Genomic DNA, 57,671 nt, shown 5'->3' with positions numbered 1-57,671 from the left:
GGAATTGTCCTACGAGATAACCGGAAAGGGTCGGTCCGATCGCCGGTGCGAACGCGATGACGAGTCCGAACATTCCCATAGCGGCTCCCCGTTTTTCAAGTGGGAATACGAGAAACAGAATCGTCTGCATGAGCGGCATGATGATTCCTGCCCCTCCGGCCTGGAGGATACGTCCCGCCATCAGAATAGAGAAGTTCGGAGCCAAAGCACATACGATCGTACCGATGGTGAATGTACCGATGGCCGTCAAGAATAATCCTCTGGTTGTAAAACGTTCAATCAAAAAGGCCGTGATCGGAATCATGATTCCGTTGACGAGCATGAAGACCGATTGCAACCACTGGGCTGTGTTAGCACTGATCCCGAGATCCTGCATGATCGGGGGAATTGCTGTCGATAAAAGAGTCTGGTTCAAAATAGCGACGAATGCCCCGGAGATGAGAACGATCATCAGCGGGACTTTGTTAATGTCTGGGCGTCCTTGTCCATCCGCCATAGTTATGCCTTCTTTCTTCCTATTTATTAGTTTTTTTGTGAACAGGAAAATATTATAGCAGAGCTTCCTCTTCAAGTTAACTAATATGCATAGTTCAAGCAAATTACTCTGCGCAAAGTATATCTCGTAGTATACTTGTAGTTGAAATAAAGGAGGATGAAATCATGAGAAAACTTACTGACAAAATTGCTGTTGTAACCGGCGGTGCTTCAGGGATGGGAAAAGAAATGGTGAAACTGTTCCAGCAGGAAGGGGCCACGGTCATAGCGGCAGACGTGAATGAAGAAGGACTGAAAATCGTGGGGCAGTGGACGGATGTTCAGGGGATCAAACTTGATGTATCTTCAGATGCAGACTGGAAAGAAGCTGCGAAAACTATATATGAACAACATGGGCAGATCGACATTCTCGTTAACAATGCAGGAATCACCAGCGAAAAACCGGCGGAGGAGACGACGGTGGAAGATTGGGAACTGATGATGAAAATCAACAGTTTCGGTCCGTTTGCGGGCATGAAACATATTGCACCACATATGGCCGAACAGGGCAAAGGGTCGATCGTGAACATTTCCAGCTTCACGGCACAGGTCGGTCTCGGCTTCAACAGTTATTCTGCTTCCAAGGGAGCCGTACGTGCCATATCCAAAGCGGCAAGCACAACCTACGGAAAACAGGGGGTCCGTGTGAACGCTGTATTCCCCGGAGTGATCGAGACTCCTATGACGAAAGATCTGAAAGAATCCGGGGGAATGCTCGAACAACTCGAAGCGGCGACACCACTCGGAAGACTGGGGCAGGCGGAAGATATAGCGAAGGCTGTCCTGTTTCTGTCTTCTGACGATGCCGCCTACATTACAGGTGCTGAGCTTGTCATTGATGGCGGGTTTTCCGCTCAGTGAGGAATCGCTGTCCTTTTCGAAGGGCAGCTTTTTGTATATGATAGGGGAAAGATACGTAACGGGAGGATTCGGGAATGTCGATGAAAATACTTATTATGGGGTTATTGAAAGAACGTCCACGCCACCCCTATGAGATGAAACGGGCGATGATCGATCAGAAATGGAATAAACTCATCTCTATCACGGACGGGAACCTCTATCACAATATCAGACGCGCGGAGGAACGGGGGAACATTCGTGGTATCAAGACCGAAAAGGTGGACCAGCGGCCGAATCGTACCGTGTACGAGCTGACGGAACAGGGGGAGGAAGAGCTGTCGGATATGATTGTGGAAGTCTTCCGGAATCAGAAAATGGATGTAAGCCTTGTGTATCCGGCTCTTCTCTTTGTGAGATATTCCGATAAATCTCTGGTGGAACAGGCGTTACGTTCGTGGGCGGCGGACCTGGATGCCGAATCTGTTGCCGATGCTTATGCTCCGCCTGCCTATCATATCGTGGAACATTTCGAACAGAGAAAGAACCTCGACAGAAAGTGGCTTTTGGAAGTCGCGGACTGGATCAAAGACGATTAAGGAAGTGTAGAACCTGCCGATAATAAAAGAAAAAGGAATGGCGGGGGAAACACATGCTACAATTGTTCGGCAGAAAAAAGGAAACGGCAGTGGCTATGGTAGAGAAAGAAGAAGTAACGGGAAGAATGGAAGTGGAAGTGGGCTCGGATCTGGAGAAGCAGTTGAAGATGATCCATATGACAGAAGAAGATCTCGGGGTTCTTCAAAAGTTACAGCCTATCTTTGAGGAACATATCGATGGAGTCGTCGATCAGTTTTATAAAAATCTGGAAAAGGAACCTTCCCTGATTCGTATCATCAACGAGTACAGCTCGACGGAACGTCTGAAAAAGACGCTGACCCGTCATATACATGAGATGTTCAGCGGTGTGATCGATCAGCAATTCATTGAGAAGCGTCGCAGAATTGCAGAGATGCATGTACATATTGGTCTGCTGCCGAAATGGTATATGGCTGCTTTTCAGGATATGCAGTTATCCATGTTCACTGCGCTGGAAGGTGCTGACTTGTCCTTTGAGGAATATCGCCGTGGTATTCGCGCAGTCACGAAGATGCTCAGCCTGGAGCAGCAGATCGTATTGGATTTATTCGAAGAAGGCAATGCCAGAAGTCGTGAACAGGTTGCAGAGAGCCAACGGGAACGTTCATACCGGGTGGAAGCGACCGCTCAGGAGTTGGCCGCGGTTACGGAAGAAGCGAATGGATCGACGGAAGATATAAAAAGACAGAGTGAATCTATCCTGAAAGACGCTAAAGAAGGAGCGGAAGTCAGTGAAGAGGTCGCCAACAAGTCGATGGAGAGTAAAATGGAACTCGACGAACACCAGAAGCAGATGGCCGAAATCAAAGAGAGCATCCGACAAATCGCTTCTGAGACAGAGGACCTGAAAGGTTTCGCCGATAAAATCGGAGATATCGTGACAATCGTTTCGAGTATTGCCGAACAGACGAACCTCCTATCGTTGAACGCTTCCATCGAGGCCGCGAGAGCAGGGGAGTATGGAGCAGGCTTCTCGGTAGTTGCGAATGAAGTCCGAAAGCTTGCCGAACAGACGAAGTCTTCCGTTTCAGAAGTCTCCCAACTGGTGGACGCGACGAATGGTCAAATACACAGCGTCTCCGGAAGAGTGACCGAAATCGACGGGATGATCGGAAGCGGTGTGGAGAAAATAGAGCATATCAATGATTTCGTACTTGATATCGTGGATGCCATGGGTAAGAATTATCGCTCAAGCATGAATGTGGAAACGAAATTGAAAGAGTTTACGGCAATCATCGAGGAGATCAATGACGCCGTTACTCAAGTCGCTTCTTCCTCCCATCATCTATACGAAATGACAGAAGACATGAAAAACCAGCTGTAACCGGCTGGTTTTTTCATTTTCAAGAAAGGATCTTTGGAATGAGAGGGAATTATAATCGAAAAAAGCGCCTTTTGCACAAGTCCGAGTGCAAAGGGCGCCATTATTCTTATAGCGGATTCTCTTCTTTTAGTGGAGGATGGGTGTTTCCGTACCCCTTTTCTCTCAAGTGATGTCGGAACAGCATCATGATCAACAGATGAGCATTGGCCTGGGTATACTTATATACGAACCATGGTACCGAAGGCATATACTCATGAATGGCGATGATCAGTTCTTGTTTGTGCGGGATTTTACGGAATTCGAGACGACCTCTTGTGTTCTTTTTCGAATCCGTCAGCAATCCGCCGGTGATGTAATAAAGCGCACGGTCTGTGGTGCTTCTTTCTTTGGAATAAGAAAGTTCAAGCAAAGGTTTCTCACTGAAGGAGGTACCGATACGGCAGCAGTACTCATCATCAACGGTTGTGCGCACCCACGGGTTCAAGAAGGATTCGAGCCATTCGACGTAATAGAGGGCAGTACTATCCGCTGTCTCTCCTGCCGGTAAAGAGACCCTTTGAACGGAGCGCACATCCTGTTTCATCGATGGAAGCTCCGGCAGCTTCAGGCGTATGCCATCCTGTCGTTCACTTTCAAGGGCTTCTTTGGCAGACTCTTCGAAACTGATCTGCCCGTTACTCACTCCTTCGACGTAATTCTCTTTCTGCACAATCATCGGATGCTTCAAACTCTCGATCAGAGGATAGACGATTTCTTTGGAAGCTCCTGTCACCATACTTACCCAGAGTCTTGAGAGGTTGACCGTGATAAAAGGGAAAGGGATGGCTTTCGGGTTCTTACCCATAACGTCGGCGGTCTTGAGCATCATGTCCCAATACGTCATGACTTCCGGTCCGCCGACATCGACGGATTTGTTCGCAAGATTCTCGTCCTGCAGTCCTTTGTCGAGTGCGTTCAGGACGTCGGGGAGAGCAATAGGTTGGGTTTCCATGCGCGTCCATTTCGGTAAAACCATGAACGGGAGACGTTTCACCAATTTAGAAAGAATCGGGAAAGAAGACCCCTTAGGTCCTACAATGAGCCCGGCACGGATAGCTGTCACCGGGGTACCGTAAGCCCTAAGAATATTTTCGACTTCAAGGCGACTGCGTAAGTGCCTGGATAGAGGTTCATTATCTTTAGGGATGATTCCTGTCAAATAGACGATGCGTTTCACATTCTGTTTCTTGGCGGCCTGTGCGAAGTTATCGGCGAGGATGACATCCATGTCTTCGAACGACCCTTGTGTCAACTTGGCTGAAGGCATCATGGAGTGAACGAGGTAGACAGCGATGTCCGCTCCTTCTAACGCTTTCTCCGCATCCGCCATCGAATACAAATCACAGGAACGCCACTTCACATGCTCTGAATCTTCGTAGTTATCCCCGTTTCTCGAAAGGGCGATGACATCCGCCTTCTCTTCGATTTTCTTGAGCAGGTTCTGACCGATATATCCACGTGCCCCGGTCAAGGCGACAACAGGTCGTTTACTCATCATGTCACTCTCCTTTTTCCTACTCTTTCCCTTTTCCGAAAAAGTGAAACGGAGTCAGATCCATCCTTTCTCCTGACAGCGATGGATGGCTTCGATCCGGTTCGTGACTTCCAGTTTATCGAGAATGATAGAAACGTAGTTGCGGACCGTAGCCGGGGTGATGAACAGCTCAAGAGCAATCGCTTTTGTGCTTTTTCCTTCTGCCATCAGAGAAACGACCTGATTCTCACGTTCGGTGAGGGGGCTTTGAGGAGTGAAGGCGAGATCGATCAATTCAGGATCGTACACTTTTGCTCCTCCATGGATTTTCCGGATGGAAGCGGCCAGGTCTTCACTCGGGCTGTCCTTCAGAAGATAGCCATAGACGCCGGCATCCTGGGCCCGCTGGAAGTAGCCGGATCTCCGGAACGTAGTGAGAATGATGACTTTGGAAGGATGGTCCTTCAATTCCATTGCCGCATCCAGGCCGTCTTTTTTCGGCATTTCGATATCGAACATACAAATATCGGGTTCGAGTTCGCGTGCCAGGCGCAGGGCTTCTTCTCCGTCTCCTGCCTGGCCGACGACTTCGATTTCTTCTTCAAGGTCAAGAAGAGTAGCGAGAGCTCCGAGCAGCATACGCTGGTCTTCTGCAATAATCATTCTGATCATGAAAGACGCTCCTTTTGCTTAATAATGGTTGGTACGTGAAAAATGAGACGTGTAGGGTTGTGTTTTGTTACTTCGATGGAGCCATTGACGAATTCGAGACGTTCTTTCATCCCTCTCAGGCCACTGCCTTCTGAGAAGTCTTCCTTTCTGAACCCTTTTCCATCGTCAGTTACCGTAAGAGATGTTTCTTCCCGGCAATGTTCTATAGAAATGTGACAGGAAGTCGCGTCGCTGTGCTTAACGACATTCGTGATCGCTTCTTTCAGACACATGCTCAAGGCATGTTCGATGAGTGGAGGAAGTTTCCGTTCAGAAGGATCTCCTTCTTCTTTGAAATCCATTCCTGCCGTCTCGATCATCTGACGGGACCGGAACCATTCGTCTTCGAGAGAAGCTACTCTCATATCCGAGACCATTTCCCGGACTTCTTTGAGAGCGGTCCGTGCGGTTTCGTGAATATCTTTCATCTCTTCTTTCGCCTGGGACGGTTTCTTTTCGACAAGCTTATCGGCGAGTTCACTCTTCAACCCGATCATCGACAGCTTCTGCCCGAGCGTATCGTGCAGATCCCTGGCAATCCTTTCTCTTTCTTCAGTGATCATAAGCTGGGATATACGTTCATTGGCATCTTCGAGTGCTTCCTCCAGCTTCTCCTGATTCCTTCGATAGCGGACAGTGAACGGAAGAAGAATCACTCCGATGAGGGCAATCGTCACGAACGGCAGATAAGGGAATAAAGAGTCCATCTGCAGGAAGAAGGTGAGCACCGTTGCCACGAAAGTCGTCACCAGATGCACCGTATAAAGGGCGACGAAACCACCTAAATGACGGATGCTACCTATGAAATAAGCGAGGAACAGAGCGAAGTATACGTACCCGAATAGAAAAGTCATGACGAGACTGATGATGATTTCGACACTGACGAATACATAAATCATCCGGCTGTCCGAAGAGAAAGAGAGTCTGTAACAAAGGAAGAAGATGAACGTCATCAGGATTCCGAAAATGATTTCCAGGACGGAGGAGGATCTGAAAATGAAAAAGAAAGGGAGCACACAGAAGATGATCCATATATAAGCACCGAGGCCGGTGTGTTTAGGTAAGATGTGATACCAGTGTTGCATTGATGGGTCGCTCCTTTCTTCGGGTAATGGGTCATGTCCGGTGGTTTATGCGATGGTTTTTCAAAATGCGGACCTTACGGACGTTTCTGCGGACCTTTTACGAGCTTTCTAAGCGGGGGGATTCCGCTTTTCTTTACATGTCTAGCTATGCCATCCAGAAGCCCGTGTCACAAGCAGTGATTTCTTTTTCAGGGAAAGACACCTGAAAAGAGAAACCCCTGCTTATGCCAGACCTTCTAAGCGGGATGGCTCCGCTTTTATTTTCATGTCTAGTTACGAAGCCCAGAAGCCCGTAATATAAGTAGCCAACCCCGTTTCGGGAAAAATCGCCCGAAGCCAGGCTCGGCTACTTATATTAGAGCTTCTGAGCGGGCTTCTTCACTTTTCTTTTTATATTACCACAACAGAAGAGGCTGCCCCATAGTAAGAGCAGCCTCCCTGGTTACATATTATTCTGAAACTGTCTGTTTTTAAGTAACGGCTTGATTTCCCTGAAGGATACGAACGTTTTGTTCGTCGTGTCATACAGGCGGAATCGTACCGATTCGAGACTCGTCAGCAGCGTGATCGTCGTCGCGTGCTTCAGAGGCGGAGTGGATTCATGCGCTTCTTCGAGTTTGTAGTTCGGAACCCTCGGGCTCAAGTGATGCACGTGGTGGAAACCGATGTTTCCGGAGATCCACTGCAATACTTTCGGCAGACGATAGTACGAGCTTCCGTCCACGGCTGCTTTGACGAAGTCCCACTCGGATTCGTCTTCGAAATAGGAGTCTTCGAATTGGTGCTGGACATAGAAAAGCCAGATGCCGAGCATGCCTGATACGTAAAGGATTGGCAGCTGTACGAGAAGGAATGCTTCCAGTCCGAGCGTCCAGATGATCGTTCCGTAAATGAGCACAGCAGAAATATTCGTCATGTACGTATTGATCCGTTCTTTGCGCTTGGCCCCTTTACGGTTGAAGCGATTGGAGATAAGAAACAGGTAAATCGGTCCGAACCCGAACATGACGATAGGGTTCCGGTACATACGGTAGACGAATCGCTCCCACATGGACGCTTCTAAGTATTCTTCTACGGTCATCACCCAGATATCTCCGGTTCCACGCTTGTCTAAGTTTCCGCTCGTAGCGTGATGGATAGAGTGGCTTCGTTTCCATTTATCAAAAGGAAATAGCGTGAGGATACCGCTGATAATCCCTATTGTACGATTAGCCTTTTGGCTCGGTAGAAAAGAAGAATGCGTGCAGTCGTGGAAAATGATGAAAATCCGTACGACGAAAGCACCTGCGAGTGTAGCGATCGGTACTGCCAACCAAGCAGAAATCTCAAGTGCCATATATGCGAGTGCCCATAGTCCGACGAAGGGCAGAATCGTGTTGATCAATTGGATGACTCCAGCTCTGGTGTCAGGTTTCGCGAAGGCGGCAACGCTTTTTTTGAGCTGTTTCTGTTTATCTTTTTCCATGGTCGTTCCCCCTGTTTTGTAATGTTTCTTCTATCGTACCCAAACTTAGGAGCAGGTATAAGACACAAATGTCAGGAGTTATCCGTGATAAATATCACGGGTGGATTAATGTGTTCAGATAAGGTGATTTAGTATAAAATGAACAGTAGCCTGAAAAAAAGGAAGGTTACTGTATGGAAGAACATGAAGAGAATATAACTCGAATTATGATAGGGGAAAAAGAAGTGATCCTGATCGGTACGGCGCACGTATCGAAAGCCAGTGCCGAACAGGTGAGGGAAGTGATTGAACGGGAAAACCCGGATAGTGTCTGTGTCGAGCTTGATGAGCAGCGGTACCAGTCGATCATCGACGGCAACCAATGGAAGAATACGGATATTTTTCAGATCATCAAACAGAAGAAAGCGACGCTTCTGCTCATGAATCTGGCTATTTCTTCCTTTCAGAAGCGGATGGCGGAACAGTTCGGAATTAAAGCCGGTCAGGAAATGATGCAGGGTATCGAGTCGGCGGAAGAGACGGGAGCAGAGCTTGTCCTGGCCGATCGTAACATCCAGCTCACCTTTGCCCGTATCTGGGGTAACCTTGGATTCAAAGGGAAGGCGAAACTTATGCTGTCGCTGTTCGCGGGTATTTTCTCCAAGGAGACGATTACGGAAGAAGAGCTCGAAAAGATGAAACAGCAGGATATGCTCGATGCGATGCTCGAGGATTTCACTGAGAATTTCCCGAAACTGAAGAAACCGCTCATCGATGAACGGGATCAGTATCTTGCAGAAAAGATCCGCACGGCTCCCGGGGACAAAGTGGTCGCTGTGCTAGGGGCCGCACACGTGCCGGGGATTACGAAAGAAGTGCATCACGAGCATGATCTGGAAGCGCTGAAGGAACGTCCGAAGAAATCTCCGTGGCCGAAGATCATCGGCTGGGCAATTCCGATTTTCATCATCGCCCTGATTGCGGTCACCTTTTCCATGAACCCGGAAGCGGGAACGCAGCAGACCTTGAGTTGGGTACTGTGGAACGGTATTGTATCCGCCATCGGAGCGACAGCCGCCTGGGCTCACCCTCTGGCGATCCTGACAGCCTTCATAGCAGCACCGATTACTTCCTTGAACCCGATGATCGCTGCCGGGTGGTTCGCAGGATTTGTACAGGCCTATATCAAACGGCCGAACGTTGCGGATTTCGAATCCCTTTCCGACGACGTGACGTCCGTAAAAGGATTCTGGAATAACAAAGCGACGAGAGTGCTCCTCGTCATTGCTCTCACCAACATCGGAAGCTCGCTCGGTACCTTCATCGGTGGGGCAGATGTGATTCGTCTGTTTCTAGAGAATCTATAGCTTCAGGAGGGATCTATTGTGAAAAAGGAAGAAGCCTATATCAATGATTTAGTGGAGTTCTTAAGTATTCCATCCATTTCGACGGATGCTTCTTATAAGAATGATGTACGGCGGGGAGCTGAGTGGCTGGCGGAAGATCTGAAGAACAGCGGCTTGGAAAACGTGGAGATTCTGGAAACGGGAGGTCATCCGGTCGTTTATGGAGATTGGTTACATAAACCGGACAAGCCCGTGTTTTTGGTTTATGGACACTATGATGTCCAACCCGCGGAACCGCTGGATTTGTGGGAGTCTTCGCCTTTCGAACCGGAAATCCGTGACGATAAGGTCTATGCCCGTGGAGCCACCGATGATAAAGGACAACTGATGATCCACGTCAAAGCGGTGGCGTCTCTCATGGAGAAACACGGGGAGTTACCCGTGAACGTCAAATTCTGTTTCGAAGGGGAAGAAGAGATTGCCAGCCCCAACCTCGTCCCTTTTGTGAAACAACATAAGGAGAAGCTTTCCTGTGATGCGGTGCTTGTTTCTGATACACCACTCATGGATAAAGAGACACCTGCGATCGTTACAGGGCTTCGGGGAGCTCTCGCTTTCGAAATGACGCTGACTACGGCATCCGTCGATCTTCATTCGGGCGCCTATGGGGGAGCGGTGCCGAACGCCGTTCACCATCTGGTCAGAGTGCTTGATTCTTTCCATGATGAAAATGCGAAAGTTGCTGTCGAAGGGTTTTATGAAGGGGTTCCTGAAGCGACAGAAGAACTGCGTTCAGAAATGGGGCGTATCCCTTTTTCTGCAGAAACAATGAAGCAGGAAGGCGGACTGAGTGACCTTTATGGAGAAGAAGGATTCACTCCGCCTGAGCAGACGGGAATCCGGCCGACGCTTGAGATCAATGGTGTTACCGGTGGGTACCAGGGCGCCGGAATGAAGACGATCGTACCCAAAGAGGCTTCAGCCAAAATCAGCTGTCGTCTCGTCGGTGATCAGAACCCCGGCAAGGTGTTTGAACGCATCGAACGTCATGTGGAAAATCATCTGCCACGCGGAGGTGCGGTGCGTCTGGATAAAACGATTGAAGCCCGTGCCGTGACGATGGATGCGGATAATGAATTCATTCAGAAGGCTGCCCGTGCTTATGATGATTTCTACGGGAATCGTACCCTTTTTCCGAAAGAGGGAGGCTCGATTCCGATCATAGAAGTTTTCAAGAATGAGCTGGGAGCGCAGCCGGTCCTGATGGGTTTCGGTCTGCAATCTGAGAATATGCATGCTCCGAATGAACATTTCCATCTGGAGAACTTTCGTCGTGGAATACGTACCGTTGAGAAATACTTGGAATCTTTTTAGAGAGCAAAAGCGTAAGCACTCATGGAAATTTGGGTGTTTACGTTTTTTTTGTAATAGTTTCTGGAAAAAAGAAGAAACGGATGTTTACCCCATCAGAATAAGAGGAAAAAGGTAAGGTGTGCTTATTTCATAGGAATTTCCATTAAAATAATGCGGGATCCATTTGACACCGCTTACACAATCCGCTATAGTGTTTTGTAACAAGTTAAAACGTGTGGTGGAGATTTGGAGATTCACATGAGTAAGCGCATTGGGAGCAGTGTGCCTTATCATGTGGATCTTTTTTCGTTTTCACTTACAAATAAAGGGAAAAGGAGAGACAGCAATGCATGAATTTCTAGCAGAGTTGATTGGCACGATGATACTTATCATTTTTGGTGGCGGTGTTGTAGCGGGCGTTGTATTGAAAGATTCGAAAGCGGAAGGAACGGGTTGGGTATTGATTACACTGGCCTGGGGACTCGGCGTTACCATGGGGGTATACGCTGTAGGAAGTGTTTCCGGGGCTCACATCAATCCTGCCGTGACTTTAGGTTTTGCTTCAATCGGTGAGTTCCCTTGGGCGAAGGTACCGATGTATATATCAGCTCAGGTCATCGGAGCGTTCCTGGGAGGAATCATCGTATTCCTGAACTATTTACCTCACTGGCGGGCGACAGAAGATAAGGGAGCAAAACTTGCAGTGTTCTCTACCGACCCGGCTATCAGAAGCCCGTTCTCGAACTTGATCAGTGAAATTCTCGGTACTTTTGTACTTGTGATGGGATTGTTGTTCATCGGAGCCAATGACTTCACGAATGGTCTCAATCCGGCGATTGTCGGTCTGTTGATTGTGGCGATCGGTATGAGTCTCGGTGGTACGACAGGATATGCCATCAATCCTGCCCGTGATTTCGGTCCACGAATCGCTCACGCCCTTCTGCCGATTCCAGGTAAAGGCGGTTCAGACTGGAGTTATGCCTGGGTTCCTGTACTTGGTCCGATCATCGGTGGTATATATGGCGCGTTATTCTATAATAGTCTGTTTCTTAATAATTACAGCGTAGCTTTCTGGATAGGCAGTGTGATTATTGCAGCTGTTCTATTCCTGGCAGCAAGGTCGGAACTGAAAAAAAAACCGACGCCGTCTGATGGAATGGAAGAGAAAATCAGTTGATAGAACGGTTACTGGCATAAAGCTGAATAGCTGATAGTAATCGTATAAACATATAATTTTTTGAGAGGAGAATGAATTATGGCAGAGAAGAAGTACATCTTATCACTGGATCAGGGGACGACAAGTTCAAGAGCGATTCTATTCAACCACGAAGGGGAAATTGTGGAGACCGGCCAGAAGGAATTTGAACAGTATTTCCAGAAACCGGGCTGGGTCGAGCATGATGCTAACGAAATCTGGACGTCTATCCTTGCCTGTATTTCTGAAGTGTTGAGGAAAGCAGACGTCGAAGCGCACGAGGTCGCAGGAATCGGAATCACAAACCAGAGGGAAACGACAGTTGTCTGGGACAAGAATACAGGTAAGCCAGTCTATAAGGCGATCGTATGGCAATCCCGTCAGACGGAAGGGATCTGTAAAGAGCTTCGGGAACAGGGATATAACGATACCTTCCGCGACAAAACAGGGCTTCTTCTCGACCCTTATTTCGCAGGAACGAAAGTGAAGTGGATTCTCGATAACGTGGAAGGTGCCAGAGAAAAGGCGGACAACGGAGATCTTCTATTCGGTACTATCGATACGTGGCTTGTCCATAAGTTCTCCGGTGGAAAAGCGCATATCACGGATTACTCCAATGCATCCCGCACGCTTATGTTCAACATCTATGACCTGGAGTGGGACAAAGAACTTCTTGATGTTCTTGGTGTACCTGAAAGTATGCTTCCGGAAGTGAAAGATTCCTCAGAAGTCTACGCTAATACGGTCGATTACCATTTCTTCGGGGAGGAAGTGCCGATTGCAGGGATCGCCGGAGACCAGCAGGCTGCCTTGTTTGGACAGGCATGCTTCGAAAAAGGAATGGCTAAGAACACGTATGGAACCGGATGTTTCATGCTTATGAACACGGGAGAAGAAGGCGTGAAATCTGACCATGGTCTCCTCACGACGCTTGCCTGGGGGATTGACGGCAAAGTCGAATACGCGCTTGAAGGTAGTATCTTCGTAGCGGGATCTGCTATCCAGTGGCTCCGTGACGGTCTGAAAGTGATCGAAGATGCTCCTTCCAGTGAAAAGTTCGCAACCAATGTTGATTCGACAGACGGCGTCTATATGGTTCCTGCGTTCGTGGGTCTCGGTACGCCTTACTGGGATAGTGATGCTCGAGGAGCTATGTTCGGACTTACGCGTGGGACTACGAAAGATCATATCATCCGTGCTACCCTGGAATCGCTGGCTTATCAGACGAAGGATGTCCTTGAAGCGATGGTGGCGGATTCCAATATCGACGTGAAGAAACTCCGCGTGGACGGTGGAGCGGTGAAGAACGACTTCCTCATGCAGTTCCAGAGCGACATCCTGGATACACCGGTGGAACGTCCGGTCGTTCAGGAAACGACGGCTCTTGGCGCTGCCTACCTGGCAGGACTAGCCATCGGATTCTGGGACAGCAAAGAAGACATCAAGAAACAGTGGGACGTAGAAAAAACATTCGACCCGAACATGGACGAAGAAAACCGCAAAGAACTATACGACGGCTGGAAAAAAGCTGTCGCTGCCACTCGCGAGTTTAAGTGATAGGAAAAGTGGAAACACCTGTTCAGCCCTTCTCGCATAAGTAAAAATCAGCTTAAAGAAGTGAACTTCTTCTTTATGGATGGTTTTTACTTATGTCGCTAAGGGCTAGGTGTTGCAACTAGACAAGAAAAGCGGAGAAGAACGTTCAGAAGCTCAAATATAAGCAGACGGCCCTGCTTTCGAGTGATCTTTCTCGGAACAGGGGTGGCTGCTTATATTTCGGGCTTCTGTTCTTCGCAGCTAGACAGTATAAAAAGTGGAAACACCTCGCTTGAAAACCAGAAAAGCAGAGAGGGCGCAGATAAAGTCTGCGTCCTTTCTTTTGGATGCGTGATCGACGGCCATCTGTCATTTCAAAAGCAATCCTCCGCTTTCGCTTTTCTAAGTTATTTTTAAGCGTTATAATAGACTCTGAAGAAATATGCGCCGGAGAGGAAGTTAGCATGTGAGATGGGAAGAACGATTTGACTGGCAGTTGTTTTTCGCGATTCTGGCTTTTATCGCTGTCAGTTGTATCGCTTTGTATAGTGCTCAACAAAGTGAACAATACAATGATCCATTCGTTTTCAGACAGCTGGTTTTTTACGGACTCGGGTTTTTCGTGATTGCCGTTATGATGTATTTCGATCCCGACCTGTATCAAAAAGCCAGCATTTATTTGTATATATTCGGAATTGTGCTGCTCATCGCTCTGATTCTCGCTCCGCCTTCGATAGCACCGGTTATTAAAGGGCAGAAGAGTTGGTTCGCTTTTCCAGGTTTATCAGTTCAGCCTTCCGAATTCATGAAGATTTTCACGATTATGATGCTTGCGAACGTAATATCGAAACACAATGAAAATTTCAGAGGTCCGGCGCTCAAGTCCGATTTTCTGCTGCTTGGAAAAATCGTAGGTATCACCGGCGTACCACTACTTTTGATTATGCAACAACCGGACCTTGGAACATCCCTCGTGTTTGTTGCGATTATGGTTGGTATGATTCTGATCTCCGGGGTGCGCTGGCGTGTCATTATACCGATTTACACAGGGATAGCGACGCTTGGAACGTCGATTATCATATTGGCTCTCCAGGCTCCACAGGTTCTCGAGAAATATCTGGGCGTCAAGGAGTACCATTTCGGCCGTATTTATTCGTGGTTGCAGCCGCTGAAATACGAAGATTCCTCCGGTTACCAGCTGGTCAAAGCGATGCGTGCCATCGGTTCCGGTCAGCTTTTCGGGAAAGGCATGGGAGAGCGTGAAGTCTACATGCCAGAAAGCCAGACGGACTTCATCTTCAGTATTATCGGAGAAGAATACGGGTTCATCGGTACTTGTGTCGTGCTCCTGTTGTTCTTTCTATTGATTTACCGTCTTACTGTCATCGCTCAGCGTGCGAACACCCATTTCAGTTCCTACGTGCTGGTAGGAATCATCGTTATGATTACTTTCCACGTTTTTCAGAATATCGGAATGTCGATTCAGTTATTGCCGATTACAGGGATCCCTCTTCCATTTGTAAGTTATGGGGGTAGTTCTTTGCTGGCCACTCTTATGGCCATGGGTTTCGCTTTTGCTGTGACGTTCCATCATCGCACCTATATGTTCAGTGAGAAATGAGGCGCCTTTTGAAAGGCGTCTTTTTTTAGAACGATTTGTGCTTCCAAACGGATGAATTTATCTTTATACTGTACAAGGAACGATAGACAGGAGGGCTTTCATGGAAGAATTTATCATATTAGAAGAATTCTATAATACGAAACTCATTGTCGCCTCCATTCTCGTTGCTATTTTAGGTTCATATCTGACGTTATACATGAATCGCAGAATTGTAGTCATGAAAAGTTATAGCAGGGTGATGATAGTAGTCACCTCTGTAATCATGGGGATGACCGTGTGGGCGATGCACTTTATAGGTATGTCTGCTTTCAGTCTGAAGATCTTCGTTTCTTATGATTGGATACTGACGGGGCTATCCATACTTCCGGTCCTGGTCGCTTCTTTTCTAGCATTCATCACTTTATATATGACGGCGTACAAACGATGGAAAATCTTCGTGGCGAGTATACTGATAGGATTGGGTATTTCAGGTATGCATTACCTCGGCATGACTGCCATTACATACGACGGCTTTCTGGTGTATGATCCAGGGATGGTTGGTGCGTCCATTATTTTTGCGATAGGCGTGGCTTATTTAGGGATTATCTTTTTGAGAAAGATGCAAAATGTCAAAAAGCCTGTAGCCCTTGTTCCGGTGGCAGTCGTGCTTGGAATCAGTGTATCGGGCATGCATTACCTCGGCATGGCTGCCACCGATTTCTGTCTTCCTGCGCAATACAGTTCTTCTGTTCGAGGCACCCCAGTCGTTTCTCTGGACATTTTTGGAATTGCCCTGGTCATTCTTGTCGTCACTGGACTCCTGTTCATATTCAGTTATATCCAATCCCGGCACGTAACGTTGAGAAAGATCGCTTACCAGGATGCTCTCACCGGTTTGAACAATCGTCACTGGGTGCATCGTTTCATGGAGAAAGAGGGGGAGACGCTTCATAAAGCCGGGAAGGTCCTTTATATGCTAATCGATATCGATCAGTATCAGTGGATCAATGAAACGTTCGGGTACTCTCAAGGAGATCAACTGCTTCAGAAATTCGCTGATTATCTATCGGAACATAAAGAGAGTGGGGATATCGTTGTCCGATATGAGGGGAATCAGTTTCTGTTTATGACACCGACCGAAAGCAATCTCGAAGCGAAAAAGGAAGTGCGGCAGTTTCACGAATCTTTAAAACGTCCTTTTCTTGTAGGCGATACTTCTATCCGCTTCTCGACCACTATTGGAGCGGCGATTTCTGAAAGAAAAGAAGATATTCCTTACCTATTCGGGAATCTGGAACAAGCGCTAAGGTATGGGAAAACTAATGGGAAGAATCAGTTCGTCTACTATGACCCTTTTTTACATTCGAATCGCAGAGAAATGGAGATTGATGAATATTTGAAGCGGGATATAGAGGAAGGGATGAAAGGATTCAGTCTTGTACTCCAGCCCAAATTCCAACTGCCGCATGTGTCACTTGCAGGAGCAGAAGTGCTGGTACGATGGAATCATAAAAAGCTCGGTTTCGTTTCCCCGGGAGAATTCATCCCCATCGCAGAGAAAAATGGGACGATTCAGCCGATCACCTCCTGGGTTCTCTCTGAAACGCTTCGCCACTTAAGGGAATGGAAGAGGAAAGGGGAATATATTCCACGGTTATCCATCAATTTATCTGCCGTACATTTTCAGGCGGAGGGTGCGAATGAAATGATTTTTGAAACGTTCGAGAAAATGGGCGTCGATCCCGCTTCGGATTGGGTCGAGGTCGAAGTTACAGAAACGGCTGTAATGAAAAATATCGATAGAGCAATGGCTCTCCTGGAAGAGATGCAACAAAGAGGACTGCGGATTGCTCTTGATGATTTCGGGACCGGGTTATCTTCTTTCATGTATTTGAAGAAGCTGCCGATTCATACGTTGAAGCTGGATAAATCCTTCATGGATGGGGTGCCACAACAGGAAAAAGACATGATTCTGCTTGAAGCTCTTATTGATATGGCCCGGAAGCTCGACATGGAGATTGTCACCGAGGGAATCGAAGATGAAGAGCAGCATGTCTATTTGAATTCCCATCAGGTCATTGTTCAGGGCTATTACTATGCCCGGCCACTTTCGCTTGAAGAGTTCGAAATATTCCTCCAAAAGAAGAAGGATGCCTGAAAAGAGGCACCCTTCTTCTTTATAGATTATTATTTTTTATCGTTGATATCTGTAACGTTCGTTTCTTCGGCATCGTTGTTGTGTGCGAGTTCTTCTTTCGCTTCCTGCGCTTTATCTCCGACCGATTGGAGCTCTTCTCCTGCGTCTTTAGCGGTCTCGATCATTTCTTTGGACTCGCTCTGGATGTCCTGAGCACTTTCTTTGATCTGAGCACCCTGCTCATCAAGGATTTCCTGGATTTTCTGAACTGCTTCTTTCGTGACAGCTGCTGCACGTTGGATACGACCGAGCCAGTCATCTTTCACACCCTGAGGATCTTCTTTCACGCGTGTAGCGTAACTTGATACTTTATGTTTTGCATTGGAGGAGCCGTTCTTCAGTCTGGCTCTCTCTTCGGAGTCTGTAGCGAGGATTACGGCTGCTCCTACAAGCGCTCCGGAGACCATAGCGAGAGGAAGTTTGTTTCCTCTTCTTCGGTTTTGGTTCTGATTGTAGTTCTGTTCCATCTTTAATCCCTCTTTCTATGATAGATTATGTTCGTAGCGTGCCGCCCGGGTAGCTTCCTGTTTCAGTTGGAGCTTGTCCGCTTCGATTGAATGATATACGCGGGATCCTTCTTCGTAACGTTCCTGCTTCTTACGTTTCTTCTTCAACCGACGGTGCGACTCCGGTTTCTTCAAGCGGGTATCACGATACAGAAAATATCCCCCGACCGCTCCAAGAATAAACCCGATTCCGGAGATTCCGGTTTCAAGGTTCTCGTTATTGGCCATTGGTCTGCTCCGGAAGGTTGTCTTTGAGTGCTTTCCGTTTCTGAACAAGGTAATAGGAGAGAGCCAGCGCACCGTACAAGCCGTTCCATCCTTGTTCTCCGACTTTTTCTTCGCCTTCTGAGGTATTCTTCTTCAGGGCATAAGTAACATCTACAAGGGAGGATGTCAGTTTACGGGAGGACTCTCCCACATCACCCACAATATAAAAGAGAGGACTCAGGGCTCTCAGTTTTTCGTTCACGTCTGCCAGCGCAGTATTGCTGTTTTTCAAGATATCAGTCGTTTCATTCATGACCGTATCAAGCTGGGATGGCAGTTCATCGACGGTACGGTCGACTCCTTTCAATACGTCAGCCAGATTATTCAATGTTCTTACCAGGAAGATCGCTATGATAGCGAATGCGATTCCTATAATCAATACACCGATTCCTAGATAATCCATAATCGAACCCCTTTCTTATTTCGTTGTTTGTTTCGGCCTTATTTTGCGGTACTTGGCATACAATTCAATCATTGCGTCTCCCCATTTCATCGCCTGGGCGACCTGTTCCGAGCTGCGGTCGGACGCTTTGGACACGTGCTGGGTGAGGTTGTCGATCGAATGGTTCACGTTCCCTACGGAAGAACTGACACTATGTAGAGACTCGAAAAGCGGGTCCACCGATTCGCTTTTATGCTGAACATCATCAGCTAAGGCATTCGTCTTCCTTACGAGATCTTCCGTCTGGTTCGTCATTCCCTCGACCTGTTTTTCAACGGTTTCGAGCGTACGGGAAACATTGTTGAGTATTTCTGTAGCTGCTTTCATGGTTTTTACCAGAAAAATAACAATCAATGCAAAAGATAGTGCAATAATGAATAAACTTATGGAAACAAGTGACAATGGTTCCACCTCCTTCGACTTCTCTTTTCATCATACCACTAAAATTATCTTTTGAAACTCTTTCACAAGCATGTTTTCCCAAAAAAATCGGTTAGTCTGATACCTTGTCGGGAATAGGTAAACAGCAGTGGTACCAGAAAGGGAGGTAGTTCTAGTAATGAACAAATTAAAAACATATGGAAAGGAACTGGTCGAAGAGTTCCAGAAAGATGATGTGCCCGTCCTCGCATCATCGCAGGCGTACTATTACTTATTAGCCATCTTTCCCATGCTCATTCTTATCTTGTCTTTATTACCATATTTCTCGATAGACAGCGAGCGTATTATGAATTTCATCTCAACGAATGTTCCAGGGGATACAGCCGAAATTTTTCGTGAAAATGTAGTGAGTGTCGTTGAACAGCCAAGTGGAGGATTATTGACAATCGGTATTCTGGGTACCATATGGTCGGCTTCCAACGGGGTGAATGCTTTCATCAAGGCTTCGAACATCGCTTATAATGTGGAAGAAACGAGATCTTTCGTTAAAGTGAGACTTATTTCTATCGGTCTGACGTTCGGAATGATTGTAGCGATCATTGTAGCGATTATGCTTCCTGTTTTCGGAGATGTCATCATCAGTTTCATTCAGGATCTCCTCAGACTTCCCGATTCGACCGTCATTCTTTTTCAAGTATTGAGGTGGGTCGTAGCAATTATAGTGATGACAGGCGTGCTTATGGCTCTCTATCACATAGCTCCAAACAAAAAGCTCCCATTCAAAAGCATCATACCCGGGGCTTTGACTACGGCTTTGTTGTGGCAGGTCATTTCCTTATTATTTTCTTTTTATATCAGTAACTTCGGAAATTACTCTGCAACGTACGGCAGTCTCGGGGGTATCATCATTTTGATGTTATGGTTCTTCCTGACCGGATTGATATTGATGATCGGAGCGGAAATCAACGTAATTACAAGCAGGCACAAACAGTCGAAATAATCAGAAAAAGACCGGGGGGGGAACCCGGTCTTTTTTCATGGGAAAGCGGTCATGACGCCATTCTTTAGTGGAGAAAAACATTTGGAGCATGCGATAGTATGCGTAAGGAATCGAATGGTTTTTGAAGAATAGTATTTTTCTATTTACTTTAGGATAATATTTGGTATTATATACGTGGAAATGAAATTCAATACTACTTGAAGAAGGAGGAAGGGACGATGGTTACATCTCTTTTCATGATTTTATTCACTGTATTTTCGACGTTTGTAGTTTTGGTCGCTGGTAATGAGCTAATGACCCGTGCGAAGAATCGCACGAACAAAAATCGTCTTCCTCAGGAACCTATCCAACAACCAGCTTTGGAAGCAGGGCATCGTTAACTCTGTTTTCGATAAAGGGGAGAGGATCCCTTAGTGATGAGGATTGGTTCGAGAAGCGATATTCCTAATCCGGGTAACCGGAAGCTTCGTATAAAGAGACCCTTTTCGGCAGGAGCCGGAAAGGGTCTTTTGCGTTTTCAGACACCTCTTTGTTTCAGCTGGAAAGGAACAGGGAAAGCCACTAACAGAATATGACAGAGGAAGGTGGAAGATGAGATGAGAGAGCATGTGGACTATCTTGTGGAATGGCTTGAGAAGAAAGTGAAAGACGCAGGTGCCAAAGGAGCTGTGGTCGGTGTCAGTGGCGGTCTTGATTCTGCAGTAGTAGCAAACCTTATCAAGCGGGCTTTTCCGGATAATTCACTCGGAGTGATTATGCCGATCGATCAGGAAGTGAGCAATCAGGAGGAAGCCGTGGAAACTGTTGAAAAGGCAGAGTTGTTCTACATAGGAGTACCATTGACCGACTCCTATCACACGACTTTCAGAGAAATTAAAGAAAATGTGGAAAAGCACGGAGAATGGGTGGAAGATAATGAGCAGCTCGGAGGAGCGAACCTGAAAGCGAGGCTGAGAATGAGCACGCTTTATGCAATGGCTGCAAACTATAACTACTTAGTGATCGGAACAGGAAATGCTCCGGAAACGTATACGGGATACTTCACGAAGTTCGGAGACGGGGCTGCCGACCTTGAACCTCTTGCGCATTTGACCAAGGAAGAAGTCCGTGACATGGCGAGATACCTCGAAGTACCGAATTCCGTCATTGAGCGTCCACCAAGCGCTGAACTGTGGGAAGGTCAGACAGATGAAGATGAACTCGGTGTTTCCTACGATACGATCGATGCCTACTTACGGGGTGAAACGATTGATGAAAAGGATAAACAGATCATAGAGGAACTTCATAAGAAGAGTGAACACAAACGTCACACACCTGCTACACCTCCGAAATTCGAGAAAGGGGAATAATAAGTATGAGTAGCAATACAGCGCTACTGTTGATCGATTTCATCAACAGCATGGACTTTGAAGGTGGAGAGAATCTGCTTGAAAACACGAAGGACATCGTTCCTGATGTCAAAGCGCTGAAGCAGGAAGCCAAAAGTCAGAATGTCCCCGTCATTTATGTGAATGATAACTTCGGACTGTGGCAGGATCACGTAGATGACTTGATCGAAGACGTAAAGAAAGGGCAGGGGCGCCCTGTTATTGAAGAGTTGGAACCTTCGAAAGATGAGTATTTCATATTGAAGCCTAAGCACTCCGGGTTTTATGGAACACAGCTCGATATCCTTTTGCAGCAGCTGGAAGTAGAACAGTTGATCATTGCAGGGATTGCCGGAGATATATGCGTGTTATTCACCGCGAATGATGCCTACATGCGCGGTTATGACCTGTGGGTGCCGGAAAACACATCGGCTTCAGAGCATAAAGAAGATAACGAGAATGCATTGAGGATTGTGAAACGTTCTCTTCAGGCAGATATCTCATCTACGAAAAAATGCAGCATCGAAGATTATGTGCGAAACGAAAAGCAATGAATCATAAGAAGAGCTGCCGGTAACCGGCAGCTCTTTGTTATGGAGGATGGTTCTTTCTATTCTTCCAGAAGGAGGTCTTTCAGCACGACGGCATGATTGTACTCCTTATCTCTGGCTCCGTACAAAAGTACAACGCGTCCTTTTTCGCTTTTCTGTCTGAGTTTCTGCAATTCGTCTTTCGATTCCTGTTCTTGCAGCTCTGCTTTAAAAGAGTTGCTGAACTCTTCGAATTTCTCTTTTTCATGGTTGAACCATTTTCTCAGGGAAGACGAAGGTGCGAGGGTTTTGGCCCACTCATCGAGGTGAGCCTCTTCTTTAGAGATTCCTCTTGGCCACACGCGGTCGACAAGTACCCGGTACCCTCCGAGAGGTTCTTTTTCTTCGTAGATTCGTTTCAGTACTACAGACATCGTATCCCTCCGTTATTTTCAGGGTAAATTCCAACTTTTTTAAGAGTTTCTACGTGGGTTGTCTCCACTTTTCGTTGTTGTCCAGTTCCGATACCCAGAAGCCCGTAATATAAGTAGCCAACCCCGTTTCGGGAAAAATCGCCCGAAGCCAGGGTCGTCTACTTATATTAGAGCTTCTAAGCGGGCATCTCCACTTTTCTATAATAAGGGTATTCCCCGATTTCAGAATGCTACACAAACGTTTAGAATAGAGGGAGGAGGGAGAGGCCGATGTCACATTCAACCATTCATGATTTTTATGAAAAATTACTCGAAGAAGCTTCCTTTGATCTGCATGAGCGCTATAGCCAGTTGCTGACAGGACTTCAATGGAAAGCGAATGAAGAAGATTCTTCACTTATTTCCTATATCATTGAGGATATGCGTGAACGATCTTCCTGCTATTCTCCTATAACGCTTAGACAATGGGGGGCTTTTCACGCTTGGAAATCTTATGCGAAGCAGCTTGGCAAGCGGCACGGTATCCAGTTTGAATTTCAGGAAGCTGCTTTTCATGAATGGAACAAGGGGGACCCTTTACTGTTCCGGCTTCTCCAGCAGATGATTCAGTTTATCATAAATGAAGGAGCTCCGGATCTCATCCGGGTTTCCGTGGAATCGGATACCCTGCTTTTGCTTTATGAAGCGGGTCACATCACGGAAGAGAGGCAGGAGTTTCCTCAGGATTTCGCGAATACTGCTGGTGTTAGTGTTTCTGTAGAGAGAAATCTGACGACGGCATGGCTGTTGAAGAAAAAGGAGAGCGATTCATGATATCGATATTGGTTGTGGACGATCATGCAGTAGTGAGGTCCGGTCTTCGAATGCTTCTGGAGGCTCAGGACGGGTTTGAAGTGGCCGGAGAAGCATCAGAAGGAAATGAAGCATATGCGATGACGGAAGAGCTTGCACCGGATCTGATATTGATGGATTTATCGATGCCCCATGGGAAAGACGGACTTTCCGCCACTTCAGAAATCAAAAAACAATTTCCGGATACGTATATTCTTGTGCTGACGATGCATGATGATGAAGAGTACCTGTTCCGTGCGATTCAAATGGGGGCTTCCGGCTGTATTTTGAAGAATGCTCCTCACGATGAGTTGATCAAAGCGATCCTTCAGGTGGCGAAAGGAGATGCCTACCTTTACCCTTCTGCTACGAAGCGGCTGATGGAAGAATATATGACCAAAGTGAAAGACGGGAAAGAAGGAGATCGTTTTTCATTGTTGTCCGACCGGGAAAAGGAAGTACTCGCTCTCGTTGCCAAAGGATACTCGAACAAAGAAATCGGGGAGAAACTGGTGATCAGCGTGAAAACGGTCGAAGCGCATAAAGCTCATGTGATGGAGAAACTCCAGTTGAAGACAAGGCCGGAGCTGGTGGAGTACGCCTGGAAAAAAGGGTTGTTCGGGTATTCCATATAAGGAGCGGTGAATGTGGAAGGATTACTTAATGAAATAAAATCAGAATTGAACGCGGATGTCGTTGCGATAGCGGAATGGAAAAAGAAAGAAGCCTCTATTCAATGGACGTATGCTACCGGCATGACGAACAGAAGGTACCGTTATATGCACATCCTATACGGGCTTGGAATAGTCGGGAAGGTTATGCAGTCGGGGCAGGTGATGTATTATCCTTCCAAACACGAAGCGGAACATGATCCGCTGGTGAATGCAGAGAGCCTGGAATCGCTTTTCCTTGTGCCTCTTGCTGCCGGATCGAGTCTTCCAAGTGTGCTGTTGGTCGGATATAGAACAAAGGTGTACCTTCCGCCGGAAAGCACGTGGAAGAAATGGAGAGCCCCACTCATAGAGGAGCTGAAAGGGGAGGAAACTAGATGAACAGATCGACGACTTCTTTCACCTCCAAACAGGAAGGACTTCTTCTATTCGACAAACATGGAACGATACTATTCGCCAATGAAAAAGCTGAGAATATGGCAGGCTCTTTGTCTTCCCTCCATGGAGTGGAAGACATCTTCCTTGATTTTACGTGGGAGGAGCTGGTGAGCTGCGAGAAGGATGTACTGATCGATAAATATATTTCTCCTGTCCAAGGTGACGCCTTCCCTGTCCTCGTAGTCGTTTATGAAAAAAGTGATATGTACCTGGTCACTATTACGAATATCCAGGAGAGGACGAAATTTGCGCCCGACTTTTACGAACCATTGAAGGAACTGCTTGATATAAAGTATGCCCTCGATGAATCGTCGATTGTAGCTGTTACGGACCAGCGTGGTCGCATTCAATACGTGAACAGAAAATTTTGTGAGATATCGAAGTATCAGCCGGAAGATCTGATCGGAGAAGATCACCGCATTCTGAACTCAGGCTATCATTCCCGCGCGTTTTTCAAGCATTTATGGAAAACGATCGGCACCGGTCATGTGTGGCGCGGAGAGATATGTAACCGGGCAAAAGACGGGAGCATCTATTGGGTGGAAACGACCATCGTCCCCTTTTTGAAAGAAGGGGGGAAACCTTATCAGTATCTGGCTATAAGGAACGAAATCACGGAACGAAAGAGGTTCGAGACGGAACTGAAGGAAATGACTACTCGTCTTCTCAGTGTTCAGGAAGAGGAGAAACGTCATTTATCCCGGGAACTCCATGACGGGATCGGCCAGGACCTGTACAGCTTGTTGATCGGGGTTCACCGACTTCAGCAGGAAGGGGATAATCCTATTCTGGAACATATGGAAGAAGAAGTGAGCAACGTTATTCAGAAGGTGAGGGATATGTCCTGGGAGCTGAGACCATCCACTCTTGATGAGCTTGGATTGATGCCGGCGATCCGATCGTTTCTGAATCGGTACCGGGAATCCTACGGGCTTCAGTCTTCCCTTCATACGACATTGAAAACACGACTGGAGCCAGAAGTGGAAACGGCTATTTACCGTATCATCCAGGAAGCCATGACCAACGCCCGTAAGTATGCAGGTGTCGATAAGGTGGATGTTCAGGTAGAGGAGGAGCTGGATTACATTTATGTAGCCGTTCGTGATGAGGGGACCGGCTTTGATAAAAGGACAAGTGAAAAAGGGGTCGGAACATTCAGTATGGAAGAGCGGGCGCGGTCTGCAGGTGGAGAATTGACCATTTATGCAAAGCCCGGAGCAGGGACGGCTGTTACGGCGACATTTCCGAAGACTCCTTGAATGTGTACAGAGCTGATTCGATCAGCTCTGTTTTTTTATGGATTTTTTGAATGGGGTGTGGGTGTTGGTGCCGTTATGCGACAGTTTCTCTTTTGTATTCCTGGAAAGTGTCGCATAACTATTCTATTGAGACGATTTTGTTTAGTCGTAAAGCGAAACTATATGATTAAAAAACTTATGGGATACTATTCTATTCTGTGATCCGTTTTGTGTATGATAACTCTCTAAGTTTCTTATTCTGAACCTCATGTCTAGGTGGGCCTTCTCCGCTTTTCGTGTCTAGTTGCGAAGCCCAGAAACTCGTGTCATAAGTAGCCCGGATCAGGGCTACTTATGCCAGTGTTTCTAAGCGGGGCTTCTACACTTTTCCCTTTCATGATCCAGCTACGACATCCAGAAACCCGAGCCATAAGCGGAACTGATCAGAAAAAGGAAAGAGCACCTTTGTCTGACAGTTCCGCTTATGACTGAGGTTTCTAAGCGGGATGTCTCCGCTTTTCATTTCATAAGGGAATCCCTACAAGAAGATGGGGGGATTCCCTAATAACGTTATAGACGGTTTCTTTTTATAATAAAAGAAGAAAGGGAGGCATGCGGTTATGAAAAAAGATCCGTCTCTGAAAGGGACACTGATAAGCGTGTTTGTCGTCGGATTCATTATCGTAGCTATGTGGGTAGGGGTATACGCTCTGTACATAGCTCGCTTATAAAAGGAGGGAAACGAGATGCATCTACATAAATATGAAAAGATATGGCTGTCCTTCGGTTTCGCTGCACTTATCATTTTTCTATCCGTTGTCGGGGTTAGCGCTTTCCATCAAGGCCACACACCATCCGGTGGACTGCAGAAAGTGGATCCGGACAATCTGGAGGCAACTCCTCCGTTCGATAGTCCCGGAGTCTATGAAAAGGAAGACGGGAGCTATGAAGTGATTGCCATTGCGGAGGCTTTCGGTTATACACCTACAGAAATCCAGGTTCCTGCTGGGGAAGAAGTGACGTTCAAAGTCACGAGTAAAGACGTGACGCACAGCTTCTCGATCGTAGATACGAACGTGAACATGATGGTGGTCCCCGGGAAAGTAAATGAAAAGACGCATACATTTGAAGATCCTGGAACCTATCTCATAGTCTGCAATGAGTACTGTGGAAGTGGGCATCACTTCATGAGTATGGAAATCGAGGTGGTGGAACAATGACGGCAGTATCGATTCCGAATCCGGAAAGAAAATTGGCACTTACGAATTTAGGTATCGCTTATACGGCTTTTATTATCGGAACCCTATGTGGACTGTTGCAGGTATTCATACGGAATGATGCCTTGCAGTTGCCGGCATGGCTGGACTATTATCAAATATTGACAGCACACGGTGTCCTGTTGGCGCTGATCTTCACAACCTTTTTCATCTTCGGCTTTTTCCAATCCGGGATGAGCAAAACCCTCGGAGCATTCGGACCGAAAGTGGTGCTCTGGAACTGGATAGGGTTGATCATCACTACCATCGGAACGGTAATGGCTACCGTTATGATTGTTATCGGAGAGGCCTCTGTTCTTTATACATTCTATGCTCCTATGATGGCTAACGGGTTCTTTTATGTAGGATTGGCGCTGTTTGTCATTGGAACATGGGTCCAGAGCTTTGCGCTCGTCGGTCATTACCGCGTATGGCGAAAAGCGAACAAGGGAGAAAAGAGCCCACTCTTCGCTTTTATGACGGTTGCGACGATTATTCTGTGGGTCATTGCCTGTCTCGGTGTAGTAGCTACGGTTCTATTTCAGTTCATTCCATGGGCTTTCGGATGGCAGGATAGTATCAATGTAGGATTGAGCCGGTCATTGTTCTGGTACTTCGGGCATCCGCTTGTATACTTCTGGCTATTACCTGCATACATCGCGTGGTATGTCATCGTACCGAAACTTATCGGTGGAAAAGTGTTCAGTGATTCCCTTGCCCGATTGGCATTCATCCTGTTCATTCTATTTTCTATCCCGGTAGGTTTTCACCACCAGCTGACAGAGCCTGGCATCGCGAGTTTCTGGAAGTTCCTGCAGACCGTACTTACATTCATGGTCATCGTACCTTCACTGATGACGGCTTTCTCGTTGTTCGCCGTATTTGAAACGAGAGGTCGTGAACTAGGTGGAAAAGGGTTGTTCGGATGGTTCACAAAGCTTCCATGGAAAGATGTCCGTTTCACTTCAATTTTCGTCGCAATGCTGTTCTTCATTCCTGGAGGAGCAGGTGGAATCATCAACGCAAGTTTTCAGATGAATGAAGTGATCCACAACACCTTATGGGTGGTCGGTCACTTTCACATTACCGTAGGAACACCAGTGGCGATGACTTTCTTCGGGGTTACCTTCTGGCTGGTGCCTTATCTAACCAAGCGTGTATTCACCAGGTCGCTGCAACGCCTTGCTTTCTTGCAGATCATCACCTGGTCGATCGGAATGCTCCTTATGAGCACAGCCCAGCATGTTCTTGGATTATTCGGGGCACCACGACGTACAGCGTACACGGGGTATCAGCATGAAGATGCCCAGTCCTGGTTTGAAGGGATCATCTCGAACCATGTCACAATGGCGGTCGGCGGTTCGATTTTGTTCCTGTCTGCGACTATCCTTGTATTCATCGTGATTCAACTGACGTGGTTCGCTCCTAAAGCGGAGAGTGTGAATCAGGAGATATTCCCGATCGCTGTGAGTGAGTCGAAAGAGACACCCAAGATTCTCGAAAATTGGAAAGTATGGATCGGCGTGGCTTTTGTTCTTATAGCGATAGCTTACACGGTACCTATTATGGATATGATTCAGCACGCACCTCCGGGATCGAAAGGGTTCCAGACATGGTAGGAAAGGGGAGAGGATCGTGTCCTTTGCATTCGCTTTTACAATATCGATGGTAATCATGCTCACGATTGTGATGGGGATGATTGTAGAATTGATGGAGGAGGAGGTATAATACCTCTTCCTTCATTGTTTTTTATCATACTGTTCGCCGTAATGTTTACGGGCCCGTGCTTCATGCACCAACCGTATAGTAGGACGGATCATGAACTCGATACTTCCGAGGACAAAAAGGGATATCCCCCAGGTTTTATAAGGTTCAGGGAAATAAAAGAGAACACTTCCGATAAAGAACCATAATCCGGCCAGGAAATCATTGACGGTATACATAACTTTGTATTTTTTCTTATAGAATTGAGAATGGTAATTCATTTTGTTGTCTACGTATTCTTTGCGTGATTGTGATTGAGTATCGGTGTTTTGCTCAGCCAAGAATATTCCACCTTTCTGACGTTCGTCTTTATTCAATTTATAGACGATAGTGCTCGTTTCTAAACCGGCCCTTTCAAAAAAGCCGGGCGCGGGCCCGACTTTTGCATATAGTCTTGTTTAACCTCTGGCTACGAAGAATGGAAGATCCGTATGTCCCATCTCACGGACGTAAACGAATAATTGCCCTTTGTGGTGGATTTCATGTTCAAGAGCAGATTGCAGAATCGCTTCTGCCGGAAGTTCTCTTCCAAGAATGTTCGTAGCATCGATGGTTTTCTCGAAGTCTTCCTCTGATAACGAAGCCAGAAGCTTTTCCGTTTCCTGGGTATAGGCGGCTACCCTTGATTTGAGATCTGTATCATCGTTTTCATCGAACAACTTTGCCGGGGACTGGTCTGCAGCCAGGCGTGCAAACGTGTACGTCGATTCTACGATGTGGTTGGCGAGTTCACCGACTTCCATAGAAGATTCTGTCGGTTTGTATGTTTTTTTGTCTTCCTGGATCACTGCCACGAGGTCGTTCATCACTTCCCTGTGGGAACGGAATTTTTTAAGGAAATTTTCTTTTTTATTACTCATTGTTTGCCTCCTTGAATAGGTTTCTCTATCTTTCTACCTGTTCTATTCTTTATGTAAACCCTTCCTTTTATTTCATAGCGTTTTCAATTGTGACGATTTCCTTAAAATAGTAGTTTTTAATACCTTTCTTGAAGGAAATAAGTTAAAATGGTTATGTGCGAATCTTAACGGAGGTTTTACAATGCTAACAAAATTTAAACAATCATTTATGAATAATAAAAAGAAAATGGGCGTCTATGCCACGGTCATTGCGCTGTTCTGGTTGAAGATGTACGTCATTCAGAGCTTCGTATTCAATTTGCCGGTGGAGAATACGAATGAAGCATTCATTCTTGCCTTCAACCCGTTGAGCAGTATTCTGCTCATCTTCGGAATCGGTCTGTTGATTGCAGGTAGGAAGGGAATGCTCGTATCCTACATTCTAGGGTCCGTTCTTCTTTACGTGAACGTCCTTTTCTACCGGGAGTACAATGACTTCATTACGCTTCCGATGATTGAACAGGTAGCGAACCTTGCAGGTATGGGAGGAAGCATTCAGGAGATTCTCTCCTTCGGGGATATCCTGTTGTTTGTCGATGTGTTGATTGCTGCATTTCTCCTTTTCTATCTTCGTAAGGATCGTTTCGTTTCTTTCATGCCGAAACGTTGGGAAGGTGCCGCTTTGGCTGTAGTAGCCATTCCGCTATTCCTGGTCAACCTGGCCTGGGCGGAGACGGAGCGTACAGACCTGCTCGAGCGTACATTCGATCGGAACATGCTTGTTCAGTACATCGGTCTGCTCAACTATCATGCGTATGATATAACGCTTCAGGGGCGTACAGAAATGAAGCGTACGTTTGCAGACAGTAACGAACTGGTTCCAGTCATCAACTACGTGAATGAACAGAAGAAAGAAGATAGCGATAAGCTCGAAGGAGTAGCAGAAGGGAAGAACGTGATTCTGCTATCCCTGGAGAGTACACAGACCTTCGCGGTAGACAATACTGTGAACGGGGAAGAGATCATGCCTTATTTCAACCAGTTGAAAGAAGAAGGGGTCTATTTCAATAACTTCTACCATCAGGTGAAGCAGGGCCGTACGTCCGATTCGGAATTCCTTCTTGATAATTCCATGTATGGATTGAACAGAGGGGCTGTGTTCTTCACCCACTCGGATAATGAGTATGAAGCAACACCTGAAATCCTGGGTGAGAATGGCTACTTCACTGCGAACATGCATGCGAACGATAAAACGTTCTGGAACAGAAACGGCATGTACGATTCACTTGGATATGACGAATATTATTCCAAAGAAGATTACGACGTAACCGAGGAAAAATCCCACGGATGGGGCTACCTCGATGAATACTTCTTCCAGGATTCTCTCGATAAAATGGAGAACATGGAGAAGCCGTTCTACTCGAAAATGATCACTCTGACGAACCACTATCCGTTTACGCTTCCGGAAGAGCTTCAGACGATCGAAGCCGGAAATACATCCAGCACCACGCTGAACCGTTACTTCCAGACGATGCGTTACCAGGATGAGGCTTTGAGACAGTTTGTAGAAGAGTTCAAGCAATCGGATCTCTATGATGATACGGTACTGCTGATTTATGGAGACCATTTCGGAATTTCTGAAAACCACCAGGAAGCCATGGGTGAATATCTCGGAAAAGATATCGGAGCATTTGAACAGTTCCAGCTGCAGCGTGTTCCATTCCTGATCTACGGGAAGGATATCCCTGCTATGAAAGAAGATACGGTAGGCGGTCAAGTTGATTTGAGACCGACAATCATGAACCTTCTCGGTATGGAAGACCAGGACGATAACCCGATCCAGTTCGGAACGGATCTGTTGAACGAAAAACGTGACGACTTCGTAGTCGATCGTGATGGAAACTTCGCTAACGGGGAGTATGTAGGCATTGAAGGCGTCTGCTACGACCGTGAGACAGGAGAAGAAGTCACGAAAGAAGAAGCTTGTGAAGAAGGGTTCGATAGAGCTCAAGAAGAGTTGAGTATGTCTGACTCTGTCATCTACGGAGATCTGCTTCGTTATCTTGATGAAAGTCAGCTAGTGGAAGAAAATAGTGAGCTCGAAACAGAAGAATAGTAAATAGGCCCCGTCCGGGAACGTTAGGTTTCCGGGCGGGGTTTTTTTGGGGATAAGATGGTGGTCTTTAGCTGTTATGGGATGGTTTTAGGGAAGGTCGGGAGGAAAAGTATCTGATGAATTTGGTTATCCGATGGTTTTGGAAAAAGAACAAGCAAAAGCACCTCTTACCCAAAGGTTAGAGGTGCTTTTCAGCTGATTCCATCAATTACTATCTTATACATCCTTATTCGGGAGGATACTCTGCTTAAGTCAGAGCTTCTAAAGCGGGAGGTCTCCACATTTTTGTCTAGCTAAGAAGGTCAGAAACCCGAGACATAAGCAGCCAGGATCAAAAAAAGAAAAAGCTCCTTTGTCTGACCAGGCTACTTATGCCTGAGGTTTCTAAGCGGGGTGATTCCACTTTTTATGTCTAGCTATGAAGGTTAGAAATTCGAGCCATAAGCAGAACCGATCAGAAAAAGGAAAGGGCGCCTTTGTCTGACGGTTCTGCTTATGGCTGAGATTTCTAAGCGGACCTTCTCCGCTTTCCTTACACATAATCCAGTTATGACTTCCAGAAGCACGTGTCCTAAGTAGCCCGGATCAGAAAAAGGAAAGGTCGCCTTTGTCTGACCGGTCTACTTAGGCCAGAGCTTCTAAGCGGGAGGTCTCCACATTTTATAATATATCCAACCAAATCTTGATAGCAGTACCCAGGATAAGGAAAGCGAGCATTCCCTGGAGGAGCTTCGTGTTCATATTTTTTCCGGTTTTCGCTCCGAGGGGTGCTGCCAGAAGGCTTGCTACGATCATGATGCCTGCGGCGAGGTAGTCTACCTGGCCGGTGGTCACTTTACCGATAGTCGCTCCGATGGAAGAGATGAGTGTAATCGCGAGAGAAGAGGCGATGGTCATCTTCGTCGGGATTTTCAGCACGGTGAGCATAATAGGTACGAGGAGAAAAGCACCTGCCGCTCCTACGATTCCGGCTCCCACACCGACTACAAGCGCTAGTCCTGCTGCTAAAGGCTTGTTGAAGGTGATTTGGCTGAAATCCTGGTCATCCAGTCCTTTTTTCGGTATGAACATCATAATCGCTGCGATTAACGCGAGAATGCCGTAAACGAAGTTGATACCATCTTCCGGCATGTAGCGGGAGCCGAAGCCGCCTATGAAACTTCCGATCAGAACCGCTACCCCCATATAAACGATCAATTCTTTATGAAGATAGTTTCCTTTCCGGTAAGCCCAAACTCCTCCGATTGTTGCGAAGAATACCTGTACAGCACTGATGCCGGATACTTCATGAGCAGTGAACGCTGTGAATCCTACGAGGGAAGGTATATATAAGAGCATCGGGTATTTGATGATAGAGCCGCCGATTCCGAGCATTCCTGAAATGTAAGAGCCGGCGAAGCCGATCAGGAAGACGGTGATCATTAATCCTATGTCCATGATGAATTCCTCCTTTTAAAGAAAGTTTTATTTTGTACTTCTTCGTCTCTGTGTTGCCTTTAAGCTGACAAAATGGAAGAGGGAACCTTTTTCAAGGTTCCCTCCACATGTCCGGCCGGAGATTTACTCTCCCTTTTTGATCCAGAACTTCAGCACGTCAGAGCTTTCGTCTGTATCGATAAGCTCGTGACCGGAAGACTTGGTCCAAGCGGCAAGGTCACTTTTTGCACCCTGGTCTGTCGCTTGTACTTCAAGCACTTCTCCTGTTTCGATGTCTTTGATCGCTTTCTTCGTTTTTACGATTGGCATTGGGCAAGCTAGTCCTGTTGCGTCAAGTGTTTTTGCTACGTTCATGTTAAACATCCTCCTTGAATTTGAATAAATAGTATTTAAAAAGTTAGGGTCTTCCGTTATGCCGCCTTAGCGTACGGCACAACGGTTCGGACCGATTTCCATTTCACGTTTCTTCTCGCTATCCGGAGTGATCTGACCCATGTTCGTCTCGCGGATCTCCTGATAAGCGTTCGGTTGTGGTGGAAGGTTCTCTGTTACGGTTCTTCTGAATTCATCCTCGTCTTCGATATTGAGACCATGGTTCTGTGCATAAAGAACCGATAGTTTCTCCTGTACGGAGCCGTCATCGTTCAGCTCATCAAGAATCATGTAGTGAGCTGGAAGTACAATGAGCTCTTCAGAAAGGTTCTGGTATCTTTCGTATAGCGTCGTACGAAGGTCTCCGACCCAGTCGTCCGCTTTACCGGCGAGGTCCGGACGGCCGATGGAATCGATGAACAGGATGTCACCTGTCATTAGATACTGTTCGTCGACTACGAAAGATGTGGAGCCGATCGTGTGTCCAGGGGAGTAAAGGGCCTGGATGTCGATGTTCGTGTCACCGACTTTGATCGTGTTTCCATCTTCAAGGGCCTGATAATCGAATGTGACTTCTGTTGCATCTTTCGGTGGAAGCCAGTATGAGCCGCCTGTTTCCTCAGCCAGTGCACGACCGCCTGAGATGTGGTCGGCGTGAAGGTGCGTATCCATTGTATGATTGATCGTGACACCTTTTTCTTTAGCGAAATCTGTATAGATGTTTGTCATACGATTGGCATCAATGACAGCAGCTTCGCCGCCGGAGAGGACCATATAAGATAGGCACCCTTTTCCGAGACGTACGAACTGATATAGTTCTCCGCCATTGTTCAAGTCACTGATCTTTACAGGTTCGAGGTGTTCACTCCATGCTTTCATGCCGCCTTCAAGGTAAGAAACCTCGAGACCTTCATCAGAAAGCATGTCACCGACCATGATGGAAGATCCTTCTTTGGCACATACGACAAGGATTTCTTTATCTTTTGGAAGATCGTCCATGATGTCTTCGACGCCGTCGATCAAGTCGAAGTAAGGGACGTTTTTGTATTCGAAGTTTTCGCCTTCTACTTTCCAGTCTTCGAATGCATCCTCCGTACGGACGTCAAGAATGAAGAGGTCTTCTTTGTTTACTACTTTCTTCGCAAGTTCTGATGGTTTCATTGCATGTAATGCCATTTTATAAACCCCCTAAGGTATTTAGTCGTTTAAAATTTTTTATTTGGCTTTCTCTGTATCCCCATTCCATTCGCTCATGCCAGGGATCACGTTATACACTTTGTCATAACCGTTCTCTGCAAGCTTCTGTGCAGCCATGTCGCTACGGTTCCCCGTGCGGCACACGACGTACACATCTTTAGAAGCGTCGATTTCGTTCATCCGTTCTTCAAGTTCCCCGAGAGGTACGGAAATCGCTCCTGGAATATGACCGAAGGCGTATTCCGCAGATTCTCTCACATCTATAACCACTGCATCGTCGCCGAGAGATTCAAGATCTTTGTTGTCGACCGTGTTCGGATGAGAGGTCTCGGCTTTCTCTTCGTCCGCTTTACGCACGTAGTGGTAAAGGACACCGTCGCTTTCGTTTGTTCCGAGGTACTGATGGCCGGACTTATCCGCCCACGCTTTCAAGTCTGTCGTGGAACCCTGGTCTGTAGCCTGGATTTCCAGTACCTGACCGGGTTCAAGATCTTTCATCGATTTTTTCGTTTTTACGATCGGCATCGGGCAAGCAAGACCCTTTGCATCAAGTTGAACATCTGTCTGGATAGTCATCTGACATTCCTCCTTATTTTTCGGTATCTCCGTTGTAACTCATCATTCCGCCTTCCATGTTGGTGACATCGTAACCCTGATCCTGGAGGAAGCGTGTCGCTTGAGAGCTTCTTCCGCCGGAACGGCAAACCATCACGTAAGGGGTGTTTTTATCAAGTTCGTTCATGCGGTATTCAAGGACACCCAGCGGGATGTGAGTGGCGCCAGGGATTTTGCCTTCGGCCACTTCCTCCGCTTCGCGTACGTCGACTACATTCAAATCGTTGTATCTCGTTTCTACTTCTTTCGCTTGAATAGTTTTCATATTAATTCCTCCTGACACTTAGATAAATAGGTTGATTGCGCCGTCTTCGCCTTCACCGATATAAGCAGCTACACCGCCGTATACGATGTCATCAATGAGCTCTTCTTTTTTCAGACCGAGCAGATCCATCGTCATTGTACATGCAATCAATTGAATATCCTGTTCCTGTGCCATTTCGATAAGATCTTCAACGGGCATAGCGTTATGCTTCTTCATTACGTCTTTGATCATTTTCTGACCGAATCCGCCGAAGTTCATTTTTGAAATCCCCATGCGTTTCGCGCCACGTGGCATCATGCGGCCGAATAGTTTCTCGATGGTGGATTTGTTATCGACGAGCATCTTGTCGTCTTTACGGAGAGCGTTCAGTCCCCAGAATGTGTGGAAAATGGTTACATCGTGATCATAAGCTGCTGCACCGTTTGCGATGATGTAAGCAGCCATTGCTTTGTCGTAGTCACCACTGAATAGAATAATGTTCGTCTTTTTTCTTTCTTCTGACATGATTAGTTCCTCCTTATACCTATATGGGTATTTATTCGTTTAAAATTTTTTATCTGCTTTTGACGAGCAACTGAACTGCTTCGTTGATCGCTTCTTCCTGATTTTCCTGGTTCTGTTCTTCTCTCACGCATTCAACCAGGTTGGAACTTACCAGGACACCGATGGAACGGTCGATGGCGCTCCGGGAGGCGGACAGCTGGGTGATGATGTCTTTGCAGTCCTTGCCTTCCTCCATCATCCGCAGTACCCCGCGAAGCTGACCTTCAAGACGTTTGATTCTGTTCTTCTCTTTGTTGCTGTATTCCATGTCGTTTCCCTCCCTTTGCGTTACTGATGATTATTTTATACCCCTTAGGGTATTTTGTCAACGAAAAATTTTTCGTTGGGTTTGTGCTTCTTCAAAACTCAACTGTAATCCATTATATACCCTCATAGGTATAATGTCAACAGCCGGGTTTTCTATTTTTTTGGTCTTTCTCTGTCGGGCACATCCAATATAATATACCCCATTAGGTATTTTGTCAACATCCTCATTTGAAAAAGGGAAAAGCCCCCGGATAGGAGGCTTTATGCTGCATCGTCCATGCATTTCTTCAGACGTTCTTCGATATCTGCTGCAATTGCTTTGATTTCTTCATCATCGACGAGTTCCATAAGGGATGTAGGGTTCGGCATTCCGATCTTCGTCTGTCCCTGGTCGTTATAGACGACCATTTTACAAGGAAGGAAGTAGCCGGCCAGAAGATTTTTATCAAGCACGCCCTTCGCTTCTTTCGGGTTACATACTTCAAGGATACGGAAATCCGTATCGAAATCGAGTCCTTTGCCCTGAAGAGTCTCTTTCACATCGAAATTCCAGAGGACGCCGAACTGGGCATCTTTCAGACTTGCTTCGATTGCTTCGACGGCCTGATCAACACTTTTATCGGTTTCTACGGTATAGTGGAACATAAAACATCTCTCCTTATTGTATATTTTCTCCATACCCTGTACCCTTGCAGGTATAAAGATAAACACGAGTGTTCATTCATTCCTCACAATTGTAAACATATAATATGGTATAAAGGGATGGGGGTATTTGTAGTTCGAGTTCTATCGGGACGTTCATTTATTCTTCACAAAATAAAAATCAGACTGTGATATAAAGGAGTAGAGGAAATGTTTATCCCTCCCTATATAATGGTGCGCGTTGTCGCTATTATTATAAGTATAGCTTTGTTTGCAGCAATGCATACAGATAGAAAGGAAATGAAATACATACTTTCGAAAGGAACATCTCTCCTGACGACATTCTTCGTCGTATTTATGGGAGCAAAGTTGCTCACGACTTTTCCGATGATTCTGGAGTATCCGGTCGCTGTGCTCAGCTATCCGAGTGGAACGCTGGAGTTTTACATAGGGGTGGGGGCAATGCTGATCCATGCTTACCGGCTGTCCGCGGGAAAGGACGAGCTGTATGGAATGGTTGTTCTTCTTTCGGGGGCATTCTTTTTCTACTATATTATAAGTACTGTGGTCATGAATGATCGTCCACTGGAAGAACTTGTCCTCTGGTTTATCATATATATAGGAAGTTTTTTATGGAAAAGGTACTGGCCCATATTTTTGGAGGCCGGTATGCTGGTGGCCGGATTGCTCAGCTTGAACGGTCCGGTACTTGATGTGATGGGAATCCCGGTAGATGCCGGGTTCTACATCGTCGCAGCTGCAGGCATATTTATAATAGACAGGAGGGTATATAAATGGAAGCGGACGTAACGTTTTGGCTGGCTTTCGGTGCCGGGGTACTTTCTTTCCTTTCCCCGTGTACGTTGCCGATTTTCCCGGCTTATCTATCATACATTACAGGTATGAGTGTCAAAGATATCCAGGATCAGAAAAATCCTCAGATCAGAAAGAAGGTACTTCTTCATTCCGTTTTCTTTCTTATCGGAGTCGCTTCGATCTTCTTGAGTCTCGGCTTCGGTGCATCTCTTGCCGGTCAATGGATGCAGGGTGTACTTACGGGAGATTCCGGAGTATTTCTTCAAAGGATTGCTGGTGTATTCATCATCGTGATGGGACTTTTCGTGGCAGGATGGATCAATTTCACCTGGTTGATGAAAGAAAAACGATTTTCTGTAAAGCCTAAGAAAGCTCTCGGCTATACCGGCTCGGTGTTCACCGGTGTGGGATTTGCGGCAGGCTGGACGCCTTGTATCGGTCCGATTTTCGGTTCGATTCTTGTGCTGGCTGCCAGTAACCCCGCGCAGGGTATGATCTACAGCGTCTTTTATGTGCTAGGATTTGCTGTACCGTTTCTTCTGTTCTCGTTCTTCGTCGGATCGGCAAGAACAGTGGTCCGCTATAGTCAGGTTTTCATGAAAGTCGGAGGAAGCCTGATGGTAGTGATGGGGGTATTGCTTTATACCGGTCAGCTGACGAAAATCTCTAATATGCTTCTCCGTATGGTTCAGGATACATGGTTCTCGAACCTCGGAACGATTCTGTTTGGAGGGATTTTGTAATGAAGAAATGGGCAGTGATTGTCGTCGTCGTGGGCCTGTTCGGCTGGGCCCTGTACGACCTATTGTACGAGCCGGAAGAGAAAGCTGAAAAGAAAGCAGGAGATACTGTGATGACGGCTGAGGGGCCTGATGGCCAGGAAGATGCCACCAGTTTCGAAAAAGGGGAACAGGCCCCTGACTTCACCTTGCAGACATTAGGCGGAGAAGAAGTCAGCTTGTCTGACTATCGCGGTACTCCTGTCATTATCAACTTCTGGGCAACCTGGTGTCCTCCTTGTCGAGCAGAGATGCCTGATATGGAGGAAATGTATCAAAAGGAAGATGACCTCAAGATTCTTGCGGTGAATATGACGGAAACGGAATCTTCGAGGAATGCAGTCAGTCAGTTCGTAGGAGAATTCAACCTGTCTTTTCCTATTTTGCTTGATCGTAACACGGATGTTTCGGGACTGTACGAAGTAGGACCTGTGCCGACATCTGTTTTCGTAGACAGAGAAGGCAAGGTGCAGTCGGTCATTCTCGGTGCGATGAACAAGGATCTCATGAAGCAACGACTCGAGGAAATGGAATAGAGGTTTAAGTTTTTTTGTAAACGGATATACCCCTAATGGTAGGTTAAAAAAGAACGGGAGGTAATGTTCTATGTTACTGAAACATTTCTATGATAACTATTTAGCTCAAGCTTCTTATCTTGTCGGGTGCCAGGCGAGCGGAGAAGCCGTAGTGGTCGACCCAGCTCGTGAGATTGAGCAGTATATCGAAGCGGCTAATCAGAATGGACTTCGGATCACTGGTGCTCTTGAGACCCACATTCATGCAGACTTCGTTTCCGGTGGTCGGGAAATGGCAGAGCGCCTCGGTGCTACGCTGTACGTGTCTGATGAAGGGGACAGTGACTGGAAATACCAAAATATCGATCATTTACCGCACCAGCTATTGAAAGATGGAGATGAAATCAAAGTCGGTAATGTACGTATGGGTGTTATTCATACCCCTGGACATACGCCGGAGAGCTTGTCCTTTACGCTTAAAGATGGCGGCACGGACAACGCGATGGGTGTCTTCACCGGAGACTTCCTGTTCGTCGGTGACGTCGGCCGTCCGGACCTTCTCGAGAAAGCGGCAGGCGCGGAAGGTACAGCTGAAAAAGGCGGCTATCAGATGTTCGAATCCCTTCAGAAATTCAGCGAACTTCCGGATTACCTGCAGATCTGGCCAGGTCACGGCGCCGGTAGTGCATGCGGGAAGTCCCTGGGTTCCGTACCCCAGTCCACGCTTGGGTACGAGAAGGCAGAGAACTGGGTATTCAAACATGACAATGCGGAGGAGTTCGTGAAGGAACTGACGGACGGACAACCAGCTCCCCCTGTATATTTCGCGGAAATGAAAAAAGTGAACAAGGTCGGTCCGAACATCGTGCGCGAATTGAATGATCCTAAGCGTATCGATAATCCGAACGAACTCGAAGAAGCGATCGATAACGGTGTGCAGGTTGTCGACACACGCGATTCCGCACGCTTCGCGAAGAATCACGTAAAAGGAACGTACAACATTCCATTCAATAAATCGTTCGCCAACTGGGCCGGTTGGGTCGTTGATTACGACCGCGATCTGTATATTCTTACGGACGAAAAAGACCGTACAGAAGTACTAGCGGCGCTTCGCTCTATCGGCATCGATAACATCACACACTATATGGATGCTGCCCAGGCCGTTTCCACGAGCAGTCGTACGGAGCATTATCACAACGTCACTCCTGAAGAGTCGGTCTCCATGATCGAAAAAGGAGAAGCGAAAGTGCTCGATGTACGCTCAGAGGAAGAGTACGAAGAAGGGCACATCGATGGTGCATCTCATATTTATCTCGGGTTCCTTCCGGATAAAATCGACGAGGTGCCGAGCGACCGTCCATTGATCGTCCAATGTGGCTCCGGCGCTCGTTCCGCAATTGCAACAAGCATTCTGCAGGCGAATGGCATCACAGACATCCGCAACATGGATGGCGGCTTCGGATTGTGGAAGAAACAGGTGAACAAGCTGATTGAAGCATAAGATTTCATGAAAATGCCCCCAGTGTGGGGGCATTTTTTTATGTAGGAAGAAGATGATAGCGGTTTCCATGGTGGACGGGGGGAGTCCACTGTATTAAAATATAGGTCGTAGAGAGGACGTGATAAAGAATGGAACAAAATATAAAACTGATAGCTCTTGATATGGACGGAACGCTTCTGAGAGATGACCATGAAATTTCCGAAGAAAACAGACAAGCCGTGCAACGCGCAAAAGATGCAGGGATTCACGTTGTAGTGAGTACCGGACGCCCGATCGCAAGAAGCAGGGATATCATCGAATCTCTAGGTGAATCGGAATATGCGATTACGGTCAATGGTGGCGAGATCTATGATAGGCATTATAACCTTGTGGAGCGCCAGGTACTTGAAATGGCGGAAGTGAAACGACTATGGGAGCTTCAGAAAGAGCATAACATTCGCCTTTGGACCTCGACGGTGCAAGGCGCTTTCGACTCGGACTATACGTTCGAAAAACCGGTCGATGAGTATGACTGGCTGAAGATCGGTTTCGAAGTACCCGATGAAGCGATCCGTGAGGTCATTTTGAAAGAAGTGACAGCGAACCCGGCCCTTGAAGTGACGAACTCGAGCCCGGTGAATATCGAAATCAACCCTTCCGGTGTCAGTAAAGCCGCCGCCCTTCATAAAGTGAGTGACTGGCTCGGCTTTTCCATCAACGAAGTCATGGCCGTCGGCGACAGCTTGAACGATATGGCCATGATCAAAGAAGCAGGGATCGGTGTCGCGATGGGCAACGCCCAGGAAGACGTGAAGAAAGAAGCGAATCTCGTGACGAAATCGAATATGGAAGATGGCGTAGCTCACGTCATTCACCGGATTGTGGACGCGAAAGCAGGAGTATAATTACTCCTGCTTTTTTCTTATGGGCGGGTTTTGCGATGTTTTTTCGTGAAAAGAGGTAGAAAAGTGTTGGATAAATAGAGGTATCAGGTATTTCTCAAGGGTTATAGCCTAGAAATTGGAGGATAAGTTTTTGTATGAGGTGTTTTCTCGAAGTCTTCAGGAAAAAGTGTCGTATAAACGTTAAGCAGGAGTACCGGCATCTTTGTCGAAACTCATATATACAGAATATTTTCTGAATTTTTTGATAAGGAGTGGAGATAGTGGGACCGACGTTGAAATCCGTGTTTGAACAGACGGCTCAGAAGTTTCCGGAGAAGGTAGGAATCGTGGACGAGCGGATAGGGGTTCGCTGGACGTATCGTCAATGGGAGGAGGAAGTGAATCGTTACGCGCATACTCTTCAGGCGTATGGGGTGGAGAAAGGGGATGTCGTATCGACAGTGCTCTTCAATACGTCCGAGTTCCTGACGACACTGTTTGCCTGCACGAAGCTCGGAGCTGTGTTCAACCCTATTAACTTTCGTCTTACGGAAAAGGAAATCTCATTTATTTTACAGGATGCGGAACCGAAAATCGTTCTGTATGAAAAGGCCACAGCACAGCAGGTGGAGCCTGTAGTCCCGGATATGTCTGATACGGTATTCTGTTCCATCGATCATGGAGAGCGTCATTTATACGATGTGCTATCGGAGAACAGAGCCGGTATAGAAGTTCCGCTTGATGAGGAAGACACGTATGCGATTATGTACACATCCGGCACGACCGGGAATCCGAAAGGGGTTGTCCATTCGCATCGGGATATGGTCGACCAGGCAATGGCGATGGCACTGACGATGCAACTGACTCCGTCGGATAAAGGATTGTCGATCGGCCCGATGTTCCACTGTGCCGAGCTGCACTGTGCTATTTTCCCGAGAATTCTCGTAGGTGCAGGAAATGCGGTGCTTCATCACTATGATCCCAAAGAGACGATTCGTCTGATCAAAGAAGAGGGGATCACGACGATGTTCGGGGCACCGACGATGTGGCATATGATGATTCAGGAAGATTTTACGAAAGAAGAGATCAGCACACTACGCCAAGGGTTGTATGGAGGAGCACCGATGCCACCGTCGCTCACGAAAGAACTACATAACACCCTTGGTATCGGCCTTGTGCAGGCTTATGGGATGACGGAGATGGGGCCGGCGATTACGGTTCAGATGGAGGAAGATCAGATTCCTAAAGCAGGATCTGCCGGAAAACCTCTCGTGAACCAGGAAGTCCGAATCATACGTGCTGAAGGAGAAGAGAGTGGAAGTCCGGATGATATATGTGAAGCAGGAGAACTCGGGGAGATCATCGTCCGCGGCCCAAGCATGATGAAGGGCTACTACAAACGCCCGGAAGCGACGGAAAAAGTGATCCGGGACGGCTGGTACTATTCCGGTGATATCGGCATGATGGATGAAGATGGATTTCTTTGGGTGCGGGACAGGGTGAAAGATATGATCATCTCAGGAGGGGAGAATATTTATTCCCGGGAAGTGGAAGACGCGCTGAATGATCATCCCGCCGTGGAAGACGCTGCCGTTGTAGGCGAACCGGATGTAAAGTGGGGAGAGCAGGTCGTGGCATTCATTGTGAAGCGCGGCGATGTGACGGCAGAGGAAATAGATGAATTTCTCTTGTCAGGAAATCGTCTCTCCCGTTATAAGCGACCGAGGCGGTATGAATTTGTCGAAGAGCTTCCGAGGAATGCGAGTGGAAAGTTGCAGAAGTTCAAGTTGAGGGAAAAAGCGACGAACGTGAAATGATGAATACCGGAGCTTTGGAGGGAATTCTTCTCCATAGCTCCGGTATTTTTTGAGATTAATCAGTGGTCTTCCATAAATGGGATGGATTTCAAGGGAATATCAGGTTGAAACGTCGCAAAAACGTTAGTATGCAACGGTTTTCGATCAATTGGAAAGAGAAACTGTTTGATACTATTTTTTATGCGATGGTTTTACAATTTCAAGAAGGAAAAGCGTTTTATAATTAGGCCTGCTGCTTACGCCTTTCATGTCCAGTTACGACACCGTACCCTTAGCGACATAAAAGAACTCCATATGAAGAAATGCGCTTCTTCAGGGGGAGTTTTGCGTATGCGAGTAGGGATGAACGGGGTGTCCCCACTTTTCATTTTATATTTTAAACCGGGCAGCTTGTTCCTGAAGTTTATTCGCTTCCCCGGCCAGGGTTTCGCTCGTCGAGGAGATTTCTTCGACGGAGGCGGTCTGTTCTTCCGAGATGGAGGCGACGTTCTGGGATTGACCGGCTGCCGCTTCGGAGACAGAGTGGACCGTCTGGAAACTCTCCTGGATGTCGCTCGTGCGGGATGTCAGGACATCGATGGAAGTGGTCATCTCCTGCATATTTCCGGCGATCGTTTCGATGTCATCGGTGATTTTCTGGAACGATTCTTTCGCTTCTTCGACGGTCTCGACTCCCGATGTGATCGCTTTGTTTCCTTCCTCGGTCGACTGAACCGCTTCTTTCGTCTGGGCCTGCATATCTTCGACGAGCCCAAGAATATCTTTGGCCGAGTGATTGGATTGTTCGGCCAATTTCCTTACTTCTTCTGCAACTACAGCGAACCCTTTGCCGTGCTCGCCGGCCCGTGCCGCTTCGATGGCAGCGTTCAGTGCCAGCAGGTTCGTCTGGTCGGAGATATCGGTGATGATCGAAATGATTTTTCCGATTTCCCGTGATTTTTCATCGAGGTGCTGCATCGTTTCTGTTGTCGTACCGGAGTGTTCCTGGATCATCACCATTTGCTTCAGCGCTTCCTCGATGGATGCTTCTCCTTTTTTGGAAACATCCGCTGTTTCCCTGGAAGACTCGGATAACTTATTCATGTCCGTTTGGAACTGTTTCATCTCTTCAGCAATCATCGTCATTCCTTCTGTCGATTCCTGCGTATGATTCAGCTGTGTATCTGCTCCAGCGGCTACTTCCTGAATGGCGACAGCTACTTGTTCCGCGGCTTGGGCGTTTTCCTCGGAATTCGCATGGAGTTCTTCGGATGCAGCCGCTACCTGTTCGGAGGAACGCTGGATGGATTGGACGAGTCCGACGAGGCTCTGTTTCATCTGATTGAAATGCATCGTAAGGTCCCCGATTTCGTCCCTGGAGGTGACGGGAAGGTCTTCTTCCCGGAAGTCCCCGTCCGCAAGTTCGCGGGAGCGTTCTGACAATGTGCGGATCGGCCTGGTCAGTTTTCCTGAAAAGATCCATATCGCGCCTCCACCGATGATGATAGCGAGTGCACCGATGATGAGCTGCATCGTAAGAACCTGATTGGCGCCACTATTGAAATCCATCATGTACGAACCGCTGGCTACGATCCAACCCCATTCGCTTTCCTGTTCCGCATAAATGATTTTAGGAGCGGATTGATCAGGATTTCCAGGCAAGGCCCACGAATATTTACTGAAACCATCGCCTTCTAAAGCTCCATCCACGATGATCTGTCCTACGTCGTTGCCGTTCTCATCTTCCACGCCCATAAGGTTGTCCCCTTCAAGGCTGGGATGAGCAAGAAGGTCTCCATTTTCATTCATGACGAACGGGTAGCCGTTTTCCCCCAGGTCCACGTTCGTGTCGATCGGTCTTGTACCGTCTCCCTGCATTTCTCCGAGCATGATTTCTTTCGCTTCTTCTTTCGCCTGCGTTTCTGTCATGGCTCCTTCCTGAACAGAGTTTTGCAGGGACTCGATAAGACTGATCGTCGTTTTGACATTGTTTTTCAGATTCGTTTCTCCGAGCTCATCCATATGGGCTTTGCTTGTTTCATAGCTTGTAAAGCCGATGATGGCGACCGGAATGATCAAAATGAGTAGAGTCAGTGCAATGATCTTGCCTCTGATTGATGTGAACATAGTTTTCCCCCTGTGTACCTGTTTTCTTTTTTTATCGGTGAGAACGCTTTCTTTTCAACGTAAAGTAGTTTGAAAATTAAAATAAATGTTGCGTGTGTTCTCATTAGGGAGTTGAAAAACGTTCCTGTTATAATGAAAGAATATATTCAGGGAGGGATCATTATGAAATTAGGTATTATCGGAACCAACTTCATCACCGGTCAGTTGATAGAAGCGGCAAGTCACTTGGACGATGTAAAACCGACAGCCGTTTATTCGCGTACAGAGGAGAAAGCGCAGGAATTCGCACGTAAACATGGACTGTCGTATACGTATACGGATTTAGAAGCTTTTGCTGAAAGTGACTACATAGATGCCGTGTATATTGCGAGCCCGAACGCTCTGCACCATGATCAGGCGATTCTTTGCATGAAAAACGGCAAACACGTCTTGTGCGAAAAGCCGATCGCTTCGAATCATCGGGAAGCGGAAGAAATGTTCCGTACGGCGAAAGAAGAGGGCGTCGTTCTGATAGAAGCGATGAAGTCGACGTGTATGCCAGGATTTCAGAAAATCCAGGAGAATATCGATAGAATCGGGAAAGTTCGCAGGTATGTGGGCAACTACTGCAAATTTTCTTCCCGCTATGAAGCTTATCGACAGGGAGAGGTGCTGAATGCGTTCAAAAAGGAACTTTCGAACGGGGCGCTTATGGACCTCGGGGTCTATGGTATTTATCCGATGGTTGTCCTTTTCGGTGAACCGCATAAAGTCCAGGCGACAGGGACGCTCTTGGATACGGGTGTAGACGGTCAGGGCACGGCTTTATTCACTTACGGAGATAAGGAGGCAGTCGTTTCTTTTTCTAAAATCCATAACGCTTACGCTCCATCTGAAATCCAGGGGGAGGAAGGGTCGATCATCATCCCGGACATTTCCACACCGGATGGAATGACCATCAAATTCCGGGACGGGACGGAAGAAAAGATAGAGACGAACACCGTTTATCCACCGATGTTCTATGAATTATACGAGTTCAAAATGGTCATAAAGCACAATCTCCGAGGGTCCATCATAAATGCTCCGCACAATTCTCTTGTAACAGCTAAGCTGATGGAAGAAGCGAGGAGACAGATGGGAGTCGCTTTTCCGGCGGATGAATGAGAGAAATGAGGGATTGTCGTGAAACTGTTGCTCAGGTACGTATCCAACTATAAACAGGCTGCAATTTTTGCAATTCTGCTCATGCTCATTGAACTGGTCGTGGAATTGTTCCAACCGCTCATCATGGGAAAAATCATCGATGAAGGGATTCTGCAGGAGGACTATCAGACCGTAATCGTTTGGGGAGGAGTCCTGGTTCTGCTTTCCCTCGCAGCCTTTGCCGCGGGTATCACCAATTCCTTCTTCGCGGCTAAGGCCAGTCAGGGAACGGGGCATGATCTCAGACGGGATGTGTTCGGGAAAGTGCAAAAGTTCGCCGGGGGTAATTTCGATCAGTATTCGACGCCGAACCTCGTCACCCGAATGACTACGGATGTCGTGCAGATCCAGAACTTTCTCTTTCTGTTCACGAGAATCGGACTGAGAGCACCACTTTTCATCATTTTCTCTCTGGTAATGGCGTTCACCGTACATACAGGAATGGCACTCATTCTTTTGATCGCTACGCCTGTCATGGCAGGTTTCATGTTTTTTGTAAGTGTCAAAGGAGTGAAGTTGTTCCGTCTCGTTCAGCGTAAACTGGACGGAGTGAACAGGATCATTCGGGAGAACTTGACGGCGATCCGGGTCATCAAAGGCTTCAACCGCACCTCTCATGAAGAGGAAAGGTTCCATGGCATCAATGACTCGCTTCGTCATACGAACAAACAGGCCCTGTGGCTGATGGAATTCGCCATGCCTACGCTGATGCTTCTGATGAACATCGTTATCGTTGTTCTTCTCGTCTTCGGAGCAGGGGAATTGCCGACAGGAGGAGCAGAACCTGGGGAGCTCGTAGCTATCGTGAACTACGCGACGAGGATGATGGTGAACTTCTCGATGTTCACCTTTCTGATTATGGTGTTCTCAAGAGGACAAGCTTCTTCAGACCGGATCGCTCACGTTCTTGAGGAAGAGACACCTGGTTTTCTTGATGAGAAAGGGAAAGACAAGCCTTCCCTTCAGGGTGAGATCGAGTTTCGCGACGTATCGGCGCACCGCGGAGAAGAAGTGCTGGACCTTGTCTCTTTTCATAACGGTGCAGGCGAGACCGTCGGAATTCTTGGAGAGACGGGAGCTGGGAAGTCGACGCTTCTGCATCTGATTCCCCGTCTGTTGGAAAAGGAAAAAGGAGAGATTCTCGTAGACGGACAAAATCTTGAGAGCCTCGACGTATACCATCTGAGGAGGCAAATCAGCCTTGTACCCCAGGAGGTGCATCTTTTTTCCGGAACCATCAGGGAAAACATCCGTTTCGGCAAACCGGGAGCTTCCGATGAAGAAGTGAAGAGTGCGGCGGAGAAAGCTCAGATCCATGAGTTCGTCACCACTTTGCCGGAGGGGTATGATACGAAGATCGGGCAGAAGGGGGTCAATTTTTCAGGGGGACAGAAGCAGCGTCTTTCGATTGCGCGTGCCCTCGTCCGTCATCCGCGGATTCTTATTCTCGATGACAGTACGAGTGCGCTCGATGCGAATACGGAAGCGAAGCTCCTGTCGATTCTTCAAAAGGAAGAATGTACGGTGTTCATGACCGCTCAGAAAATCAGCTCTCTCCTTGAGGCGGACAGGATACTTGTAATGCAGGACGGTACCGTCAAAGCTGAAGGGACGCATAGGGAACTGCTCAGGGATAATGATTATTACCGCAGTGTCTATGACTCTCAAAGAGAGGAGGAGAGCGGATGAGCGCAAAGAAACACCCCCATCAGATGACATTGACGAAACCGCCGAAAGCCGACGATATGAAGGCGACGGTGAAGCGGATCTGGTCGTATATGATCAAAGAAAAAGGGAAATTCTACTTTGTACTGGCAGCTGTGCTCATAAGCTCGCTGTTATCTTTGGCCGGACCTTACCTGTTAGGGGTGGCGATTGATGCAATAATTGCAAATAGGGAGAATGACAGGCTTTTTTCGTTACTGACACTTCTGACTTCGGTGTACGTAGGTCAGACTATTTTCATGTGGCTGCAGAGTTATACGATGATCGGTCTTTCTCAAAATACGGTGTACCGGATGAGGGAGCATCTGTTCAGCCATCTCCAGCACCTGCCGATGTCCTTTTTCCAGAAATACCAGCAGGGTGAATTGATGAGCCGTCTCACCAATGATATGGAAAACGTGAGCCGGACGCTAAACTCAGCGGTCATTCAGCTAGTGACGAGTATCCTCACTATTGCAGGAACACTCGTGATCATGGTGATATTAAGTCCTCTATTGACCTTGCTTACTATAACCGTCGTTCCCCTGATGTATTACGGCATGAAATGGATTACGAAGCGTACGGGTGAATATTTCAAGGAACAGCAGAAGAACCTGGGAGAAGTGAACGGCTACTCGGAAGAAATGTTTTCCGGGCAGCCGATCATTGCTATGTTTTCGAAGGAAGCGGATGTCGAGCGTGAGTTTGCTGATAAGAATTACAACCTGTATGAATCAGGATACTGGGCGCAAGTGTATACCGGATTCATTCCGAAGCTGATGAACATGCTGAACAACTTCAGTTTCGCCATTATCGTAGGAGGCGGAGCGGTGCTGGCGCTGAACGGGTACGTGACGGTCGGGATCATTGTCACCTTCACGACCTACTCCCGGCAGTTTACAAGACCTCTGAACGATCTCGCCAACCAATTCAATATGATCCTCTCGGCTGTCGCAGGTGCAGAGCGGGTATTCAATATCATCGATGAAAAAGAGGAGCGGGTGGATGAAACGGAAGCTTCGTTAGTGAAAGACGTCCGGGGAGACGTATCGTTCGAGAACGTCCACTTCTATTATGATGAAGAAGAGAAAGCGCTCGAAAATGTAACGTTTCACGTGAAACAGGGCGAGACCGTTGCGCTTGTCGGGCCGACTGGAGCCGGGAAGACGACCGTCGTCTCTCTGCTATCCCGCTTCTATGATGTGAGTGAAGGTCGTGTTCTCATCGATGGAACAGACATCCGTTCCATGAAGCGGGAAGGAATCAGAGAACACACCGGACTCGTGCTTCAGGATGCTATCATGTTCCATGCGACAATCCGGGAAAATATCCGCTATGGCCGTCTGGATGCTACGGATGAAGAGGTGGAAGCGGCAGCAAAGGCAGCACGGGCGGACGGTTTTATCCGCAAATTCCCCAGAGGTTATGAGACCATGCTCGATTCGGATGGCAAGGGGATCAGTCAGGGACAACGTCAGCTTCTCTCCATTGCCCGCGCGATATTGAAGGATCCATCTCTGTTCATTCTTGACGAAGCGACAAGCAGCATCGATACAGTTACGGAAACGAAGATCAACGAAGCGCTCCAGACCCTCATGAAAGGACGGACGAGTTTCGTTATCGCCCATAGGCTCAATACGATCAGGAATGCCGATTTGATTCTTGTCATGGAGCACGGCAAGGTCGTAGAGAAAGGAAATCATCGGGAGCTCGTCCGTTTAGGAGGAAAGTATGCAGATTTGGTCGAGAAACAGGCTACCTCCTAGTGGAAGGTTCAAAATTTTTCGTTTCGTTTTTCCTTCAATATGATAAGATTAATAGGGAAAACTTCAGAAATACGCGTTTTTTCTGAAAAAAGGGGTCGAGATTAGTGGAACAACAGCATGAGATGTATGATGTGATCGGTGTCGGCATAGGTCCGTTCAATCTGAGCCTTGCGGCGTTATTGGATACGCAGGACGTGAAAGCGGCTTTTTTTGAACAGAAACCGGCGTTTGCCTGGCACCCGGGGATGCTGATCGAAGGGACGAAATTGCAGGTACCGTTTCTCGCGGACCTGGTTACGATGGCGGACCCGACGAATCCTCACAGTTTTTTGAATTATATCAGCCAACAGGGACGGATGTATCAATTTTATATATTGCAGCGTCTCGATATTCCGAGAAGAGAATACAATGATTACTGCAAATGGGCTTCGGAGCGTATCGAGAGCTGTCGTTTCGGGAAGACGGTGACGGGGATCGAACGCCTGGAGGATGGCCATCACCTGGTCAATGTTCGTGATGAAGGGAGCGGCAAGGAGGAATCCTACTATACGAAGCATGTCGTGCTCGGTACAGGAAGTTCTCCTGCACTGCCGAAATCTCTGCAGGGGATGCCGGAAGAAGACGTCTTCCATACGGCGGATTTCGAAATCCAGCGCCATACGTGCCGGGCTGCCTCATCCATCACCGTAGTCGGATCGGGACAGAGTGCGGCGGAAGCTTTCCGTGAACTGTTGAGAGAGCAGCGTACATGCGGCTTCAGGCTCGACTGGATCACCAGGTCCCCGGGTTTTGCTTCCATGGAAGAATCGAAGTTGAATCTGGAACATTTTTCTCCGGATTACATCGATTATTTCTATCCGCTGCCACAGGAGAAGAAGGATGAAATCTTTGATTCCCAGGGGCTTTATTACAAAGGGATCAGTGAACATACGATTACGGATATATACAATTTGCTGTATGAATATTCTGTGGGGGGAGAAGCGCTGAACGTAGGCCTTAATCCTTTGACCAAGGTTACAGGGATTGAACAGAAAGACGGCGGGTATGAACTGACTTGCTATCACTATCAGAAAGAAGATACGTACTCCCATCAGACGGATAAAGTGGTTGTAGCGACCGGCTATCAGCCTAATATCCCTGAGTTCATCCATGAGTTGGCCGATGAGATCGAATTCGATGAACAGGGACGCTATAAGGTGACCAAAGATTACAGGTTGGTGGAAAAGAAAGAAACGCCTTATAACATTTTTGCTAACAGTGGCATCACCCACACGCATGGCGTCGGTTCGACGAATCTTGGGCTCGCTGTGTTCCGTAGCAAGGTGATTGTCAATCAGCTGCTAGGAGAAGAAGTTTATACCGTACAGGACTCTTACGTATTCCAGTCCTTTGACTGACCATCCACATTTTGTGGATGGTTTTTCTTTTGGGTTGAGTTTGCGCGCCACTCAGGTTGGAGGTTCTCACTTGAGTGGCGCGCTATTTTTATACAGGGACGTTCAGAATGGGAACTGGCGTGTGGATGGGTGGCGAAGGAATTTGCGGGACACTCAACACAGGAACAAGACTTTGAACGTCGTCCAACAGAAGACGAGCTTTTATAGCCAGGGATTCTAGCGGTGTGAAACTACTTTTCGCTTCGTGATCCAGTTGCAGCACCCAGAAACCGGTTTTCACTATCCCCTTGACATTTTCATAATTTGATTAGATAATAGCATAAATATTCATAAAAGATAATAAATATGCAAATAGATGAGGTGGTTACATGAAAGGTGTTATTCAGCTCGAAGATGGACAGTTTTTCGAAGGGGAAGCTTCCGGGGAATGGACGTCAGCAATCGAAGGGGAAGTCGTGTTTTACACAGGCATGACCGGTTACCAGGAAGTGCTGACGGACCCTTCCTACCGTGGTCAGATCGTTGTTTTCACATATCCGCTTATCGGTAATTACGGGGTTTCGGGGGAGAGTTCTGAAAGCGGAGAACCTCAGGTGAAGGGTGCGATCATGTGGCAGTGCTCGGATGATGACAACCATTATCTCGCAGATCAGTCGCTTGCTGCTTATATGGAAGAACAGAATATTCCTTACTTAACGAAGGTTGATACGAGAGAGCTCACCAAAGCGATCCGTACAAAAGGGACGTGCCGGGCGAGTATCGCTAATGAGAAGACCGCGCCTGTTCCTGTCGAAGCGGCGGGGCAAGTGTATGAAGTCAGTCAGAAAGAGAAACAGGTATACGGAGAAGGGGATACCCATCTTGTTCTCATCGACTTTGGCTGGAAGCAGTCGATTCTGGATGAACTGCTTGCCGGAGGGGCAAAAGTTACGACTCTACCTTTCCGCGATATTGCAGATATTTATGATATCCATCCGGACGGTATCGTTCTTTCAAACGGACCAGGAGACCCGAAAGACGTGACCGGTTACCTGCCTCAAATAAAAGAAGTTCTTGATACGTATCCGGCATTCGGTATCTGTTATGGCCATCAGGTGATTTCACTCGCATATGGAGCGGATACGAAGAAGCTTCCATTCGGCCATCGCGGTGCCAACCATCCGGTGAAAGATAAGAAGACGAATTACGTATTCATCACGTCACAGAACCATAATTACGTAGTGACTTCGGAGAGTCTTACGGATACGCCGCTCGAAGCGCGCATGATTCATGTGAACGACGGCTCGGTTGAAGGTGTTGTGCATAAATCGAAGCCGATTTTCAGTGCGCAATTCCATCCGGAAGCGAACCCGGGGCCACAAGATGCGGCGTGGATGATCGAAGAATTTTTCGCATTGGTGGAGAAGAAAGGAGTTACGACATATGCCTGAAAAAGTACTAGTGATCGGATCCGGTCCTATCATCATCGGCCAGGCGGCAGAGTTCGACTATTCCGGCACGCAAGGCTGCCTTGCCTTGAAAGAAGAAGGTCTTGAAGTGGTTCTCATCAACAATAATCCGGCGACCATCATGACGGACCCGGAGATTGCAGATAGCGTGTATTGTGAACCTCTCACAGTAGAGAGCATCGAAACGATCATCCAGCAGGAGAAACCGGATGCCTTGCTTGCAGGACTCGGCGGACAGACGGCTTTGAATCTTGCTGTCGAATTGAAAGAAGCAGGCGTGTTGAACAAGTACGGGGTGAAGGTGCTGGGAACCTCCATCGATTCCATCCAGCAGGGGGAAGACCGGGAACAATTCCGTCAAGTGATGCAGGAAACGGACCAGCCGGTGGTGGAGAGTGAGGTCATCACCGACTTTGAACATGCCAAAGCCTTCGCAAGCCATACCGGATTTCCGGTAATCAGTCGACCCGCTTATACGCTCGGAGGACGTGGGGGCGGAATCGCACACGACGAAGAGGAATTGGAGACGCTGATGAAGGATGGACTGAAAGCGAGTCCGATTTCCCAGGTCATCCTTGAGAAAAGCATCGCCGGTTTCAAAGAAGTCGAATACGAAGTGATGCGCGATAAAGACGGGACGTGTATCTCGGTGTGTAACATGGAGAACGTCGATCCTGTCGGAGTCCATACCGGTGATTCGATCGTGACGGCACCTTCGCAGACACTGACCGATAACGAATACCAGATGCTCCGTACGGCTGCCCTTGAGATCGTGAACAGCCTGAATGTCATCGGGGGATGTAACGTCCAGTTCGCACTCGATCCGAAGAGTAAGCAGTATTATATCATTGAAGTGAATCCGCGGGTCAGCCGTTCTTCAGCGCTTGCATCGAAAGCGACCGGCTATCCGATTGCGAAAATGGCGGCCAAGCTTGCTCTCGGGTATCGCCTGGATGAACTGATGAATCCGCTCACCGGCTATACGTACGCAAGTTTCGAGCCGACGCTCGATTACGTCGTCGTCAAATTCCCGCGCTGGCCGTTTGATAAATTCAAAGGAGCGAATCGTACTCTCGGAACGAAAATGAAAGCTACCGGAGAGGTCATGGCGATTGAGCGGACACTCGAAGCTGCTTTCATGAAAGCGATCGATTCTCTCGATCAGACGCTCCCCACTTTTGATGAAGAAACGACTTGGGAGCACATCAAGGCGCCGACGGACGCAAGATTCTTCGCTGTCCTCGACCTGATGCGTCAGGGAACGTCACAAGAAGAAATATTCAGAGCGACCGGCTTCGATCCGTTTTTCCTGAATGTATTCCAGAACATGCTCTCCTGGGAGAAGAAGCTCTCTGAAGATACGTCGCCAGCTACAGTGAAGGAGGCGAAGCTGCATGGGGTTTCAGATGCGAAACTTGCTGAAATCACCGGTACACCGGAAAAAGATTGGATCGGGTTCAGGAACAAGTACGAAATAGCCCCTTCTTATAAAATCGTCGATACATGTGCGGGAGAATTCGAAGCTGAGACGAACTATGTCTACAGCACCTACGCCGGTAATACAGAAATCAAACCTCTCGAAGCGGAGAGAAAAGCACTGATCATCGGTGCCGGCCCCATCCGTATCGGTCAGGGTGTGGAGTTCGATTACAGTGCGGTGAAGGCAATCGAGAGTCTGCAAAGTCAGGGCTACACCACGATTATGATAAACAATAATCCGGAAACGGTGAGTACGGATTACGAAACGGCGGATCGTCTGTATTTCGAACCGCTCAAACTCGAGAACATTCTGGACGTCGCCGCTTTTGAACAGGTGGATATCGTATTCACAGCTTTCGGCGGACAGACGGCACTCAACGTCACAGAAGAAATCGAGAATCATGGCTATAAAGTGGCGGGAGTCCCCGCAAAAGTGATTGCGAGCCTGGAGGACCGTGAAGCATTCTACGATTTGCTGCAGGAGATCGATGTTCCTCACGTGCCGGGGGAAATGTGTCACTCCGCTGATGAAGCGCGCCAGGCTGCAGATTCTTATCAGTACCCGCTACTGTGCCGCCCTTCCTACGTAATCGGAGGTCAGGGAATGGTCGTAATTCACTCCAAAGATGAGCTCGAAGCGGCCCTTGAAGAAACCGAAGCGAAGCACTATCCGCTCGTGATGGATCAGTTCATTACAGGAAACGAAGTGGAAGTCGAACTTGTCAGTAATGGGAAAGACGTATTCATCCCGGGACTCATGGCGCACATTGAAGCAGCAGGTGTCCATTCCGGAGACAGTATGGCTGTATTTCCTGCGCAGGTGAAGCCGGACGTCCAGGAAAAAGTGGAAACGTATGCGGAACAGATCGCGACGCACGTGAATTATAAAGGAATCATGAATATCCAGTTCCTCGTGAACGGAGACGATGTGTATGTGCTCGAAGTGAACCCACGTTCAAGTCGGACTGTTCCAATCGTCAGCAAAACAGCTGCTGTACCGCTGATTGACTGGGCGGTCCGGGCGATGGTCGATGAAACGAGTGAATTGCCGTCCGTTAAGCCTGATATCCCATACACAGCAGTGAAGTTTCCTGTGTTCTCCTCACATGCGCTTGCGGAACTCGATCACAAGCTCGGTGCGAACATGATGTCCACCGGAGAAGGGATGTATCTCGGGAAAACGACAGAACAGGCACTTGCAAAAGTGTTCGAACACCTTCCACATCCTGACAGTGCGGCCTGCTTCCATGAAGGAAAAGATGATGATTTCGCCAAGTGGCTCTCTTCTAAGGAAGCGGCTGTCTATCACAATGAAGAGGACACAGCAGAAGCGAAACAGAAACGGGTCGAAGCGCTGAAAGCCGGCATTACGATCTTCAGTAATGAAGCGACGTACCAGGCATACAAAGAAAGCATCGGATATCGTAATAAAGAACGTATAGCTCTTGTACAACCGAAAGGGAACGAGGTGATGATATGAGTGTAGAAACAGAGCCCAAACAGGTAAGCGTGTCTTTCCAGGGACGGCATTTACTGACGTGGAAGGATTATCAGAAAGCCGAAATCATACACCTATTGGAGCGGGCGGTGGAAATGAAACAGCAGCCTCTATCCGAAGCGCTGGCGCAGAAAACGTTAGCGATGATTTTCGAGAAGTCTTCGACGCGGACGCGCGTGTCCTTCGAGGTCGGTATGACACAACTTGGCGGAAAGGCCATCAATTTGAACAGCCGGGATATGCAACTCGGGCGTGGAGAAACGATCGCGGATACCGCCCAGGTGCTATCGAGGTACGTAGACGGCATCATGATCCGGACCGATTCGCATAAGAAGCTCGAGGAACTTGCCGCAAACGGAACCGTTCCGATCATCAACGGGTTGTGTGACATCTACCACCCGTGTCAGGCGCTCGCTGACATGATGACGATTTATGAACAAAAAGGCAAACTGGCCGGCGTCAAACTTGTATACGCGGGCGATGGGAATAATGTAGCCCATTCTCTGATGATCATCGGTGCGATTCTCGGTCTTGAAGTTGTCATCGCATCACCGGAAGGGTATGAGCCTCTTGATTTCGTCACCAATGATGCCGGGCGGCTCGCGGCTGAAAATGGCGGAAGCCTTACGGTGACGAGTGATATCAAGACGGCTGTGGATGGAGCGGATGTCCTTTACACCGATGTATGGACCAGCATGGGTCAGGAAGAGGAAGAAACGGAGAGAAAGAAAGCTCTTGCCCCTTATCAGGTCAATCAGGAATTGGTGGGACTCGCGAAGGCGGACGTCAGTGTGCTGCATTGTCTGCCGGCTCACCGCGGAGAAGAGATTACAGCGGAAGTGATCGACGGCTCTCAATCGGTCGTATTCGATCAGGCAGAGAACCGCTTGCACGTTCAAAAAGCGATTATGGAAGCATTGTTATAGCTTCATAGAAGACCACCTCTCAGCGACAGGGGTGGTTTTGTTTTTTTATAAATATTGTTAATCACTTAGTATGTGAATTATTACACTTCCATTTGTTATAATGGACGTGTATTTTGAAAACGCATTCATATAGGAGGGGAATCATTTGAAAAAAATTGGGTGGTTAAGTGCAGGAGCTCTTGTTCTTGGAATGGTGCTCCCTACTGCCGGACTCTCGGCTCAGGAAAACGGGGACGAAGTGAATCTCAGGCTGATGGAAACGACGGATATCCACAGCAACGTGATGAACTTCGATTATTTCAGTGGAACCAGTGACGATACCGTGGGACTGGTGAAAGTGGCTAGTCTGATTGAAGAAGCGGAAGGGGAAGCCCCGAACAACGTTCTTATTGATAACGGGGACCTTATTCAGGGGAATCCTCTTGCGGACTATGTGCATAACAAAAAGGTCCTCGACGAAGAAGGAAACATACACCCGGTGTATAAAGCTATGAATCTATTGGATTACGATGCCGGGAACTACGGAAACCATGAATTCAACTATGGTCTCGAATACTTAAGTCAGGCGACAGACGGATCGGACTTCCCTTATGTCAATGCGAACGTTTATAAAGCGGATGATGATGACGATCCGACCAACAATGAAAACTATTTCGACCCTTATGTCATCCTTGATAAGGAAGTGACGGATGAAGACGGGGACACTCATACGATCCAGGTAGGGGTCATCGGGTTCACTCCGCCACAGATTATGCAGTGGGATAAGGACAAGCTTCAAGGCAAGGTCGAAACACGTGACCTGAAAGAAACGGCAGAAAAGTTCATTCCGGAAATGAAAGAAGCCGGAGCTGACGTGATTGTCGGTGTCCCGCACTCCGGACTCGGTAATACAGAGGATTATATCAAGGGAGCAGAGAACCAGACGTATCAACTGACGACGGTGGACGGGTTTGATGCTTTACTATTCGGACACTCCCATCAGGCGTTTCCGAGTGAAGATTATGCAGGGCTCGATGGGATGGCAGGTGTCGACCTTGAAAAAGGTACGATCAACGGCGTTGCTGTCGCACAGGCCGGATTCTGGGGCTCGCACCTCGGGGTTGTAGACTTGTCTCTTGAATATCAGAACGGGGAGTGGACGG

56 protein-coding genes (2 of these 56 running past the window's edge) are annotated in these 57,671 nt (G+C 47.6%); 35 read left to right on the top strand and 21 right to left on the bottom strand.

Annotated features, from left to right (window positions below):
* Nucleotides 1–496, bottom strand: the 5' end (the start) of a protein-coding gene (locus tag BLQ44_RS08035) for an MDR family MFS transporter (protein WP_093193380.1). 929 nt of this gene lie to the left of the window's left edge; only the first 496 of its 1,425 coding nucleotides appear in the window; it begins with the start codon at nt 494–496; its stop codon lies beyond the left edge, outside the window.
* Between the two features lie 164 nt (nt 497–660).
* Between BLQ44_RS08035 and BLQ44_RS08030 the strand changes: the two genes are divergently transcribed.
* From BLQ44_RS08030 to BLQ44_RS08020, 3 genes are all read left to right on the top strand, one after another.
* The gene (locus BLQ44_RS08030; protein WP_093193379.1) at nt 661–1,395 is read left to right on the top strand and encodes an SDR family NAD(P)-dependent oxidoreductase; all 735 of its coding nucleotides are present in this window, start codon (nt 661–663) and stop codon (nt 1,393–1,395) included.
* A 74-nt stretch (nt 1,396–1,469) separates the two neighbouring features.
* The gene (locus BLQ44_RS08025; protein WP_093193378.1) at nt 1,470–1,970 is read left to right on the top strand and encodes a PadR family transcriptional regulator; all 501 of its coding nucleotides are present in this window, start codon (nt 1,470–1,472) and stop codon (nt 1,968–1,970) included.
* A gap of 53 nt (nt 1,971–2,023) precedes the next feature.
* Complete coding sequence (locus tag BLQ44_RS08020; protein ID WP_093193377.1) at nt 2,024–3,334, top strand: globin-coupled sensor protein; 1,311 nt, start codon at nt 2,024–2,026, stop codon at nt 3,332–3,334.
* A gap of 106 nt (nt 3,335–3,440) precedes the next feature.
* Here the strand turns inward: BLQ44_RS08020 and BLQ44_RS08015 are convergent, their stop codons facing one another.
* The 4 genes from BLQ44_RS08015 to BLQ44_RS08000 all read right to left on the bottom strand — a co-directional run bounded on the left by BLQ44_RS08015 (nt 3,441) and on the right by BLQ44_RS08000 (nt 8,108).
* Nucleotides 3,441–4,868: an NAD(P)H-binding protein gene (locus BLQ44_RS08015; protein ID WP_093193376.1), complete on the bottom strand. Its 1,428-nt coding sequence runs from the start codon at nt 4,866–4,868 to the stop codon at nt 3,441–3,443.
* 54 nt (nt 4,869–4,922) lie between these two features.
* The gene (locus BLQ44_RS08010; RefSeq protein WP_093193375.1) at nt 4,923–5,519 is read right to left on the bottom strand and encodes a response regulator transcription factor; all 597 of its coding nucleotides are present in this window, start codon (nt 5,517–5,519) and stop codon (nt 4,923–4,925) included.
* Nucleotides 5,516–6,643, bottom strand: a complete 1,128-nt coding sequence (locus BLQ44_RS08005) for a sensor histidine kinase (RefSeq protein ID WP_093193374.1) — start codon at nt 6,641–6,643, stop codon at nt 5,516–5,518. Before BLQ44_RS08005 ends, BLQ44_RS08010 begins: the two co-directional genes overlap by 4 nt.
* Nucleotides 6,644–7,085: 442 nt before the next feature.
* A complete protein-coding gene (locus BLQ44_RS08000) occupies nt 7,086–8,108 on the bottom strand; it encodes a fatty acid desaturase (protein WP_093193373.1) in 1,023 nt (340 codons plus the stop codon).
* Nucleotides 8,109–8,281: 173 nt separating this feature from the next.
* Between BLQ44_RS08000 and BLQ44_RS07995 the strand changes: the two genes are divergently transcribed.
* The 6 genes from BLQ44_RS07995 to BLQ44_RS07970 all read left to right on the top strand — a co-directional run bounded on the left by BLQ44_RS07995 (nt 8,282) and on the right by BLQ44_RS07970 (nt 17,275).
* Nucleotides 8,282–9,454: a TraB/GumN family protein gene (locus BLQ44_RS07995; RefSeq protein ID WP_093193372.1), complete on the top strand. Its 1,173-nt coding sequence runs from the start codon at nt 8,282–8,284 to the stop codon at nt 9,452–9,454.
* Nucleotides 9,455–9,472: 18 nt separating this feature from the next.
* On the top strand, nt 9,473–10,807 hold the full coding sequence (locus tag BLQ44_RS07990) for a dipeptidase (protein WP_093193371.1): 1,335 nt from the start codon (nt 9,473–9,475) through the stop codon (nt 10,805–10,807).
* A 325-nt stretch (nt 10,808–11,132) separates the two neighbouring features.
* A complete protein-coding gene (locus BLQ44_RS07985) occupies nt 11,133–11,963 on the top strand; it encodes an MIP/aquaporin family protein (RefSeq protein ID WP_093193370.1) in 831 nt (276 codons plus the stop codon).
* A gap of 78 nt (nt 11,964–12,041) precedes the next feature.
* Complete coding sequence (gene glpK, locus BLQ44_RS07980) at nt 12,042–13,538, top strand: glycerol kinase GlpK (protein WP_093193369.1); 1,497 nt, start codon at nt 12,042–12,044, stop codon at nt 13,536–13,538.
* Nucleotides 13,539–13,983: 445 nt separating this feature from the next.
* Nucleotides 13,984–15,138 carry an FtsW/RodA/SpoVE family cell cycle protein gene (locus tag BLQ44_RS07975; RefSeq protein ID WP_093193368.1) on the top strand — a complete coding sequence of 385 codons (1,155 nt, stop codon included), beginning with the start codon at nt 13,984–13,986 and terminating at the stop codon, nt 15,136–15,138.
* 100 nt (nt 15,139–15,238) lie between these two features.
* Complete coding sequence (locus BLQ44_RS07970) at nt 15,239–17,275, top strand: bifunctional diguanylate cyclase/phosphodiesterase (RefSeq protein ID WP_093193367.1); 2,037 nt, start codon at nt 15,239–15,241, stop codon at nt 17,273–17,275.
* A 29-nt stretch (nt 17,276–17,304) separates the two neighbouring features.
* Here BLQ44_RS07970 and BLQ44_RS07965 read toward each other — a convergent pair whose 3' ends face one another.
* From BLQ44_RS07965 to BLQ44_RS07950, 4 genes are read right to left on the bottom strand one after another with little or no spacing between them, the layout of a single operon-like run.
* On the bottom strand, nt 17,305–17,781 hold the full coding sequence (locus BLQ44_RS07965; RefSeq protein WP_093193366.1) for a hypothetical protein: 477 nt from the start codon (nt 17,779–17,781) through the stop codon (nt 17,305–17,307).
* Between the two features lie 15 nt (nt 17,782–17,796).
* The gene (locus tag BLQ44_RS07960; RefSeq protein WP_093193365.1) at nt 17,797–18,048 is read right to left on the bottom strand and encodes a hypothetical protein; all 252 of its coding nucleotides are present in this window, start codon (nt 18,046–18,048) and stop codon (nt 17,797–17,799) included.
* Complete coding sequence (locus BLQ44_RS07955; RefSeq protein WP_093193364.1) at nt 18,038–18,490, bottom strand: DUF948 domain-containing protein; 453 nt, start codon at nt 18,488–18,490, stop codon at nt 18,038–18,040. Before BLQ44_RS07955 ends, BLQ44_RS07960 begins: the two co-directional genes overlap by 11 nt.
* A gap of 15 nt (nt 18,491–18,505) precedes the next feature.
* Nucleotides 18,506–18,940, bottom strand: a complete 435-nt coding sequence (locus tag BLQ44_RS07950; protein WP_245688132.1) for a DUF948 domain-containing protein — start codon at nt 18,938–18,940, stop codon at nt 18,506–18,508.
* A 148-nt stretch (nt 18,941–19,088) separates the two neighbouring features.
* Between BLQ44_RS07950 and BLQ44_RS07945 the strand changes: the two genes are divergently transcribed.
* The 4 genes from BLQ44_RS07945 to BLQ44_RS07935 all read left to right on the top strand — a co-directional run bounded on the left by BLQ44_RS07945 (nt 19,089) and on the right by BLQ44_RS07935 (nt 21,831).
* Nucleotides 19,089–19,910 carry a YihY/virulence factor BrkB family protein gene (locus tag BLQ44_RS07945; protein ID WP_093193362.1) on the top strand — a complete coding sequence of 274 codons (822 nt, stop codon included), beginning with the start codon at nt 19,089–19,091 and terminating at the stop codon, nt 19,908–19,910.
* A 218-nt stretch (nt 19,911–20,128) separates the two neighbouring features.
* A complete protein-coding gene (locus BLQ44_RS16535) occupies nt 20,129–20,290 on the top strand; it encodes a hypothetical protein (RefSeq protein WP_176757470.1) in 162 nt (53 codons plus the stop codon).
* A 216-nt stretch (nt 20,291–20,506) separates the two neighbouring features.
* A complete protein-coding gene (nadE, locus tag BLQ44_RS07940; RefSeq protein WP_093193361.1) occupies nt 20,507–21,259 on the top strand; it encodes an NAD(+) synthase in 753 nt (250 codons plus the stop codon).
* A gap of 5 nt (nt 21,260–21,264) precedes the next feature.
* Nucleotides 21,265–21,831 (top strand): cysteine hydrolase family protein, encoded by a 567-nt coding sequence (locus BLQ44_RS07935; protein ID WP_093193360.1) that lies wholly within the window; start codon nt 21,265–21,267, stop codon nt 21,829–21,831.
* Between the two features lie 56 nt (nt 21,832–21,887).
* Here BLQ44_RS07935 and BLQ44_RS07930 read toward each other — a convergent pair whose 3' ends face one another.
* Nucleotides 21,888–22,241 (bottom strand): DUF488 domain-containing protein, encoded by a 354-nt coding sequence (locus tag BLQ44_RS07930; RefSeq protein ID WP_093193359.1) that lies wholly within the window; start codon nt 22,239–22,241, stop codon nt 21,888–21,890.
* Nucleotides 22,242–22,511: 270 nt separating this feature from the next.
* On the opposite strand from BLQ44_RS07930, the gene BLQ44_RS07925 reads away from it, so the two are divergent.
* The 7 genes from BLQ44_RS07925 (at nt 22,512) to BLQ44_RS07895 (ending at nt 28,294) form a co-directional block, all read left to right on the top strand.
* Entirely contained in the window at nt 22,512–23,054 is a 543-nt protein-coding gene (locus BLQ44_RS07925; protein WP_093193358.1) for a hypothetical protein, read from the top strand.
* Entirely contained in the window at nt 23,051–23,707 is a 657-nt protein-coding gene (locus BLQ44_RS07920) for a response regulator (RefSeq protein ID WP_093193357.1), read from the top strand. Before BLQ44_RS07925 ends, BLQ44_RS07920 begins: the two co-directional genes overlap by 4 nt.
* A 12-nt stretch (nt 23,708–23,719) precedes the next feature.
* Entirely contained in the window at nt 23,720–24,124 is a 405-nt protein-coding gene (locus tag BLQ44_RS07915; protein ID WP_093193356.1) for a hypothetical protein, read from the top strand.
* Nucleotides 24,121–25,440 carry a sensor histidine kinase gene (locus BLQ44_RS07910; protein WP_143004710.1) on the top strand — a complete coding sequence of 440 codons (1,320 nt, stop codon included), beginning with the start codon at nt 24,121–24,123 and terminating at the stop codon, nt 25,438–25,440. The genes BLQ44_RS07915 and BLQ44_RS07910 overlap by 4 nt, the downstream gene beginning before the upstream one ends.
* 599 nt (nt 25,441–26,039) lie before the next feature.
* Nucleotides 26,040–26,150 carry a cytochrome C oxidase subunit II gene (locus BLQ44_RS07905; protein ID WP_093193355.1) on the top strand — a complete coding sequence of 37 codons (111 nt, stop codon included), beginning with the start codon at nt 26,040–26,042 and terminating at the stop codon, nt 26,148–26,150.
* Nucleotides 26,151–26,165: 15 nt separating this feature from the next.
* On the top strand, nt 26,166–26,639 hold the full coding sequence (locus BLQ44_RS07900) for a cytochrome c oxidase subunit II (protein ID WP_093193354.1): 474 nt from the start codon (nt 26,166–26,168) through the stop codon (nt 26,637–26,639).
* Nucleotides 26,636–28,294: a b(o/a)3-type cytochrome-c oxidase subunit 1 gene (locus tag BLQ44_RS07895; RefSeq protein WP_093193353.1), complete on the top strand. Its 1,659-nt coding sequence runs from the start codon at nt 26,636–26,638 to the stop codon at nt 28,292–28,294. The genes BLQ44_RS07900 and BLQ44_RS07895 overlap by 4 nt, the downstream gene beginning before the upstream one ends.
* A gap of 120 nt (nt 28,295–28,414) precedes the next feature.
* Here BLQ44_RS07895 and BLQ44_RS07890 read toward each other — a convergent pair whose 3' ends face one another.
* Entirely contained in the window at nt 28,415–28,720 is a 306-nt protein-coding gene (locus BLQ44_RS07890; RefSeq protein ID WP_245688131.1) for a YrhK family protein, read from the bottom strand.
* Between the two features lie 117 nt (nt 28,721–28,837).
* Nucleotides 28,838–29,299, bottom strand: coding sequence for a DinB family protein (locus tag BLQ44_RS07885; protein ID WP_093193352.1), 462 nt, complete (start codon nt 29,297–29,299; stop codon nt 28,838–28,840).
* A 181-nt stretch (nt 29,300–29,480) separates the two neighbouring features.
* Here BLQ44_RS07885 and BLQ44_RS07880 point away from each other — a divergent pair, with 181 nt between their 5' ends.
* Nucleotides 29,481–31,394: an LTA synthase family protein gene (locus BLQ44_RS07880; protein WP_093193351.1), complete on the top strand. Its 1,914-nt coding sequence runs from the start codon at nt 29,481–29,483 to the stop codon at nt 31,392–31,394.
* Nucleotides 31,395–32,054: 660 nt separating this feature from the next.
* Here BLQ44_RS07880 and BLQ44_RS07875 read toward each other — a convergent pair.
* The 8 genes from BLQ44_RS07875 to BLQ44_RS07840 all read right to left on the bottom strand — a co-directional run bounded on the left by BLQ44_RS07875 (nt 32,055) and on the right by BLQ44_RS07840 (nt 36,735).
* The gene (locus BLQ44_RS07875; RefSeq protein ID WP_093193350.1) at nt 32,055–32,831 is read right to left on the bottom strand and encodes a sulfite exporter TauE/SafE family protein; all 777 of its coding nucleotides are present in this window, start codon (nt 32,829–32,831) and stop codon (nt 32,055–32,057) included.
* A gap of 123 nt (nt 32,832–32,954) precedes the next feature.
* Nucleotides 32,955–33,185: a sulfurtransferase TusA family protein gene (locus tag BLQ44_RS07870; RefSeq protein ID WP_093193349.1), complete on the bottom strand. Its 231-nt coding sequence runs from the start codon at nt 33,183–33,185 to the stop codon at nt 32,955–32,957.
* A gap of 66 nt (nt 33,186–33,251) precedes the next feature.
* Nucleotides 33,252–34,379 (bottom strand): MBL fold metallo-hydrolase, encoded by a 1,128-nt coding sequence (locus tag BLQ44_RS07865; RefSeq protein WP_093193348.1) that lies wholly within the window; start codon nt 34,377–34,379, stop codon nt 33,252–33,254.
* A gap of 39 nt (nt 34,380–34,418) precedes the next feature.
* Nucleotides 34,419–34,976, bottom strand: a complete 558-nt coding sequence (locus tag BLQ44_RS07860; protein WP_093193347.1) for a sulfurtransferase TusA family protein — start codon at nt 34,974–34,976, stop codon at nt 34,419–34,421.
* 13 nt (nt 34,977–34,989) lie between these two features.
* Nucleotides 34,990–35,280 (bottom strand): rhodanese-like domain-containing protein, encoded by a 291-nt coding sequence (locus tag BLQ44_RS07855; RefSeq protein WP_093193346.1) that lies wholly within the window; start codon nt 35,278–35,280, stop codon nt 34,990–34,992.
* A gap of 18 nt (nt 35,281–35,298) precedes the next feature.
* A complete protein-coding gene (locus tag BLQ44_RS07850) occupies nt 35,299–35,784 on the bottom strand; it encodes a DsrE/DsrF/DrsH-like family protein (protein ID WP_093193345.1) in 486 nt (161 codons plus the stop codon).
* Nucleotides 35,785–35,833: 49 nt separating this feature from the next.
* The gene (locus tag BLQ44_RS07845; RefSeq protein ID WP_093193344.1) at nt 35,834–36,091 is read right to left on the bottom strand and encodes a metal-sensitive transcriptional regulator; all 258 of its coding nucleotides are present in this window, start codon (nt 36,089–36,091) and stop codon (nt 35,834–35,836) included.
* Between the two features lie 260 nt (nt 36,092–36,351).
* Complete coding sequence (locus tag BLQ44_RS07840) at nt 36,352–36,735, bottom strand: DUF302 domain-containing protein (RefSeq protein WP_093193343.1); 384 nt, start codon at nt 36,733–36,735, stop codon at nt 36,352–36,354.
* A 207-nt stretch (nt 36,736–36,942) separates the two neighbouring features.
* Between BLQ44_RS07840 and BLQ44_RS07835 the strand changes: the two genes are divergently transcribed.
* The 6 genes from BLQ44_RS07835 (at nt 36,943) to BLQ44_RS07810 (ending at nt 43,023) form a co-directional block, all read left to right on the top strand.
* Nucleotides 36,943–37,542, top strand: coding sequence for a hypothetical protein (locus tag BLQ44_RS07835; protein WP_093193342.1), 600 nt, complete (start codon nt 36,943–36,945; stop codon nt 37,540–37,542).
* The gene (locus tag BLQ44_RS07830) at nt 37,527–38,291 is read left to right on the top strand and encodes a cytochrome c biogenesis CcdA family protein (protein WP_093193341.1); all 765 of its coding nucleotides are present in this window, start codon (nt 37,527–37,529) and stop codon (nt 38,289–38,291) included. Before BLQ44_RS07835 ends, BLQ44_RS07830 begins: the two co-directional genes overlap by 16 nt.
* Nucleotides 38,291–38,863, top strand: a complete 573-nt coding sequence (locus tag BLQ44_RS07825) for a redoxin domain-containing protein (RefSeq protein WP_093193340.1) — start codon at nt 38,291–38,293, stop codon at nt 38,861–38,863. The genes BLQ44_RS07830 and BLQ44_RS07825 overlap by 1 nt, the downstream gene beginning before the upstream one ends.
* Before the next feature lie 70 nt (nt 38,864–38,933).
* A complete protein-coding gene (locus BLQ44_RS07820) occupies nt 38,934–40,343 on the top strand; it encodes an MBL fold metallo-hydrolase (RefSeq protein WP_093193339.1) in 1,410 nt (469 codons plus the stop codon).
* Nucleotides 40,344–40,471: 128 nt separating this feature from the next.
* The gene (locus BLQ44_RS07815; protein WP_093193338.1) at nt 40,472–41,227 is read left to right on the top strand and encodes a Cof-type HAD-IIB family hydrolase; all 756 of its coding nucleotides are present in this window, start codon (nt 40,472–40,474) and stop codon (nt 41,225–41,227) included.
* A gap of 260 nt (nt 41,228–41,487) precedes the next feature.
* Nucleotides 41,488–43,023 (top strand): long-chain-fatty-acid--CoA ligase, encoded by a 1,536-nt coding sequence (locus tag BLQ44_RS07810; RefSeq protein ID WP_093193337.1) that lies wholly within the window; start codon nt 41,488–41,490, stop codon nt 43,021–43,023.
* A gap of 369 nt (nt 43,024–43,392) precedes the next feature.
* Here the strand turns inward: BLQ44_RS07810 and BLQ44_RS07805 are convergent, their stop codons facing one another.
* The gene (locus BLQ44_RS07805) at nt 43,393–45,129 is read right to left on the bottom strand and encodes a methyl-accepting chemotaxis protein (RefSeq protein ID WP_093193336.1); all 1,737 of its coding nucleotides are present in this window, start codon (nt 45,127–45,129) and stop codon (nt 43,393–43,395) included.
* A 159-nt stretch (nt 45,130–45,288) separates the two neighbouring features.
* Here BLQ44_RS07805 and BLQ44_RS07800 point away from each other — a divergent pair, with 159 nt between their 5' ends.
* From BLQ44_RS07800 to BLQ44_RS07765, 8 genes are all read left to right on the top strand, one after another.
* Nucleotides 45,289–46,272 carry a Gfo/Idh/MocA family protein gene (locus tag BLQ44_RS07800; protein ID WP_093193515.1) on the top strand — a complete coding sequence of 328 codons (984 nt, stop codon included), beginning with the start codon at nt 45,289–45,291 and terminating at the stop codon, nt 46,270–46,272.
* A gap of 18 nt (nt 46,273–46,290) precedes the next feature.
* Nucleotides 46,291–48,000, top strand: coding sequence for an ABC transporter ATP-binding protein (locus BLQ44_RS07795; RefSeq protein WP_093193335.1), 1,710 nt, complete (start codon nt 46,291–46,293; stop codon nt 47,998–48,000).
* A complete protein-coding gene (locus BLQ44_RS07790) occupies nt 47,997–49,781 on the top strand; it encodes an ABC transporter ATP-binding protein (protein ID WP_093193334.1) in 1,785 nt (594 codons plus the stop codon). Before BLQ44_RS07795 ends, BLQ44_RS07790 begins: the two co-directional genes overlap by 4 nt.
* 104 nt (nt 49,782–49,885) lie before the next feature.
* Nucleotides 49,886–51,178 carry a lysine N(6)-hydroxylase/L-ornithine N(5)-oxygenase family protein gene (locus BLQ44_RS07785; RefSeq protein ID WP_093193333.1) on the top strand — a complete coding sequence of 431 codons (1,293 nt, stop codon included), beginning with the start codon at nt 49,886–49,888 and terminating at the stop codon, nt 51,176–51,178.
* Nucleotides 51,179–51,546: 368 nt separating this feature from the next.
* Nucleotides 51,547–52,608 carry a carbamoyl phosphate synthase small subunit gene (locus tag BLQ44_RS07780; RefSeq protein WP_093193332.1) on the top strand — a complete coding sequence of 354 codons (1,062 nt, stop codon included), beginning with the start codon at nt 51,547–51,549 and terminating at the stop codon, nt 52,606–52,608.
* Nucleotides 52,601–55,585, top strand: a complete 2,985-nt coding sequence (locus BLQ44_RS07775) for a carbamoyl phosphate synthase large subunit (RefSeq protein WP_093193331.1) — start codon at nt 52,601–52,603, stop codon at nt 55,583–55,585. Before BLQ44_RS07780 ends, BLQ44_RS07775 begins: the two co-directional genes overlap by 8 nt.
* The gene (argF, locus tag BLQ44_RS07770; RefSeq protein WP_093193330.1) at nt 55,582–56,529 is read left to right on the top strand and encodes an ornithine carbamoyltransferase; all 948 of its coding nucleotides are present in this window, start codon (nt 55,582–55,584) and stop codon (nt 56,527–56,529) included. The genes BLQ44_RS07775 and argF overlap by 4 nt, the downstream gene beginning before the upstream one ends.
* A 145-nt stretch (nt 56,530–56,674) precedes the next feature.
* Nucleotides 56,675–57,671 carry the beginning of a bifunctional 2',3'-cyclic-nucleotide 2'-phosphodiesterase/3'-nucleotidase gene (locus BLQ44_RS07765; protein WP_245688130.1) on the top strand. 1,526 nt of this gene lie beyond the right edge of the window, so 997 of the gene's 2,523 nt are visible here — the first part of the coding sequence; its start codon is at nt 56,675–56,677; its stop codon lies beyond the right edge, outside the window.

This window comes from Salimicrobium halophilum, from assembly GCF_900100295.1.
GTDB classification, from domain to species: domain Bacteria; phylum Bacillota; class Bacilli; order Bacillales; family Halobacillaceae; genus Salimicrobium; species Salimicrobium halophilum.
The sequence above is the reverse complement of the archived record's forward strand: the minus strand, read 5'-3'. Positions and strand labels throughout refer to the sequence as shown.

Excerpts from the sequence above, each read along its gene's own strand:
- BLQ44_RS08030 (WP_093193379.1), top strand. The coding sequence starts at position 661 with ATGAGAAAACTTACTGACAAAATTGCTGTTGTAACCGGCGGTGCTTCA.
- BLQ44_RS08025 (WP_093193378.1), top strand. The coding sequence starts at position 1,470 with ATGTCGATGAAAATACTTATTATGGGGTTATTGAAAGAACGTCCACGC.
- BLQ44_RS08020 (WP_093193377.1), top strand. The coding sequence starts at position 2,024 with ATGCTACAATTGTTCGGCAGAAAAAAGGAAACGGCAGTGGCTATGGTA.
- BLQ44_RS08015 (WP_093193376.1), bottom strand. The coding sequence starts at position 4,868 with ATGAGTAAACGACCTGTTGTCGCCTTGACCGGGGCACGTGGATATATC.
- BLQ44_RS08010 (WP_093193375.1), bottom strand. The coding sequence starts at position 5,519 with ATGATCAGAATGATTATTGCAGAAGACCAGCGTATGCTGCTCGGAGCT.
- BLQ44_RS08005 (WP_093193374.1), bottom strand. The coding sequence starts at position 6,643 with ATGCAACACTGGTATCACATCTTACCTAAACACACCGGCCTCGGTGCT.
- BLQ44_RS08000 (WP_093193373.1), bottom strand. The coding sequence starts at position 8,108 with ATGGAAAAAGATAAACAGAAACAGCTCAAAAAAAGCGTTGCCGCCTTC.
- BLQ44_RS07995 (WP_093193372.1), top strand. The coding sequence starts at position 8,282 with ATGGAAGAACATGAAGAGAATATAACTCGAATTATGATAGGGGAAAAA.
- BLQ44_RS07985 (WP_093193370.1), top strand. The coding sequence starts at position 11,133 with ATGCATGAATTTCTAGCAGAGTTGATTGGCACGATGATACTTATCATT.
- glpK (WP_093193369.1), top strand. The coding sequence starts at position 12,042 with ATGGCAGAGAAGAAGTACATCTTATCACTGGATCAGGGGACGACAAGT.
- BLQ44_RS07970 (WP_093193367.1), top strand. The coding sequence starts at position 15,239 with ATGGAAGAATTTATCATATTAGAAGAATTCTATAATACGAAACTCATT.
- BLQ44_RS07965 (WP_093193366.1), bottom strand. The coding sequence starts at position 17,781 with ATGGAACAGAACTACAATCAGAACCAAAACCGAAGAAGAGGAAACAAA.
- BLQ44_RS07960 (WP_093193365.1), bottom strand. The coding sequence starts at position 18,048 with ATGGCCAATAACGAGAACCTTGAAACCGGAATCTCCGGAATCGGGTTT.
- BLQ44_RS07955 (WP_093193364.1), bottom strand. The coding sequence starts at position 18,490 with ATGGATTATCTAGGAATCGGTGTATTGATTATAGGAATCGCATTCGCT.
- BLQ44_RS07945 (WP_093193362.1), top strand. The coding sequence starts at position 19,089 with ATGAACAAATTAAAAACATATGGAAAGGAACTGGTCGAAGAGTTCCAG.
- BLQ44_RS16535 (WP_176757470.1), top strand. The coding sequence starts at position 20,129 with ATGGTTACATCTCTTTTCATGATTTTATTCACTGTATTTTCGACGTTT.
- nadE (WP_093193361.1), top strand. The coding sequence starts at position 20,507 with ATGAGAGAGCATGTGGACTATCTTGTGGAATGGCTTGAGAAGAAAGTG.
- BLQ44_RS07935 (WP_093193360.1), top strand. The coding sequence starts at position 21,265 with ATGAGTAGCAATACAGCGCTACTGTTGATCGATTTCATCAACAGCATG.
- BLQ44_RS07930 (WP_093193359.1), bottom strand. The coding sequence starts at position 22,241 with ATGTCTGTAGTACTGAAACGAATCTACGAAGAAAAAGAACCTCTCGGA.
- BLQ44_RS07925 (WP_093193358.1), top strand. The coding sequence starts at position 22,512 with ATGTCACATTCAACCATTCATGATTTTTATGAAAAATTACTCGAAGAA.
- BLQ44_RS07920 (WP_093193357.1), top strand. The coding sequence starts at position 23,051 with ATGATATCGATATTGGTTGTGGACGATCATGCAGTAGTGAGGTCCGGT.
- BLQ44_RS07910 (WP_143004710.1), top strand. The coding sequence starts at position 24,121 with ATGAACAGATCGACGACTTCTTTCACCTCCAAACAGGAAGGACTTCTT.
- BLQ44_RS07905 (WP_093193355.1), top strand. The coding sequence starts at position 26,040 with ATGAAAAAAGATCCGTCTCTGAAAGGGACACTGATAAGCGTGTTTGTC.
- BLQ44_RS07900 (WP_093193354.1), top strand. The coding sequence starts at position 26,166 with ATGCATCTACATAAATATGAAAAGATATGGCTGTCCTTCGGTTTCGCT.
- BLQ44_RS07895 (WP_093193353.1), top strand. The coding sequence starts at position 26,636 with ATGACGGCAGTATCGATTCCGAATCCGGAAAGAAAATTGGCACTTACG.
- BLQ44_RS07885 (WP_093193352.1), bottom strand. The coding sequence starts at position 29,299 with ATGAGTAATAAAAAAGAAAATTTCCTTAAAAAATTCCGTTCCCACAGG.
- BLQ44_RS07880 (WP_093193351.1), top strand. The coding sequence starts at position 29,481 with ATGCTAACAAAATTTAAACAATCATTTATGAATAATAAAAAGAAAATG.
- BLQ44_RS07875 (WP_093193350.1), bottom strand. The coding sequence starts at position 32,831 with ATGGACATAGGATTAATGATCACCGTCTTCCTGATCGGCTTCGCCGGC.
- BLQ44_RS07870 (WP_093193349.1), bottom strand. The coding sequence starts at position 33,185 with ATGAACGTAGCAAAAACACTTGACGCAACAGGACTAGCTTGCCCAATG.
- BLQ44_RS07865 (WP_093193348.1), bottom strand. The coding sequence starts at position 34,379 with ATGGCATTACATGCAATGAAACCATCAGAACTTGCGAAGAAAGTAGTA.
- BLQ44_RS07860 (WP_093193347.1), bottom strand. The coding sequence starts at position 34,976 with ATGACTATCCAGACAGATGTTCAACTTGATGCAAAGGGTCTTGCTTGC.
- BLQ44_RS07855 (WP_093193346.1), bottom strand. The coding sequence starts at position 35,280 with ATGAAAACTATTCAAGCGAAAGAAGTAGAAACGAGATACAACGATTTG.
- BLQ44_RS07850 (WP_093193345.1), bottom strand. The coding sequence starts at position 35,784 with ATGTCAGAAGAAAGAAAAAAGACGAACATTATTCTATTCAGTGGTGAC.
- BLQ44_RS07845 (WP_093193344.1), bottom strand. The coding sequence starts at position 36,091 with ATGGAATACAGCAACAAAGAGAAGAACAGAATCAAACGTCTTGAAGGT.
- BLQ44_RS07840 (WP_093193343.1), bottom strand. The coding sequence starts at position 36,735 with ATGTTCCACTATACCGTAGAAACCGATAAAAGTGTTGATCAGGCCGTC.
- BLQ44_RS07835 (WP_093193342.1), top strand. The coding sequence starts at position 36,943 with ATGTTTATCCCTCCCTATATAATGGTGCGCGTTGTCGCTATTATTATA.
- BLQ44_RS07830 (WP_093193341.1), top strand. The coding sequence starts at position 37,527 with ATGGAAGCGGACGTAACGTTTTGGCTGGCTTTCGGTGCCGGGGTACTT.
- BLQ44_RS07825 (WP_093193340.1), top strand. The coding sequence starts at position 38,291 with ATGAAGAAATGGGCAGTGATTGTCGTCGTCGTGGGCCTGTTCGGCTGG.
- BLQ44_RS07820 (WP_093193339.1), top strand. The coding sequence starts at position 38,934 with ATGTTACTGAAACATTTCTATGATAACTATTTAGCTCAAGCTTCTTAT.
- BLQ44_RS07815 (WP_093193338.1), top strand. The coding sequence starts at position 40,472 with ATGGAACAAAATATAAAACTGATAGCTCTTGATATGGACGGAACGCTT.
- BLQ44_RS07805 (WP_093193336.1), bottom strand. The coding sequence starts at position 45,129 with ATGTTCACATCAATCAGAGGCAAGATCATTGCACTGACTCTACTCATT.
- BLQ44_RS07790 (WP_093193334.1), top strand. The coding sequence starts at position 47,997 with ATGAGCGCAAAGAAACACCCCCATCAGATGACATTGACGAAACCGCCG.
- BLQ44_RS07780 (WP_093193332.1), top strand. The coding sequence starts at position 51,547 with ATGAAAGGTGTTATTCAGCTCGAAGATGGACAGTTTTTCGAAGGGGAA.
- BLQ44_RS07775 (WP_093193331.1), top strand. The coding sequence starts at position 52,601 with ATGCCTGAAAAAGTACTAGTGATCGGATCCGGTCCTATCATCATCGGC.
- argF (WP_093193330.1), top strand. The coding sequence starts at position 55,582 with ATGAGTGTAGAAACAGAGCCCAAACAGGTAAGCGTGTCTTTCCAGGGA.